We start from the raw sequence: 57671 nt of genomic DNA on the forward strand, positions 1-57671 counted from the left end.
GGTCCGACCCGGATACATCGGTAACACAAGTGACCGGATACATAGGTAACAGTTAACATATTCTCAGATGAACGCTTAGGAGTCTGAGATGCCTTGGAAAGAGACTGAACCTATGACAGAAAAGATTAAATTCATAGCCAATTATTTAGATGACAGCTTTGATTCATTTAATGAACTCTGCTTGTTTTATGGAATAAGTAGAAAGACTGGATACAAATACGTAGAGCAATACCAAAAAGAAGGCTTAGATGGCTTAAAAGAACGCTCTAGAGCACCCCATCATCATGGTCGAAAAACAGCTGACTGGAAAGAGTCGAGCATTTTAGATGTTCGTGATAAACACAAAACATGGGGTGGAAAAAAGATTTTGAATTGGCTTTCTCAAGAATATTCAAATGTTGATTGGCCGGCAAAAAGCACCATAGACGATATTCTCAAAAGAAACGGTCTTGTTAGAAAGCGTAGAAAGAGGAGTCATGTGGCGCCTTACAAAGAACCTTTCGCATTGTGTACGAACCCTAACGATGTATGGAGTATTGATTTCAAAGGACAGTTTTACCTGAGAAATAGACAAAGGTGTTACCCCTTAACTGTTACGGACAACTTTAGTCGTTATCTTTTAGAGGTTCGAGCATTCAAACGCATCTCAAGTCATGAGACACAAGAAGCACTCAAATTGATTTTTGAAGAGTATGGATTACCGAAAGCGATTAAAAGCGACAATGGAGTTCCTTTTGCGAGCACTGGAATTGCTGGTTTATCGAGACTTTCTATTTGGTTGATTAGGCTTGGAATAATCCCGGAGAGAATCAGAAAGGGGCACCCAGAAGAGAATGGTAGGCATGAGCGCATGCACCTTACCTTAAAAAATGAAACAACTCTTCCAGTAATGGATAATCAGCAAGCCCAACAGAAACGTTTCGATGAATTTAGATGGGAATATAACCAAGAAAGACCCCATGAAGGCATAGGCTTTCAAAGACCATCATGGCTATACAACCACTCTGAACGTTCATTTCCAACGCAACTGCCCCAAATTGAATATGATACTAGGCATGTAAAAACAAGAAAAGTCAGAACAAATGGCACAATCAAATGGTTGGGAAAAGAAATTTTTTTATCTGAGCTATTAGTGGGCGAGACAGTAGGACTTATCCCCAGAAGTGAAGAGGAGTGGAACATCCACTACTCTTTCATGCCCATTGCGATATTTAATGATAGGGAACAAAAAATGTATAAAATATGATACAGTTTTGTTACCGATGTATCCGGTCAAGTTTGTTACCTATGTACCGGTCACACCGGGGTAAAATCTTGCTCGCGGGAGAGGGTTGGGGCTAAGTAATCCACACAATTTTTGAACAAATAAATTCGGGATAATTTTGTGCATTAAATGAGCTAAAAAAGAGTTTGTGTTACATGATGACACATGATCAAATATGTTTTTCTGACGAACGTATAAGACAAGAGGCATCATGCAACACACAGAATTATTACATAATATTTTAGATAAATCAGGAGCAATTCAACATAAAGGAAGACTAAAGTCGGTAATGACGGCGGTATCAAGTGTTATGAGCGGTGCAAATCTGGATTTAACCTCTATGGGCAGATATATGAACAAAGAGATTAAACCCAAAAGCAAGATTAAAGAAATAGATTATTTGCTCAGTAACGGACATCTTCACAAAGAGCGCTTGTTTATATATAAGGCAATTAATGAGTGGGTCATCGGCCAGGAGAAGTTGTTATTTATAGCGATTGATTGGTCCAGCATGGTCGCACATCAACATCACCTGCTACGTGCAAGCATTATTCGGAAAGGTCGATGTATCACGGTTTATGAAGAAATTTATCCGGAAAGCGCATTGAGCACGGGAGACAGCCATCAAACTTTTTTAAGAAATTTAAAACGGGTTTTACCTGAAAATCGAGACATTTGTATTATTGTTGATGCAGGATTTAGAACGGATTTTTTTATACAAGTTGAAACAGAAAATTGGGACTATGTTGGACGTATTCTTTCAACCATGCACTATACACTCCGAGAAGAAGATGATTGGAAACCTTGCACCAGCCTTTATGAGCAAGCCACATCAGAGCCAGAAGCAATTGGTGGGGTTAAATTAGCTAAATCAAATAAACTGGATAGTCAGTTGTATCTTTATAAAAAATTTGAAGAGGCGGTAAAGAAGCAGCCTGTAAAAGTAAGAAAAATTAAGCATGGCAGGAAAGAAAAAGATTATCGTAATGCAGCAAAAAAGCCTTGGTTGATTGCATCATCACTTGAAATACCCGCAGGAAAAATAATGGCTATTTACAAAAGGCGTATGAAAATTGAACACGACTTCAGAGACTCTAAGGATCCGAAATGGGGCTTGGGAATAAGAGAAAGTAGAGCATTTGATCCAATGCGCTTGATACTGCAGTTGCTTATAGGATTTCTTGCTTCTGTAATATTATGGCTTATTGGATTATGTTTAGAGAAAAAAGGGCTACATTGTGATTTTCAAGCTAACTCAATTAAGCATAAGCGCGTACTATCACTGATATTTTTGGCACTTGAGGCAATTAGGAGCGGTTATATGAAATTTATTTCTGAGCTAGATTTCTGTGAGCTTAAACAAGGTGGTTTAGACGATGAAATATTATCTGTTCAATTTTTGTAGGGATCACTTAGGGGTTGGGGAGAGGGTAAAAGGCGATACTGTCAGTCAGAAAGAATATTCATAATAACTTCAAGGACAGATGCGGTTTCCTGTAAAATTTCATTGTTCCAAAAACGTAACACCTTGTATCCATGTGTATTTAGCCAAGCAGTACGCTCTATATCATATGCTTGGTTATCAAGATGTTGACCACCGTCTACCTCAATAATGACTCGCTTTTCAATACATATAAAATCAACGATATACCTGCCAATTGGAACTTGTCTTTTAAATTTAAAACCAAGTCGATTTGCTCGAAGATGATACCAAAGATGCCTTTCAGTATCAGTACTATTTTTCCGTAACCTTCTTGTTCCCTCTCCCCAACCCTCTCCCGCGAGGAACAACATAATATCACAATAAATCTTCTCGCGGGCGAGGGGGTTCTCTTTGGTTTTGCCAAATTTTCTTATTGAACAAAAATATATCAGGATTCCTCAGCGCTTCGCTAATCCTGGCTATGATTTCTGAGGAATCCTGACAATACCGCATTAAAACTAAGCGTCATTGACCAATGACGTCAATCATTTCATAATCAATATTGATGAACCAAGCACCCGGAGTGGAGATGGATTTCAATGCCATGCTAAATACCATAAATGCTTTCGTTTGGGGTCCTTATATGCTTGCCTTTTTGGTAGGAACAGGGGCTTATTTAACCCTGCGTTTGGGGTTTCTTCAGTTAATTAAATTACCGATGGCATTGGGATTATTATTTCAACGTTCGGATAAAACTGAATCAGGCGATATCCCCCCCATCCAAGCATTAACCACGGCCTTATCTGCCACAATCGGCACTGGCAATATTGCCGGTGTTGCCACGGCCATATTTCTGGGTGGGCCGGGTGCTATTTTCTGGATGTGGATTTGCGCATTTGTTGGCATGGCAACCAAATATGCCGAAGCAGTACTTGCAGTCGAATATCGACATTTATTACCCGATGGAACCATGCAAGGCGGCCCCATGCGTTATATCGCTGAAGGCCTCGGATTAAAATGGCTTGGGTGGCTATTTGCCTTAATGGGCTCCCTTGCCGCCTTTGGCATTGGCTCGATGGTACAATCCAACTCAGTGGCCTTGGTTTTAGAGTCCACCGCAGGTATCCCGCCTTATCTCTCAGGAATTATCTTAGCGGTGCTCACGGGGATTGTTATCATTGGTGGCATTAAACGAATCGGCAAAGTGACGGAAAAATTAGTACCGCTGATGGGGATTTTCTACGTCAGTGCCGAACTGATCATTTTAATATTGCATGCTGAACAAATCCCGTCTGCATTGGCGTTAGTATTTAATCATGCTTTTTCCCCCACTTCCGCTTTTGGCGGCTTTGCCGGTGCAACGGTTGCGGCTGCCATGCGCTTTGGTATTGCCCGAGGGGTCTTTTCTAACGAAGCGGGTCTCGGCAGCGCTCCGATTGCACATGCAGCGGCTAAAACGAATAGTCCTGTTCGCCAGGGATTAATTGCCATGACAGGTGTGTTCTTTGACACCCTGCTTATCTGCACCTTAACGGCACTTGTCATTCTCACAACAGGGGTGTGGACCAGTGGCGCAACATCGAGTAATCTTACCTCGCTTGCATTTGAAACAGGTTTGCCAGGATATGGCGCCTTGATTGTCACTATTGCTATCGCTATTTTTGCTTATTCAACCATGATCGGTTGGTCTTATTATGGGGAAGAATGCATTGAATATATATTTGGTTTAAAAGCGCGAGTCCCCTATCGCTTTATGTTCTGTTTTGCCATAGCTTTGGGTGCATTTTTGAAAGTTGACTTCGTGTGGAATTTTTCCGACACCATGAATGGTGCCATGGCTATCCCCAATCTTATTGGGTTACTGGGGCTATCCGGCGTTGTCGTCAAGTTAACCAAAGCACATTTTTACAAATTAGAAGGGATTGTCGATGAATCAACTTGAATCACTGTGGATGCCATTTACCGCAAATCGTTATTTTAAATCGCATCCGAAACTGCTAGTCAAAGCAGATGGCATGTATTACACCACCAATGATAACCGACTCATCTTAGATGGAACAGCGGGATTATGGTGTGTCAATGCAGGACATAATCAACCCAAAATCACGGAAGCGATTCAGCAACAAGCCGCCACTATGGACTACGCCCCTGGTTTTCAGATGGGGCACCCACAAGCCTTTGAGCTCGCCCAACAACTCGCACAAATTGCCCCTGAACCACTCAATCATGTCTTTTTCACCAATTCAGGGTCAGAGTCGGTGGACACCGCTTTAAAAATAGCCATGGCTTATCAACATGCTCGCGGCAAACCGGAACGTCAGCATTTCGTTGGTCGAGAACGTGGCTATCATGGTGTTGGCTTTGGCGGCATTTCCGTTGGCGGAATTGCAACTAACCAGAAAGGATTTCAGTTATTATCCAATGTCTCTCATTTGCCAAGCACCCACGATATAGCACATAACGCCTTTTCCAAAGGCCAGCCCACATGGGGAGCACATCTGGCAGATGCGCTATTAGATATCATTGCCAACACCCCCCATATTGCTGCTGTTATCGTTGAACCGGTTGCTGGTTCAACGGGATTATTAGTTCCTCCCCAAGGCTATTTGCAGCGATTACGAACGCTTTGCGATGAGCACGATATTTTATTAATTTTTGATGAGGTCATTACCGGATTTGGTCGAGTTGACGGCCCTTTTTCCGCACCTTTTTTTCATGTCATTCCTGACATTATTACCACGGCAAAAGGACTCACAAATGGTGCAGTGCCAATGGGCGCTGCCATCGTTCGCGATGATATTTATCATACGATTGTTGACTCAGCGCCGCAAAATGGCATTGAACTGTTTCATGGTTATACCTACTCAGGCCATCCACTTGCCTGTGCTGCCGCACTTGCAAGCCTGACCGTCTTTGAGGAACAAGGGTTATATCACCGCGCCCAGCAGCTATCGGAATTTTGGCAACACAGCGTTCATAGTTTACGCGGGCTTCCCCATATCGTTGATATACGCAATATTGGCTTAGCTGCAGCGATTGAGCTTGAGCCGATAGAAGGAGCGCCCGGTCAACGAGCCAGGGACGTGTTTAATTCTGCCTTTGATAAAGGTGCTTTAGTCCGTTACTCCGGTGAAACTATTGTCTTATCACCACCCTTGATTATTGAACAAGCGCAAATCACTCAACTGGTTTCAATTCTGGCAGACAGCTTGTCAAACAAGGATTAATCATGACGCTTCCCAGCCACTCTCTCATCACCGGCATGCGCATGATGGTGGCTGGTCTTATTTGCTTTTTAACCTACCAGTGGATGAATTGGCCCGAAGGTTATTGGTCAGTTGTCACCGTTTCAGCCATTACCCAGTCAATGTTATCGGACACCATGGTCAAGGCAGTGCTTCGCTTTTGGGGCACTTGCCTCGGTGCGTTAGTCGGTTTAATCTTTGCCTACTTAATACATGATAATCTCTTCTGGTTAAGTTCCATTTTTCTTATCTTTATCACTTTGACAACCTACGTCGGACTGCAAACGAAACCTTATCAATACGCTTCCGTGGTGGCTGGATTCACGGCGGTGGTTGTCATCGCCTCGAAAGCGATGGGCAACTTACAAGACATTGCTTTGTTTCGAACACTAGAGGTCATATTTGGTATCTTTGTCTATGCCGGCGTTAACCTCATTGTCTTAAGTTTACAAAAAGACTCCGATGCCTTTATAGCGCCTCGATTTAAAGAAAAAATTAGCCAAGTTTTCAAAAAAATACACTGGTCTTCCAAGTCGCTTATCGATACGCTCATCATCAGCATACCTACTACGCTCACATTCCTATCTTGGTTAATTTGGAAATACCCCTATGGCTTTTGGACAACGATTACGCTTTTAATCATCATGGAAGATAGTGCTACGGACACGGAAAAGAAAAGTTTCATGCGTCTCATCGGGCAAATACTTGCTGCCAGTTGCGGTTTATTAGTGGCCTATTACGCTGGGGGTGATTTGCTCATAACCGGAATCGCCTTAGCCATCGGCTTTTTCATCAGTGGGTGCATCATCGGCTCTGGCTCACCGATTGCAGGTGTTGGCAACCATGCGGGTTCAGCAATTGCCATCATGCTATTAGTTGGCTTAAAGGAGGGAACCACAGACGTTGTGTTGGGACGTTTTTTCAACGTCCTCGCGGGTATCTTAATAGCAAACCTTGTCATGTGGCTCAAAACCAAAATATACCCAGCGACAGCCCTACAATAAATAACTGCCCAAAACATGTGACTGCATTTTGTTTGAAATGATATTTGATATACATAGTGATCATTAATTGCTATAATGAATGTTTTTTATAAATTTGATGCATCATGAAAACAAAAATTGCCTATAGTCCGGATTATTCAACCACTACCTATTTTGTATCAAATCCTAATAGTTTTTCTATTGTGAAAGTTATCAAGGCGACCGATAGCCAAGCGTTACAAGTTAAAAGAGAAATTGATTGCTTACAAGACCATGGATTACTCATTCAAACCCACGAAGAGCCCACATCCGGATACCGCGGATCAGCATTTAGCAAAAAGCCGTTAACCAAACAATTTACCATTGAAATCCAGTACATTGATGGGGTTAATCTGGATCAATTTGTTCAAGACAATCCAAATCTTTCGCCCGAACAATGGGCCTGTCTTATCTACCACATGCTAGTTGCCATAGATAATTTCCATCAACATGGATGGGCTCACCGTGATGTGAAACCGGATAATTTTCTATTAACCAAGCAAGGGATAGTTGTCATTGATTTCGGGCATGCAGTGAAACAGTTAGATGCCAAGGACTGTTATGGGATCGGTAATCTATCGTTTGCCGCACCAGAAGCGCTATCAGAAGAGAATGCGGTCAATGATCAACAGTCAGATTTTCACGCATTGGGTAAAAGTATTCTCATGATGCTAGGCTGTTTCGCTCCTTCTCCGTATCAATCCCCACCATTAGATTTCATGCATGACATACCTGAAAAGTTGGCTAAATTGCCATTTGATACGAAACAACAAGCGTTAATTTTGCATTTGCTGGAAGGTTTATGTCTTCCTAAACATGGTGAACGAATCACGCCCAAAGATGCCAGTGAACAATTAAAAGTCCATTCTACAACAATTGAAGACTTGAGTTGGCTTGACCAAAAAACGATTCAATTTAATCCACTTCATCGAAAGTATGCGAGTCAATCCGCCAGCACAATGGGTGAGGAAAATTGCGTGTCGCCTTTTAGTCTATTTGAGCCATCTAGAAATAAAGGTAATGCAGAAAAGCCATTTTCTAATGGATCAGTAGAAAAAAAATCATTTTCTTTAACGGGAATTTAGTCAATCGAATACCGTTGCATGATATAACCAAAGCAATCCTGGCGGATGATTGTCTCGCTCGTACAAAACATCGCCGGAACTATCGGACGTTTCACCCGAATTTCGCCATTGTCATAATGGAACATGTCGTCACTCACATCCTCACCCTGTTCATTGATAACCTGCAACTTCAAGTCGACCTGATGACGCCAACCAATGCATGTATTTTCTGACAATTCAAGAAAATTCATGCTCTCGATGTTTTCGATAAACGTGAATCCATAACTGGATTGAGGTAATTTATCGAATGTGATGGTAGCTTCGTTAGGCACATAGATTCGTGCAATACTATGAAACATGGCCACATCATTATTGGTTAATCGACTTGTTTCCAACTGGGGAAGATTTAAAACCTCTTCGACAAACTGATACACACGCTCAATGCCAGCCTCTTTGCCAGAACGACCACTTTCTATGGTGATAGCTGTTGTAAACTGGTTCAGTGCTACCGATAACGTTTGATGGGGTCTGGTAAAATATACCACGAGGTTACTAAATAATTTTGCTAAATGAAGCGAATCAAACCCTAAGGTATTCACACAACTGTAAAACGGATTGCTGCCGGTATTATTATGAATATCAATGCCCGCAAACGGTTTTCGAGCGCGTAGATAATTGAGCACTTGATTGGCTATGAGATGTTCAGGCCGCGAGCCGCCAGCCCAAATACGATTATAATCCACCTGGCCCACGAGCCGTCTTTGGAATAATTTAGCCGCATACACATTGCCAACCAAAATAATCAAGTCCCGAGGCAAGGTCTTATCACCCGATAAATAATCGCTTAACAAGTGCTGTAATGCATAAAACCCCGTTGTTTCATTGCCATGCAATAGGATTGAGACAAATAAAGGTGGCTTATCATGGGTGCTTTTCAAATCGATTATCGTGGGGTTAGGCATTAATGTCATGAGATCGCGCGGATCAATGGTTAAAAATCCATCGGGTAATGTATGAATAATCGTAAGCTTGGGGTCTAAATGTTCCATTGGTATACAGGTATTTCTTGGGTTTGATTATCGAGGTAAAAATATACCATATTGTTAAAGTCACGGCCATATTTTGCGATGAATTTTCGTTGCCATTGCGAGCCCGTCAATCGACGCTTCACGCGTTCTTCGATAATCGTTAAGTAATAGTCAATGAGTTCTTGGTCGAAATCGAGCGTTTTTAACCCTATTTTTGCATTGGGAATTAGCTCTTCCAGCAACAATGTGGTGATATCTATCTGCTTTTGGTTTAACCACATTAAATCACAATCAAGGCCATCTTTCGCCGCACGATAAAAGTTACTGGCTGTTGTTTCAAATGTTATCTCGGTTTCAGGCGGTACTTCTTTTCTTGCATAGTAATTTAATAACCCTAGAAACAAGGCGACGTTGGCAATACTGTCTATCATGCTGGGCCCTGCTGGATTGACTCGATGTTCAATTCTTAAATTGGGTTTAGCTGGATTATCCATCCCCACCAAAGGGCGATTCCAACGCCAAATGGTGCCATTTTGTAGCCTTAAATGGTGCAACTGCTCTTCTGGTTCATTGGACAATTCCGGTAACAAAATCAAATTATCATGGAGGTTTTCGGAAAATAATTCCATTAACGATGACGCCACAAATTGTTGCCCAAATGTCGCGCGCTTATAAGTTGCCTGGCTACCATTCTTAGAATGGGGAATGGCGGTTGACTGTTCAAATATAGGGATCCTTGTTTCGCACCATAAGTTGTTGCCGAATAAATAAGGGGAATTGGCCGACACGGCAACCATCGGCGCAGCAATGATTTGCGAGGCATTATACATCCTAACCGAATCAGCGAGACAAATTTGCACATGGATTTGCAAAGAAGTGTTAACCGATTCCAAGAGTAATCCATAAAAGGATGTCTGGAAATGATCAATGCCTTGAATTTCAGCCATAACTGGCTGTCCTTTTCGGTAAAAATTAATTTCCTCTTCTAGTGCATAATACCGTTGGCAAGGATACATGTTTTCTGCCACAAGCATGCTTTGTTGGACGGTTGGCAAAATCCCAATCGCTATCGCCGACACATCGAGTTGATTGGCCTCGTTACAGCAACGCTGCCAAACTTGTTTTAAATCTTGGTACAGTTCATCTAAGCAAAAGTGCCCCAAGGAGATCGCTTTTGTATTGATTTCAAAATTATATTTTGCCAGTTCTGGCACAACGTTTTTGTCATTGACAGCCGCAATCATGGGCTCGCTCTTGCTAGCAGGAAAACCGTGTTTATCGATTAACCATCCCTCCAGCTCCACACCAATTTGCAGTGGGTTGCAATCAAACACATCTTCCGCAAACCAGTTGCTTAAAATGTCCGTTTCGCGCTTTAATCGCTGTTCAAACTGCTCAAAGTCACTGCGGCAAAATGTTGAAGAGGAAATTTCCTGTCCCATAATCTCTCGCCTTCCTTCTAGCCTATCCGTTGTCCATAACGTGAGGGACATTCCCTTATATACCCATGATCATTCAAAATGCAAGTTTCCTGATATTACAGCATCCAGCCAATGATGACAGCGTAACTGGTTATTACCATTGCATGAATTGATAAAAATGTCTAGTAAGCACATCGAGCCATGGTGTAAAAACGTTTCCGAATGGTGTCAAAAATGATACAATGGAAATCCATTTCTTCCTTGTTCGATAATCATGGTACAACCTTATCCCCGGTTACTTTTTGTCATTTTGTTTCTTACGACGGTGGAACAGTTTGCGGTGGATTTGTATTTGCCATCTTTACCCGCCATGACCAACTATTTTGGCGCCCCGGCAAGTTATCTGCAGCAAACACTGACGCTTTATTTATTCGGTTTTGGACTATCCCCACTTTTATTTGGCCCCTTATCCGATCGCTATGGCAGGCGCCCAATTGTGTTATTCAATTTAGGGCTTTATCTAGCAGCCAGTTTGTTATGTGCGCTGGCTACCGAGATTCATTGGCTACTCGCTGGACGCTTAGTCAACGGCATCGCCAGTGGGGGGATCGTCGTGGCGACGTCAGCCATGTCGCGAGATAGCTATCGTGGAAAAGCCCTGATTGCTGTATCCGCTTATATGTCCATGGTTTGGTCGCTAGTGCCCATAATTGCCCCAACCATTGGTGGCTATATCCAACATTATTTAGGCTGGCGAGCTAACTTTTATCTCATATTTCTCTATCCCCTGCCTATGATCCTGTATTTATTTGCCACGTTGCCAGAAACAAATCCAAATCCCACTACCCGCTTAGCGGTTTCTCGGGTGATTTCCCGCTATATGCATTTCTTGAATGATCGCTTTTTTATAATACATGTGTTGGCAACCGCTGTGACGTTTGCAGCGACCATCGCCTTCAACACTGCCGCTCCCTTCTTATTCCAAGACACGCTACACCTGAACGCTGTTCAGTTTGGTTGGCTCTCGTTTGCTGTGGCATTGAGTTATTTGATAGGCACAATAGCCAATAGTTACCTCCTTCGTTATTTTTCGATTGCAACTCTCCTTAAGATTGGACAAACCATCATGGTGAGTGCCTCATTGGTGATGTTGATCATTGGTTTTTTGGGCACAATGACTGTTGCCACACTGGGCATTCCCGCAAGTCTAATCATTCTGGGGGAAGGGTTCATTTATCCCAATTCAGCAGCGCTTGCCTTTAATAATGTCAAAAAACATTTGGGCATTGCGACCGCGTTATATGGCAGTATTCAGTTAATTACTTGTTCGGTAGCCAGCGCGCTTGTCGCCATCTTTCCAGAGTCAAACCAAATTCCGCTCGCCCTCTTCTTGCTCGGATTATCATTGGTTCTGGTGTTGAGCTTTAGAACGTTGGATGATCCGAGTGGAAACGTTGATCGCGTTTTTGTTGAGTCGGCGTCTAAATATTGGAGAGTTGAATAATGTTTTCCCCGCATTTTGCTTCGCTTCATGCGGGCTACGATTGGTACAATTCGATTAGCGGAACATTTTAATCACACATTCCCCTTGCCACCGTGCGAAGCATAAAGGAGTGACGTGAACACGGTATTTGATTTCCAATAAGCGCCGATATTTCCAAATTAAAGAATTTTCAAGGATTATTCAAGCGGTTTTAAATGAGAGGCAGTCTGCTCGCTTTCAGGCATGATGTGACCTTCGATGAATGCACACCAATAGCTCAGTCAATCATTTTTTCATCCTTAATGATCAGTTAATCTATACTAAAGTATAATACGCATAATTGCGCATATCGAGGGCATCATGGCGATTGAAATTACCGAATCATTATTTGGCCATATTTATAATGACCCCTTTCTAACAGGCACTTTCCGGTTAGAAGGGCAAAACTTTCGTAATACCGTTGGCTTACTCAACCAATTCATTGAAGATGAAAAAAGTAGCTCGCTAAAATTGCCAGCCGAAGTTCAAGGATTGCTGGAGGCAACCACCACCCTGCTTGACCAGGAAAATGAAATTGCAAAACTAGCCGCCTCCAAACACGACGAAAAGGCAACGCAAGCGTTAGCTAAACAATGGTTTCAATTGATTCAACAAACCTCTGCCGAAAAAAAAGATTACCTACTCCTCCCAGGTGGGTGGAAAGCCAAACCAAGCGGGCATGGGATCATTTATCAATTTCATCGCGAAGACAATGGCGATATTATTTTTACTATCAATAACTCAGGCGCCGGCATTGAATACCATGCTAAACGCTCCGAAGCCGATAAAGAACTTTATAGCGCAACGTTAAAATATCGCATTCCCAAAGAAAATGCTGCCAATGAAAAGGACTTTATACCTATCCTGCAAGAGTTGATTGAAGCAAATAGTATTGTTCATGAAAAAAATACCATTGATGCCAGTTTTTTATATGAGCGCGTGTTTGGAAAGCTAGATTTCTTGGATGCTACCATCCTTGAACCAACTCCGGAAGAGTTTAAATTCTATACCGGTGGTCAATTATCAGGAACCTGTGCTCAACGCTCCATTCACCAGATGCTAAAAGCCCGATTTAGCTCCGTTGACGATTATCGACAATTCATATTTCGCTTCAAAGCCTATGCGTTAGAACAATACATGGAAAACATGGCGAAAGAGGGTCGTTTAGGTGAGACTAAATATCACCCGCAAATACAAAAAGCCATTCGCCATCTGCTTCGTTTGCTCAATGTGACACGTACCGACTCTGAAGAGCCCTTGTTTTCGGATAATTTTCGAGAAGAAAAGCGCTTATTGTTTGTCAAATACTTATCAAGTCTACGCTCACATACTAAAAAAGAGGAAACGCCCAGCGCACAAGCCCCAAATAAGCCCACTGAAACCTTTGATGTCGATTTTTCGACAGGATTCATTCCCAATCATGCCAACGCTACCTCACTGCCATCCCCTGTTCTGTCTGATCCCTTACCAAAGCCTTTGCATGCACCCAATTTATTGAAAACCATGCGGGATTTAAAAACAGAGGGTGAAAGGATGCAAAAGCAAGACCCGGCGTTTGTCTTTGAAATGCTCGAAACCTTTTTCTTGCAGCTCCCACTACCGGATGAAAAGGATGACTCCCTACTCGCCTTTTACAAAGATGCGGGCGTGTTAAACGACCCCCATGCTTTTTTTTCCCTGATGGCAGATTTGCAAAAACTCTATTTTGATACCGCTAAAAACTCCCTGGGTCCATCGGTCATATTACCAAGCATGCAAACCATCAAAGCTTCCAATTTTGCGGTGTGTGCTCATGTATGTAAGCATTCGAAGTATCTTTTAGGGGAAAATTTTGCCAATCTCGTTCGCTGGTTACCCTCTTCATTGCAACTTCAAAATGGGCGTGTTGCTCAACTGTCAAATCACCATCCAGCCCTTGACCAACGCCTCCAGCAAATTCGTCAATTACACTCTGGCGACAAGTATGATTCTGGAAAAGCATTCCCGGAACATTATCAAAACGCCATGATCAGGCATTATAATCAATTACTGGATGAACATAGCGAACTGAAAGCTGAACTCGAAGAAAAATTTAACCTAAAACATAAAAATGATTACTCTAATTTTATCCAAAAAATCCGTAGTAGCGATTCGGAAGCACTCTATTATTTTTCAACCTATCACACTAGCGATCCCGACCTGAAAACCAATGGCCGTTTCCACAAAATACATGATTTATGGCGCAAACAAGCAACGCTTGAGCAAGCTTTCTCGTATGGTTTGCCCACCTTATTTGGCAATTATGAATATAGCCGCGAACTGAGCCTATCCTATGATGAAATGAAAAATCAACTAAAATTAGTTTCTGATATACAAAACGGTTCCAACCATTTCTTTATTTCATCCAATTTAAAAAAATCCATTTATCCTTTACCAGATGGTGCCGTCAAATCATGTTTTGACTACTACATCAACCAAAACACCTCCTTAACAAAAGTAGGCATTGGCTTACCAAAATCCGCGGAGGTACAATTAAAACGACTACCCACCCAAACATCGACAGCCAGCACGATTCGTCCGGAAGATTTTGAGGAACGCGAGCTCTTCCATTTACGCCAAGATTCGGAAAGCCAAATCTTACTCACGTTAGAATACTTCCTCAAGCATCCCAATAAATTAAGCCGCAGCGAAATGCAGGTCTACTGTGAAGCGAATATTTTTGAAAGTGGCTTATTGTTACAATTATTAAAAAGCCCTGAGGCGGCAAATTTTTGGCCATTGCTGGATAAGTGGGTTGAGCAAGGCATCGAACAATCACAAAAACAAGGGCAATTTACTCCCCAATCCTTATTTTATGTTCGCTTATACCAAGCCATTCAAGTGTATGCGTTTGAGTCAAATCCTATCGCTTATAAAGATTCAATGGACAAGCTTGTTAAAAAATTAAATTTTTGGATAAACCAACCTCAACATCCGCAACAATTGGCTGAGCTTCATTTTAGTCGCTTTCTCAGCTTAAACGCCCTTTATAAACACCAGCAAACCTTGATGAAGGAAGACTTGCATAACCTGCTAGAATCTTACTTCATCTTGCAAACCCATCCGTTACCCCAAGCATGCCATGAAGCCGATGCAACCTATCGACTCAATCGTGATTTAAGAGCATTGATGTACCAACTACGCGCAGAACCCCCTATGTTCGATGGGGAAGAATTTTTGAGCATACTCGGTGCTCACCATCTTTTGCCCAAACCAATCAAATGGTCCAGCAAACCAATCATAGGCTTTCCAAACATTCATTTAACTGACAGAGAAGGGCATGTTTATCAAATAAATGTACAACAAGGCATTATCCTACGAGATTATATGGCGCTTGTTTCCACACCTCAGGCAATCGTTAACCATCCAATTATTCGACATTTACACATGCAAGATATTCGGCAATGCTATCAAACAGCCGATAAAAGCCAATTTATGCTTGAAAAAGATAACGTCAAATTACGGTTTACCCTAAAAAGTGGGGTTTATTGCGTTGAGCAACAGTTTACCTCGCCCGAAGGCAAAAACACTTGGTATGAGCTTCTAGCAGTCAATAAAGCGCAGCGCGCTTATTTAAACCTACCCCCTGATAAATGCTTAACAAGCAATTTACCCAAAGCACTAAAGCAACGAGAAACCTTTGTTTGGAAAAATGCGGAGGATGCCAACCAACTCATCATCACGGGCGAGAACAACCAACGTCAATATTATTTAAATAAGCCCGTTGATTCAGGCAAATGGGTAATAAAACGAGCTGATAACCAGGCCATTTTATGGCAAAAAAACAAACCGGTTGAAACCTTGTTTAGTGCTATCGAAGCACCCAATTTTATGATAATCAGTCATGACAAAGGGAATGTTGATTGTGAATTACCACGGTTGAATCTACGCTTTCACAAAAATGCCGATTCCGAACAGTTTGTCTGGCATTGGGATGGGAAAGACCAATATTTAGATGAGAAGCAGAATTTAGCGCAACGTGGATTACCCGGTTTAACATTTTCTGACCAAAATTTCTGTGTTCTGCCCGTTACCCGATTTTTATCAACTGGCACCCGGGAAAAGGAAGGCGAGTACTATCAATTCCAACCTGATTTAAACAATAGAATTGCTAAGGATGTGGTTGAACGAGAACCGGAAAAAGATCAACCAAGTTTCATACAACCCAAGATTTGGCAACACCAGAAAAGTGTCCAGACGATGGTCATTAAAATGAAAGAGGGTGAACCCTACCCCGAAAATCCCGTCCAAGCATTGTATTTATCTTACCTGTATTTAGGCAATCACCAAGAAGAAAAAGCACTGAAGATGCTTGAAGCGTGTGACAAACGACTGGGGGGGCTTGAAGGAAGTTATGAGGAGTTGCAGTTATTGCATTGGATCTGTGAGGCCTTGCCTTACAAACCCGAAGACGATGAAATGGCGAAAAAAGCGGAAATTTCCACACCGCCTGTGGTTGCCTGCCAATTAAAGGCATTACAGCTTTGGGCTAAATTGAGTGAAAACAAACGTAAAATCACGTTTCCCAAAATGGTCACCTCACCATCCACGCCAGATGAATATTACCATCAACAAACCGTTTTAACACTGCAGGCTTTCCATAATAGCGGTTTAAATACCAAACTATATGACCTGTATACCCGATACCAGCTGATGAGACGCGATATGAAGGTGAACTTTCTATTATCGGAAGCAGAATCTCGGTATTTATTGAACTTTTATCATGATCAAATTCCCGACTCACCCGACAAGGGTCCCAAAGCCATTGGGGCACTTGGCTATGATTGGCTCCGATTAAATATTGTCAATTTGAAGCGAGAGCTAGACCGCCTGGATCAAAAATCAAAGCAAGGTGAATTATCGCCCTTTGAAAAAAAACGACAAGTTGACATTCAGGCCTGGATAAAACACCATGAAGGTGCTTACCGGAACAGCTCGAAATTAAACAAAGCCTACATCGATCTTTCCATTAATGACCACAAAGGGTTATCAAGCTGCCCTACAGCATCAAGATCGTTTCTAAAGGTATTTCCTGCCAACCAGTCTTCGAGACAATTGGATAAATTGGAAAAAGAAATGGCTGAGGCCATGTCAGCGCTAAACCCCAAGATTGCAGCAAGCACATTTGAGAATAATTTTGGGTATTTTTTGGCAATCGCCCTCAAAAAAGATAAACAAACCGAGGAATTAAAGCGTTTTTGCATGTCTTATTTAAGGGCAAGTCGTCATAGCGCCATCGATAAACAACCCAATAATATCCCTTATCTATGCAATGTTTTGTACCGTGTCATTTGCGAAAAGGAAAGCGTATTTTGGTTTACTCAAGAGGATATCACAAGCCTCGACGAATTCAGCAATCAAGTCAAAAACTACCCTGCTTCTCCGATTCATGTTTACCAACTGGAAGACAAAACAGATGAGCTGCTCATCAGTGCTGAAGCTATCCAACATAGCATTCCCGAAAGCAAACCAGCCGATCCTCCCAGCGTTGAAGAAGATCAACAATTGACCATCAATCTCATTGAGCTATTTCCATCTCATGTCTGTACTAGCGTTATGTCTTCTGCCAAAGAATGGCAGAATCTGGAAAAAAAATTCTACCATATACAAAAGGAAGATTATTCGTCTGGCTCTGAATCGGATTCTGACAGTGAGTTGGAGCAAGAGCAGCAAGCGGGTGAACTTAAATATACGCTATTAACAAAATTACAAGCACATGCACGAAAGCTCTTTCCTAACCAAAAGGCCATAATCGAATTAAATAGCCAAGCAAAAATTCGCTTAAATTTTTTCCAAAAGGAGCAAAAAGAGCTTGAGGAAAGCCTATTGGAATTAGCAAATGCCGGACCTGCAGCCAAAACAGCAAAAGTCATGTGGGATATTGATGTGGATGCTCAAAAGAGAATTCCATTGACTATCAATCAATTGCTAAGCCTTTATTTTCAAGCAGATAAGGTGCTTTATCGCCAAGAAACAGGCCTATCCGATGATAAAATTAATCAGCTACATGGCAAAATAGCCGAATTTTTAAAACGTGGCCTGTTTATCCAGCAGCTTTTTCGCACCTCTGAAGTCGCTGATAAATTAGTAAACCAAGATTATAAAACCCTGTCGGATGCGCAACTCTTTAAGCTTGGCCAAGTTGTGTTTGCCACTAATTGGGGAGATGTGGTTAAAGAACCGGCTATATCTGTCTTTCAATATCATGAGAATATCTTACTTCGACCGCATCAAAATATTGGCATCGAAAAATTATTGAAACACGATAAACAGGGGCGTTTTAAAGAAATTATTGCCAAAGTGGTTATGGGTGGTGGTAAATCCACGGTTTTTTCGCCCGTGCTAGCTTATCTAAAAGCCAATGGAGAAAACCTTGTCCTCCTAGAAGTACCCAAAGCCTTGTTGCGCACCAATTACACGGACTTAAAAGCAACCTCTAACCGACTTTTTGGCCAAACGGCGGAATTATTTGAATTCTCCCGCGATAGCGATTGCTCACCGAAAGCCCTTGAAGCCATGTTCCGGCTCTTCTCCGATGTCATGGTCAACAAAAAGTACTTAGTGACAACTGGCGACAGTATCCAATCCCTTGAATTAAAATTTTTGGAAATTTTAGAGGCAAAACCTAAAACCACGGATTATAAAGCCTTCAATGAATGGGAAGAGCAAGCATTTTGGATGGAACAGTTGGTCCTGTTCTTAAGAAACCGAGGCGATGGCATCATTGATGAAGTGCATCAAGGACTCTTATTAAAAAATAGGCTGAACTATACTATCGGCGCATCCAAAGCGGTTCCAAAATTCGTGAGTCACGAAGTGGTAGCCCTTTATCAATTTTTCCCGCAGGTTAAATTAAAGGGGATTATGGGGATTGACGATCCTAATCTGACCATGGCGAGTTTACTGCTGCCCTTTAAACCGCTAAAAACAGAAGCACAGTATAAACAAGCATGCAGTCAATTAGTGGATGCATTGCTCAAACAGGAACAAAGTCCTTTATTAGCCGTGTTAAAACGCGGGGGAGGCACCCTTAACCCGATTGAGATTAAACAGCTCAAAGCGTATTTTAACGATGAGAGCGACGCTATCCCGCCCTTCTTGTTAAAATTACCAGAAGATCTGCAAGACATTGTGGTCCTTTATAAAGAAGAAGCTAATCATTTACTTCCCTTCACATTAAAGCGAAATACCAATGAACATTATGGCCCTTCCAAAAATCCTGAGAAATCCTCTGCTCAACAGGCCGTTGCCATTCCTTATCGTGCCAATAATGCCCCCAATGAGCATAGTAATTTTGGTAATGAAATAGAATCCATCAATTACACCATCCAATCGATGCTGATTAACGGTGTATCCGAAGCATTACTCAAGCAATATTTGCAGTTTTTACTTCACCAAGCAAAAGTCGATGCGGATGAACACAAGAAAGACTCAGTCGATGACACCGTATCAGGCTTCTTATTTAAATCCATGACAAAAGGTCAATTATTATCAAACCTTGATCTGGATAATGCGGAGCAGATAAGCCAGTTGTTTAAAACCATGGCAAAAAATGAATCGTTCATTTATGAAGTATTAAAAACTCAAGTTTTGCCAACAATACGCATGAATACCCGCATATTAAGCTCGAATGCTCTGAACCATGTTGATATTCTGCACTCCGTGCAAGGTTATTCTGGAACCCCCTATAATGCCAGCACGTATCACCACCGGTTAAAATATGAGCGATCGCTCGCTGTCGGAACGGACGGCTATATTATTGAATGCTTGAAGAAAAAGAAAACGCCTGTTAAAACCCTTGATTTTTCTATACCAGAAACGCTTGTTGACAATGTCTTAGGAAGATATTCTGCCGCGGATCAACTCAGAGCGGTTATCGATATCTCAGCAGCATTTAAGGGTATTGCCAATGAATCCGTGGCGAAACAACTTGCCCAGTATATTGAAGGTCAACCCGATAAATTCAATCAGCCGGATAAAATCAAATACGTGCTTTATTTTAATGAACACGATCAACTTTCAGCCATGACGGTTGATAATGAAGGTAAGCCGCCCAAAATCGTGATGTTAGGTTCAACTAACCCGAAAATCATCGCGGATAAATTAGGTTGCTCTCCCGATGCATGCTTTACCTATTATGATCAAGCCCATACATTAGGCACGGATATTCGCCAATCTGAAAAAGCAAAAGCTGCCGTGTTATGTGATCAAGACACCGGTATTTCTGCTTTCTTGCAAGGTGACTTAAGAATGCGTGACGTGCTGGATGGCCAACAAACGCTTGATATCTTTGTGCCCAATGAAATGGCTGAAATGAAAGATGACTTAGCCAAACTTTGCTTGCATATGCAAGAACAAGAGCAGGCCCAATTACGAAAAGATAATTACATCGCCGCCCAATATAAGATGGCTAATTTTATTCGCAACGACTTACTAATGCGCATCATTAGCCACCCTGGTTCACCTGAAGAAAAAGCTGACTTATTTCAGCAATTCCGTAAACAGTTTATTGATGAGCAAAAAGAACGGTTGTTTTATCGATTTGGCGGTGTCGCAAAAATGGACGATACACGAAAACTGTTAGAAACAGAAAAGAAAGTCCTGATGCATAACTGGGAAAAAATGCTGAAAAAAGCAAAACTAGAAGCCTCCAGTACTGAACAAGAAAAGATTAGCAAGAAAATGGACAAAGTGATTGAACAAACCTGCCAGCCCAATGTCTGTGATGAAAAACAATTAAGTCCGGATAAAGAAGAAGCCATGGAGGTTGAATTATTTACCCAAGTGGAAAAAGAAGATCAACGCTTAACCGAACAATTTGATCCCAGCCACGAGCCTAGTAAGTATGCTGGTTGGTATTCTCCATTAAGTGGCGGGCTAGAATATAAAAATTTAAACCAAATTGTTGCCAGTGCCTCACCCGCTTATGCGCCTAAATTCAGTTACAAAATCCTTGCCTCCAAAAACTTTTACCGCATTTATCAAGGACAAAGTAACTATCTCACCCAAACCATGTTTCCAGTTCATGGCATTTATTTCTATGAGAATAAAGGCAAACTGCATAGCATACTTTTATCACCAGAAGAGCTCACCGATGTTAAGCAGCATATTGCTAAAAACCCTTCAGAAAAGCATTGGGTATCAACAACCAGTGAAACCGTATTAGCCGGTACAATGCCAGAAGGGATAAAAAAGAATGCCAAGTATCAATCCATGCTTGAGCAAATTCGCTTTTTTGCCGGCGATTTTGACGAATTGGTGAGTCGTAAATCGCCTATTTTATGGCTCAGTGAAGACACCGGTAAAAAGCTCGACTTTTTTGATACCTACCTTGCCCCAGCACGAGAATCGAATCCCACGCATACCCAGCAGCTACGTTTAGGGATGATGACACTCGGCAAGATGATGAAGTATGTCGCCGAAAACCCGACCCGCAACTATACCGATTTTGATTGGAAAAGCCACTTCCCCACTGCCGAAGATTCTGAGGTTGAGGATATGAAGCAAGTAGTGAAAGCGTTCTATGACCTAGCCGGTTCCTGGTGGAATAATCAGTTAACCGCTGAAGAATTAGTGAAAAAATATAATTTATCCCCGATGGCACTCGGTTATTTAAGTCAGTATCAAAATAGCCTGAAAGACGATCACTTTATCTTCAATTTAAAAGCACTCATTGCTACCTTGACTTATCGCTCTGCGATTTCCGATTTTAAAGGGGCAGATAACAAGTTGCTCCATTCCATTATCGACATGGCATTTACCGAATCAGAACCGAATGCCAAAATATTTATCGAGGAACTCCAGGGCGAATTATTGCCAGCCTCGGAGATGGGCAATCTAGCTAGCTTACTTGGCTTAAAGCCAGATGCTTGGATCTCACCGAACCCACTTGAAATCCTTCCCCTGGTGCTGGCTAGTTGCCAATTTCTCGATGATTCACACTTTCAAAAATTAATCACACACATCCCCTCTCATCCTAAGGTCAGCTATAGACTTTTAAGTCAGTATAGGAATCTTAAGAACGTCGATAACCTATTAAGCTTAATCAAGGCCATTGCTAAATTGCCGCCAACAGAGATAAATGAAATTTTTGATCCAAAAGACAAGCATCGAAGTTTACCAGAAGTGTTAGATTCCATTTTCCTTCGTGAGTTATTACCTGATAAAATTGATTTGGTTGTAAAAACAATTAGCGATCATTTTGATATAAACTATCAACGCCGTTTATTTAATTATCTATTATTGACTCCTGCCATTTCAATTGCAGGAAAAATTTTCAAGCATAGCAACGATAATGACATTCTGTTTGAAGCGACTAAATCTAAAATGTTCGCTTATGTCGATTATAACGATATTCGCACAAAGATACTGGATGAAAAAACGGACCCTCGCCTTATCGAACAAATTTCTTTATTCGATTTTTCTAAATCCGATAAACGCTTTGTCGAGGATATGTTGAATTATCCTCATATAACACAATCTATCTATCAGAATATTATGAAACATGGTAGCGACAAGGATCAACTGTTATACGGATTACAGGATGCATTTGTCAAGTGGATGAGTGCTCAGAGCATCAATGAAATGTTGAAAGAAAATTCGGCAACAACTCACCCTGATGTGCAATCTCGTATTGTCACCTTGGCAAAAGAACACCTAAATCTTCGCGCTGTAATTACCACATTAGTGGCATCTGCTCCGAGTGATATTTTAAAACAACTCTATGGCAATGAAGAATTCATCCCTTTAACCGAAGAGCATGCGTTATCCAATCGTTTACCTGCCACATTTGACAGCGAAGCAATCGCCTTGCTGCTTTCAAAAACGCAGAATCTAACGCTCGTCACCACGCTCATTCAAAGTCCTGATTTCGTAAAAATTGATAAAGTTAACTTGATGCTTGCGTGTGCAATACCTAAGTTAGGAAATGATGAAATTCTTATGATCGTACAACATCCTCATTTCGATGAGGATGTGTTATTGACACTCTGCAATCACCATTCACTTACCGAGGGCAGCTTGCAATATTTAGGAGAACAGGAATCTGTTTTGTCAAAACTAAGCAAAGAAAGTACTTTTCATGCGCTGATTAAACAAAATAACCTTCTTTCAAATACGGCGACTGAACTATTTAAACACATGCATCATCGCTTTGATAAGGCGACGATGGATTTTATTGAACGATTCCAATCAGACACACCTATATTACTAAGTTGCTTAGCCTTGGATGGAGTGGATCTGACCTTAAAGCGTTTATTGAATAACCCAGAAAATCGCACTTCCATTATGGTTGCGCTTAAAAATCTATTGACTTCCAGTCATAACCTATCGTCTGATTTAATCGACAAACTAGCAGAATTACCCTATCTAACCAATCCATGTCGCGATGCCATTTTAAAACATCAAAATACGTCTGAAATGGCAATCGACCGTCTAATCAATCCTATCAACGATACCGAAGAACTAGGCAAGATTGTAACAAATCTTGCCTATTACGGAAATCATGATAACCTGATTAACGCCTTGCTCAAAAATACCGCTTTAAGTTCAGACCAGATTTACCAGATTATGAAATTAGTCGCACTAACGGGCTCTCAAATAATCACCATTGCCGGCTCAAAACATTGTGATGAATCCATGCTGCTCAACTTGGCCAACCATGCCAACACACCCGAATCATGTGCCACAATTTGCAAACATCCACATTTTAATGAGACAGTTTTACTCGCTCTTCTGAAAAAGCAGGCATTCGATTCTTCCAAGCTGCATGCAATCATTGCAACAGAGGGGATTGATGATCATTTGCGTCACTTAGCAAGCAATGAGGAATACCGTGACACCATTTTTAAAGCATTGGCGACATTGCTTTCCGACCCAAAATTAGAAGCCAAGTATATTCATCAAATAGCGCGATTCCCAAATCTTGATCAATCCTGCAAACAAATCATCGTATGGCACCCAAACACCACCGACGAAAGCTTATCATTGCTATGCAAGCAAGAAACCGATGCGCAAGAACTGTATGGCATGGTCACTATCATAGGATTTGCAAGAGATAAGAAAAAAGTCACCGATTTGCTGCTTGATAATGATCATTTGAATAGCAAGATGCTAGTCGAGCTAATCAAGACTACCAGACTTGATGCATCCCAACGGGCAAAAATATGCTCCCTGCCAATATGTAATACAGATGCATTACCATTCTTAATTGAGCAAGCAGAATCGGCCGAGGAGTTAATTCAATTCGTTGAAAACGACGCGTTTGATGATAGCTTATTAATACCGATTCTTAATAAAGCAAAAGACATTGATGCGATTAAACCTGTCATTGCTCATCTAAAAAAACACAACCAAGTTAATGCATCAAAGTTAATCCAAGCTTTCCAGTCAAAGCCACATAATAAAAATGACTTTTCACTATTAACAAGTTTCGGACTTGACACGATAAGTAACGACGAGTATCAATACCTTATGCAGTATACGCCTGCTGAATTTTATACGGATTTGGTATTAATACCGCATTTTAAAAATTATTATGGAGAAAATACAGCGCGGGCAGATGCTATTCTTCAACACTTGATAAAAAATGCACCTTCTGTATCCACGCTAGAATCCATCTTAACGATTACTGCCGATATCACGTTAACCAGTGAAACCTATCAGTCAATCGTTCTGCATCCCTTTACCAACCAGAGCGTATTAAATCGGTTAGAGAAAAAGGACCCCAAACCACCCAAAGAAATCTCCACACATCTTGCTTGCTATCATCAGTATGAACTCCTAGTCAAAGAACTGAAGGCACTTCACGAGATTGCAGAGGAGGAAGCGAACTCTGAAGAAATATCCGCTGAAGCAAAAAAAGCAGCTCTAGATTTGTATCAAGAAATAAATCAAGCAGCCACCGATCTGGTTGATAAAAATAAGGGCTTAATCGATCAACAAAAGATCAAGATATTTAAAGACAGTTGTGAAAATGCCCTTGGCAATAAAACCCGAATCAATCATTTGAAAGAGCACCCTCAGTTTTGGTACCGAATATCCCCAATCATTCGCAATATTTTGGGTGTTATTGCCGCCATATTGATCATTCCAGGTTTATTAGTCCAAGCAACCTCAAAACAAGGTTATCGCCATGTCTTCTTCTCCACCCCTGAAACCAAAGGGGGAGAAAAACTTAAAGCCATACAAGACAACATTAGTGAAATAACTAAGCCAAGTGCTTAGATGGGAATATGGGGATAGAAACTTGCAAAGAAATTGTAAAACTAAATACCAATTTCATTACAACTTTGCCCTGAGTAATACTGATATTCTTTTGATCAAGAAACAGAAATTTAAATGCGGGAGTTTAGACATACTAACTGTCCGAATCAAAATTTTCTTTTAACGAAGAGATTAGGTTTTTGCATAGGTTCTCTAAAATTATCAACCCTAGTACTTAATAAACCACTTATCCATGATTTCCCGGCTAGACCCATGTAACGAACACCATCTCTCAATGATTCCCTCGTCCACCACATTAGGCGGTGCATGGACACCGGGTGAAAGTGATTTTTGCATTAATTGTAAGGCGACCACATTATGAATATAAAACTCGGGGTCAATATAAGGCATAGGCGTTGGATCAGCTAAGACGAAATTGATGGGTAGTTTGTTATTTAATACATCGGAAGCGGCAAATAACGGTCCATACTCATCGTAAACGCCAACATTTGCCAAGATTTTATCCTTAAACCACGTTCTGGGGTATTGGAGCAAGGCATGCTTTACACCCGTTGCAGTAATTACGATATCGCTCACAGCACTCAAGCGAGCCAGCTGATTTAAGTCGTTTGCATCGATAGCTGATAATCCAAGCATTTCTGCTTGTAAGCATTGATTAGGATCTCGATCCACCACGGTGATAGGTATCTGGTTAGAATCGCATAAATAGGAAATCCCCCGACCCATTTTGCCAAAGCCAAAAACCATCCAACTTTTGCGCGCATAATCGTGAATTCCTAATTTTGTCATCGCTAAGCCAACCCCTTTGGCACAACCAAACACGGTCTCTAATTGTTTGGTTAACGTTCTATCGATGCTAATGACTGCAATAGGCAATGATGACAAACTGCGATAGTATTCATCCCCTGATCCAGTTAATTCGATCACACCCATTTTGGGTGCCCCTAAGGCTTGATACAGTTGACCACCGCAATCAAAGAAAATATCAAATGGTTCGTTTTTTAGTGTGGTTAGATCCGTCACATAACGTATCCCCGCCTGATTGAGTGCGTCCACCGCTTCGGCTTGCGCTAGTACAAAAGAATCCGGGTTGGTAACCGTGACATCGGCGCCTGCTGCATGCAAACAGGCAATTTTTAATAGCGTATTCGTCACAACCGGCACATGGTGCAACACTTTTAGTCCCTCAAGGGGCCGAGTGCGTGACCAATCTTGAAGCATGGCATGCATGAAGGGTGCCTCGGTAATTGGATAACGCTGAAAGAAAGTCAAAAGAGAAGGATGCATTTGAATTCCAATTTGAAAAAGAGGAAATATACCAAAGTTATTTCAAAAAGCTATTTTTTAGTGTCATCAATAATTTTAATTTTAAATCGCTGGATAGCAGTCTTTTGCGAAGAATGATGGCGCGTGTCAATCAGCGCAATTTCAGAGTGGGACGGATAAGAAGGATTGCTATTTAACTTAAAATAAAAGGTTTTGACATGGCGTGGATTGGACAGCCTTGAACGAGGCTGCCCGAACGGTTTATCCATCTTTTTAAATAAGCTAGCATCCATTTTTTTGATTACCCACGACGATGATTTGCTCCCATTCATTGTCACAGGTATGGAAAAATAAGGATGGCTAGTATACACGGTTATGACATTTTCTGATGCTATCTGAGCGTTGCTTACAAGTGGGGCCAACAATAATAGGTATCTAATTATTCTCATAATTTAACTCAAAAATAACAACCAAGCCCCACTTTAGAGTATTACTCAGTACTCAAATCAATGCTATAAACAAAGCTTGATTTTGGTTGGCGTAACCATCGTTCAGCAATCGTTTTCATCAATGCCTCTCTGTCCCCGCCTTGATCGACATATTCTTGTTTTAATATAGTCGCTCGCTGCTTGTCACCACGCGCTTTGATGCCAGCGACTTCTTTGATAAGACTATGAATCGCTTTGGGTAATTTTTCTTGGTCGAAGGTAAAACAACCCACATCCTTGCCATTAGCGGCGAGCACATTTTTATGCCAACTGATGGCTTGTCTGTCCATGAGAAACCCAAGTTGAACAGCCGACAATTGGCTATAGGCCTTGGATTCACCGTGGCTGCCATACATCCCCTGCGCGATATGGCCAAATGACCATAAAAGATCCGCATTATGTGCCTTTTTCGCATAATCTCTATCAATGACCCCTTTTTCAACCAACCAATCGGTAAAATATAGGGCAGCGCTTTGCGCTTTCAATTCTTCAAGCATGCTCGCCATGGGACCGCCAAATATTTCGCTGGCTGTTTTGCCATCCACTTGGTATTCATGGGCAGGACCGAGATTATGTGCCGCTTCATGCAACACCACGCTCATCGTCTTAGGGCCACTATCGTCGGTATAATCAACCATGCTGATTGGACAAAGCAACGATTGGGATTGGGTTAAATGATTGTGCATGCTATCGGGATCAGTGTATAAATTTGTCATGGCAATGGTTCGGCCCCGACCCTCATTGGCAACTGGCCCCCAGTTAGGAAGACTTTGACCAATGGTAGCACCATGGGCTGAGCGTGAATTCCCTGCATTTAAAACAATATCGACAAAATCAGGCAAATGAAATGACACCGGCCTCGCTTGATAAGGCGCACCAGCCAGTTCAGCTAGGGTATTTTCCATATCAGTCTTAAGCGGTTCTAACTTTTCTTGCCAAATTTTGGAGTCTTCGTTGATGGTGGCAAAGCTCACATGAAACCCTGCTTTACGACTGCAAGGATCGTAATACACTTCATCGGGGCCAATGCGTAAATACCATTTGGAATTTGTGGCATTCATCTTCGACCATGCTTCATCCGCTGGCAACCAATTATTATCCAAAAAGGATTGTGCTGCAGCATTTAGATAGTTCTTTAAAGCGGCTTCGTTGTCATCGGATATTGCCGCTGCTGCCTGGGCAAGTTCTTGGCTAATTTGGCTCATCTCTTGTTGATAAACAAGGTGGTAAGGGACAGCAGCTAACTGACCATTTTGCTCAACCACCGCCGTGAACGGGTCTAAGAGTTCGCTGCCATTATTTTTTTGCGCGAGTTTATCACAAAAATCAGCATCGGCTTGAATCGACAAGGGATATAATCCGGAAGTTTTGACAGGACTATCTGAGAACGCATTACACAAGGGATCCTCACTCACACCTGGGGCTTCACACCAAGGACCTTGATTGCGATAAAAGAGCATTTTGCTAGAAGCATCTTGGTGGGTGATTGAGTCGAGAAATGAAGAAGACCCATTTTGTTTGGCATAAATCGATTCAATAAGATTGGCAGCGGCAATAATATGAGCCACCATCGCTTGTTCGCTTGGATTAAGTGTCGAAAAATTACTGTACACCAAGGTCTGTAATCCCATTGCCAATTCTTTTCTTACGATTGCTCGACGATGCTTTTCTTGGTTGTCTGCCTCATCATCGGCATGGCCATGTTGATAGACTGAAACAATTTGATCATAGGCCTGATAAAACTTTTCCGTAAAAGCACCCTTGTCAATCCATTGAGAGGCCTTATCATGGCTAACTCCCCAGAGAAAATGGACATTGTCAGGTGTTAATTCTTCCTGCCCCTCTTTTGACAGTTGCCAAAAAATGGGTAAATCTAACTCGGCAGCAATTCGATTAAACGAAAGGTGATCAATCGCTTGATTTGCTGCAAGTGACGTACTTTGTTGCAATGGGTTTGCTAAATGGGCAGTTGGGCTGACAACATTTGAATAAAGCCCTTGCGATAAAATAACGCATAGACTAAGGGTTGAGATTTTGGGAAAAAAATCAGACATTATTACTCCTTGAGAACAATTCTATCAAATCAATTAGATATGCTATAGCCATCCTAATACAATCCACTGATGCTGTAAATGTTCATAATCATTCTAGTCCAAAGGGTTGCATTTCTTTTTAAATCGATTAAATTGAACATCCAACAGTTAAGATGCGGATTTACGAAATAAGAAGAACATAATGACAACAGCAGACGCCGCCGAAATTAAACTAGAGAGCAGTTGGAAGCAACAATTAGGGGATGAATTTAGCAAACCCTATATGCAATCCTTAAAACAATTTTTGCTGCAAGAAAAGCAAGCAAAGAAAATTATCTACCCGAAAGGTAATGAAATTTTTAATGCGTTTGAGTTGACACCGTTTGATGAGGTTAAAGTGGTCATACTTGGTCAAGACCCTTATCATGGCCCAAATCAGGCGCACGGGTTGTGTTTTTCTGTTAAACCAGGCGTGGCTATCCCACCGTCTTTATTGAATATTTATAAAGAACTAAACCAAGATTTAGGGGTAAAACCCGTCAAACACGGATATTTAGCGTCTTGGGCAAGCCAAGGGGTATTGTTACTTAATAGCGTCTTAACCGTTGAAAATGGTCAAGCGGCGTCGCATCAAGGCAAAGGATGGGAGCAGTTTACCGATCAAGTCATTGCGAAATTAAATGACCGAGAAAAACCGGTGATTTTTGTACTCTGGGGAAGCTATGCCCAACGCAAAGGTCAGATTATTAATCAAACGCGGCATGTCGTCTTGCAATCCCCCCATCCTTCCCCACTCTCAGCCTCTCGCGGATTTTTTGGCAATAAACATTTTTCCACCATCAACAAACTACTTGTTTCACAAGGGTCTGAGCCGATTCAATGGCAATTACCAGAAACAGTTGATTGCTAGAAAAGAGCGCTCATTAAGCCGAAATACTATTTGCCCTTGTGCGTGGATTTTGGCGATTTCTCATCTTGATTGCGATGGTCCTCGACGCTTGGTTTAACATCCACCGTTGGCTGAAATAGGCTTTGATGGGATGATTTAAGCCCACTTGACGATTGCTTCTGCAAAGTCGAAGAAACTGCTTGCTCTTCATTTGGTGAGTTGAATATACTTCGTTGGGAACTTCTAACAATATAGAGTTCCTCAAGATCCGATAAAATCAATTGATGGTCAGGATGTGGGTACTCATCATCTAGATTGTCATCTAGCGCCATTATATCAGGAAAAGGATTATAATCTGCCGGAGACAATGGTCCAATATTTTCTGACTTGGACTTGGCTGGGATTGACTTTTCCGAGGTATTGTGCTGAGCAAGTATAGTAGGAATTTCATTGGATTGACTGGTTAAAAATTCCGAGGAGTTTGATAAGCGTTCCTCCGATTTTCCAGTTGGCTTATGAGAAGAAGGGGCTATCTGATGCGATTTCTCTTGCTTTTCAAGTAGGATTTTCGACTGCATAATGCTCGCAGCATTTTCCATATCTATTTTTTGTTGTCGAAGCACTTGGTTGAAAAGATCCTCAAAATTTCTGGATTTAAATTTTGCTAATTCTAAGCGCTCCATCAGTCCTTGCCATTTTAACAATAATTCACTTTCCTTTTCTGACAACTTGGCTTTGCGTTTTGGGTCATTCGTTGATTTCTCGACCGATCTATTTGACGTATCTAATTTATATTGGGAAAGCCCCAACGTAAAACTAAGACTCTTAAGCTCTGTTTCTAATTCTTTTTCTTCCTTTTTAGATTGAGCATGCGATTCTTTTAGATGTTGCAGCGTTTTGCCAACATATCCGATGTCATGCGAAACCGTCTTAAATGCATCATTCCTTGCCTTGATTAAATGAGTCATTAATTTGGGGTCAAGTTGATAAATATAGTCATTAAACGATAGCGAAGAGGCATACGTTTTTGAGGCAATCACTTTGATAGCCAATGTATTAAACAACTCCATCAGTTCAAAATCTGATTTATTCTGATTGAGCATTGTAGCAAGGAGTATGCCTAAATTATAAGGCGTCATTCTTGTTTCGCCCTCAAATTGCAAAGACGCGGTAGCCAGCTGGAAATAGTCGTAGAGTATTTCAGCATAGTAAATATTATCGAGATTTTCAGACTGGATAAGCACTATAAAAAAATCATCCAACGAGGCCGTGTCGTGATTCAGGTCAATTTGGTTCTTGGCTATCTTTTTTAATTCTTCATATAGTTCAGGATCCGGTTCAATATCACGCATCACCTGTTTCACTGCACCGATGTATTCATGAATGGAAAAGTCCTTTCTTTGTGAAAGCCTCTCCAGCTTGGAGCTAAAGGCCGTTGGTTCAAGAATTTCTTTAATCAGTTCAATAATTTTAGTGCCGCTGCCCGATATCCTAAAGACCCCTTCTTCGTTTAATATCTTAGGATTTTTTTGCACCATTTGGCTCAAAATCCGAATGACTAAGAGTGCATCGCGTACGGTATAAGCCATGATAACCTCATAATACAATTAGTTGACTAATTATAGCACAAGTAGAGTGCGTTTTTAGATGTGTATGTTGAGTATACCAAGAACAATTTCGACTGCAATTAAAACGATAATAATGATTTCAAGACTATGGGAGTGTTTATTTTCAAGATAGCCGCTAAACATATCAAAGATTTCATTGAGCGTATCTAACCGATGGTTAATAGCGTGGATGCGCCTGGCAATATCCAAATAACCTTCAAGCATGGTGAAATAAAGCTCAAGGCTTGGGTGCTGCCAAAAATATTTGGGGTGGTACATGAAATTGGAGATTAAATTCATTTCACTTTTCGTCGCTAAAATTTCACCGATAATCTTACGCGTTTGCTTACGGGATATGTGCATTTTTCCTGTGTTACTGAGAACGCCTATCATCGGGGTATATTTATCAATTAGCCCTTCTAGGCGTGATTCAAAGTATTGCAGTTTAACCGATTGGGAAAACCCATACGACAAGGATAATTTGATATCTTCATTATCCTCTTCGAGGGTTAAACAATCCACATCGAAATATTCATGAGGTTTAATAGTCGTTTCGTCGCCTAAACGATAGGAAAATTCATCATGGGGATGGTATTTGATTGGATTTTGGCAATGACGCTTAATTTTACTGACTAGCCTTTTGGCTTCATAACGCTTATAACCCCAAGTCACCAGCGTGCCATTTTTAAATAAAAATCCCATGATTGACGGGTTATCCGTGCGATGGAATTTAATTAATTGCCTTAATTTCAGGCAGTGCAAGGTCCTGTCTTTGATTAACCAGGGCTCCATTTGATTGAGATCAATGGATTGGGCAAGGCAAAAACTCAAACATTCCATCGGATTATTTTCATCAGAATTGGGTAACGGATGTCAATAATGTAACACATATTACCAGATGCCGCCTATGGCTCTTGATAAATATTCCGGTACAAACATATTTTTCTCCATACTGGAACTAATACGTGCCTGGGCACGGGCCTGAATTATCTTTAGTTTTCTAAAGCAAGAAAAAGTTGCCGCCCCTTAAAATAATCGGGCACGGGCACGCGCTCGGGCACATATTAAAGAATATTTTTATCGCATAACAACCCATTAATGCTTAGAATGGTGATTTTAAGTGAATCAACTGGGATGTTGTTATGAAAGAAAGACATCAACTTAAAATCCTCCTCTTGCAAATTCGCGAAGACGAAGAAACCATGCTCGAAGAATTTTATGAATTTGTTCAATATAGCCATCTTCATGAAGATCAATTTACTAAGCTAAATACCTTTAAAACAAAACACTTTCTACCGTCCGTGATGGATGACTACGATGCGTTATTTGTTGGTGGCTCCAGCGATGCCAGTGTGCTAAAAGAAGAAGACTATCGATTTGTTCCCGATTGTAAAAAGCTTATTCGTCATTGTTATAAAAACAATATCCCTGTTTTAGCCTCTTGCTTTGGCTTTCAAATAGCGGTCGAAGAACTAGGAGGCAAAGTTATCTTGGATAAGGAAAACATGGAAATGGGTATTTACCCAATCAATATGCACCCCGAGGCAAAATCTGATCCGCTGCTTCATGATTATCCCGAGTGTTTCTTAGCCGTTTCCGGTCATAAAGAGCGTGCCCATCGAATTCCTTCCGATTGTATTCACCTTGCGTCATCGGCATTATGCCCCTACCACATCATTAAGTTCATCAACAAACCATTCTATTGTTTTCAATTTCACCCGGAAGTCGATAGGAAAGATTTAATCACACGTATCACACGTTATCAAAGACACTATTTATCGGATGACTCTGAACTACAACGCATCATTAATCAATCTGTGGATGACACCCCTTTTGCTAACAAAATCATCAAAGACTTTGTCGATAGAATTGTCTTAAGGAAGGAGGTTAGTTAGAAGCATTTCAAGCACAATGTGGTACCTATCAAAATAATAACTTCGATTCAACAACCCCTCATCCGCCCGTTGGGCACCTTCTTCCCATGTCTTGGGAGAAGCGAACATGAAGCAAGTTATTCAGAAGATGCGAAGGTCAAAAAGCGCATTACTAGCCACCCACAACTTGGTTTTTTGTCGTTGAAAGAAATACCAATTTTTCAAAATCTTCGGCGGATAAAGGCTGGCTTAAATAAAACCCTTGACCATGTGAGCAATCCTTCCCGACTAAGTAATCCAATTGTATTTGATTTTCAATCCCTTCGGCGATGATTTCCATATCCAATTGTTTGGCTAATTCGATAATAACATCCACGAGTGTCGTTTTTTCTTCGGCTGTGGTGATATCGGAAATGAAATCGCGATCAATTTTAAGGGTTGAAATCGGCATTTTTCGAAGCCGATTAAGTGATGAGTAGCCTTTACCAAAATCATCCAGCGAGATAATAACACCCAATTCATTAATGGTTGATAGAATTTTATGATCCCCCAAATTGTTTTCCATTAATAAATTTTCAGTGATTTCAAGATCGAGCAGATAAGGCGGATAGTTGTATTTTTTTAACAGGCTTTGGAGTTTCCTAGTAAAATTTCGATTCGTTAATTGTACCGGCGATAAGTTAACAGCGATAATCAAATCCTTATTGTATTGATGATACCATTTGGACGCTTGTTTACAGGCTTGATTAAGTACCCAATCGCCAATATTGATAATCAGCCCCGTTTTTTCCGCCACATCGATAAAGTCATCCGGACTGACTCGGCCAAGATTGGGGTTGTCCCAACGGAGCAACACTTCAGCCCCTTCGATTTCTTGCGTTTTCAAATTATAAATGGGTTGGTAGAAGATTGATAATTCATCACTGGCTAAAACATCGCGTAAATGGGCTTCGATTTTCGATTCTTGATGATGAAAAATATTTAATGAATCTTCATAGAATTCATAAGTATTGCGACCTGTTCTTTTCGCCTGACACAAGGCTAAATCCGCGTTGCGTAATAGCATATGCGCTTGATCCGCATCATCGGGGTAAATGGCAATGCCGATACTGGCTGTTGTAGCAAAGCGGTGTTCGTCTATTTCATAGGGCCTGGAAAAGCTTTTTAACAAGCGGTCTGCTAAACTTCGAACGCCTGATGTGTTGGTGATAGTCGGTGTGATCAAGGCAAACTCATCACCGCCGAGCCTTGCAATGGTGTCACCCATCCGCGAACTTTTTAAAATGCGCTTGGAAAACGCCTGGATAAGCGTATCCCCTCGCCCATGTCCAAGGGTATCGTTAATTCGTTTTAAATTGTCTAAGTCAATCACCATTAAGGCAAATTTATGACTGTAACGTTTTGCATTTTCGATGGTTTCATCGAGACGCTCTTCAAATGCTCGACGATTGAGAATATTGGTTAATAAGTCATGCGATGCAATGTATTGCAAATCCTTCTTTTGTTGAACGAGTAAATCTTTTGAATGCAATACTTGCCTAAAATAGGTCGAATAATTAAGCATCAAGCACGTGAAAGGAATAAAATAAAACAAAATCTTTAAAAAATAAGCAATATTGAAGGCGCTATCGTAGGAGGAATACGAAAGTAACATCAAATACATGGCAATCACACACTGGGTGATACTCATCAAAAAGATGCAGTTGGTCATGATACTGCTTTGCCGACTATAGAGCTTGGGGTAAAAGTACACGGCAATACTAAGATACAGCAAAAGGGGGATTAATTCATACGGCCTGCTCAAGATACTCTGACTATGCCACATCTTGGGTACAATAATATGGTTGGCTGCGACATAAATGGCTGAAAAAGCACATACCATTAACAAAAAGGTGAACAAGAAAATTGATGTAATATGCGATGGTTTATGCTGCTTTGCTTTGAGAAGATATAGCATGCCTAATATTAGCATGACACCACTCACCGAATTAGAAAGCGTCCATATCAACGCATCTAATTTCTTTTTATACACTAAATTTTCCGAAAACCCATCGACTAAGAGGATGTGTGCTGCATCGATAGAACCAGAAAAAATAATGGCTAAAGCGATAATCAACGAAACATCGTCATGTAAATGTCGATATTCGGTTAAAATTAAAATGGTTGTTATCGCGGCTAATGAAAATGCAGACCATTGGAAGAGGGTTTGGGTGAAGTAACCTCGTAATTGTAATTCGATATTTTCCTTCTGCAACAACGAATAATAGTCCACGGTGCTCGTTAGGAAATCAAAGTCCATGCCCCAAATGATACCAATGGCTGGTAATCCCAATAACAAGATGACGATGAACGTCATCGCATGAGGCACCTTTTTTAACGACTGCTCAGCCAAATCTGACTGTTTTTCGTTTGCCATATTATTAATGTTTCATTCCAAGTTAACATTTAATCGACAGATAGACAGATTTCTTTAACAGGACTTGCAATTGGTTATCTATCATAAAGAACTCCTATTAAATTAATAGACCATTATTTAAACATTTTCAATATTCACAGCACTATTGTGATTTCATTATTTCTTCGATAAGATAAACGAGTAACGACAAGGATGCAGGACGGTTATGAATCGAAATCAGGATGACACCCTGGCCAAGCCTAGTAAAACCCATTTTCGCTGGTTTATTATCTCGCTTCTTTTTATTATCACGGGTGTAAACTACCTGGATCGATCCTCCATCGCCTATGCGATTGATGAGATAGCTGCTGAATTCCATTTCACCAATGATCAGATTGGTTTTATCTTAGGTGCATTTGGCGTTGGCTATGTTGTGACAACGTTTTTAGGGGGCATCGCGGTTGATAAAATTGGCGCTAAACGGGTTTTAACCCTATCTATGCTATTATGGGGTGTTACCTCACTGATAACCAGTTTAGCCAATGGTTTTTTCCTCGTGTTTATTGCCAGAGTTTTGCTCGGTTTTGCTGAAGGGCCTGGGTTTCCTGTCTTATCACGCGCCATCAGCGATTGGTTACCAGAAACCGAGCGAAACCGGGCATTAGCGTATGCATTGATCGCAGTTCCCCTATCGTTAGCGATTGGTGGGCCCATCTCATCTTTCATGGTAACCAATTTAACCTGGCGTGGTACCTATGTTGCCTTGGCTATCCTAGCGGTTATTTGGATTCCGCTATGGTTACGCTGGTTTCAAGATAGCCCCGCCCATTCACCATTCGTTAATGAACCAGAACTCGCCTATATTGAAAGAAACCCCCTTATCGCCTCAAAAATCACCCCGACTGAGAACCCCTGGCGGGTTATTATTCTCAACCGCACCCTCTTAATCAATAACTGGGCTTTTTTTGTGTTCGGGTATTATTTATTTTTCTTTATGACTTGGTTACCCACTTATCTAAGTAACGTTTATAAGCTTGATCTAACACAAATTGGGCTTTATTCAGTCGCTCCTTGGCTAGCGGGTGCAATCCTGATGTGGGGTATGGGATACTTGTCTGACGCATTATTCAAGCGCTATCACAGTTTGCGCTTGTCTCGCTCCCTGCCAATCAGTATTACCCAATTGTTATCAGCAAGCTGTATCATTCCCATTATTCTGGTTCATAATATCGACATGGCCATGATTTTTATCACACTTGCGGTAGGCTTAATTTTGAGTGCCAATGCCTCCTATTTTGCCGTGGTCATTGACCTCGCCAAAGAGCGCACAGGAACGGCCATCGGTATCATGGACGCTATTTTTGCTATCTCAGGTATTGCTGCTCCAACATTAACAGGGGTTTTCTTAACCCTCACAGGGCGCTATGAAGCCGGTTTTATATTATTAGCGTTTCTAGGCTTATCATCGTCATTGCTTGTGTTTTTCTTTCATAATCGAGAAACGTGATCGCCCCGTCAAACACGGATATTGAATTTGTTTCAGTTAAAGCGTATAAGGCGTTTTTCCTCCAATTTTCGATTCCCCAAACAGTGCAATTTCTTTTTGTCTAATGATTTCCAATAATTTTCGTATTTGCTTTTCGGAGTGGGTTTTTTCAAGTACTATTTCAATATTTTTCGCAGCAGCTACCCACTCCGACCTAACATCGCCATCAGCCCATTGATTGGCTATTTTATTTTTTAATACCCACAACTCTTGAACCAGCTGATTATGAAGCGCCATGAAAACACGCGCTTTTTCCTTTAGACTTTCCAGCGGAGCATGGCCTGTTATTTTGGCGCTTGATAACCCTTTTAATAGTTTAAATTTATTTTGGCTCATCGGGGCACTCCAAAGGTAGGCTTAAAGTCGTTGTTACTTCTTTCCTCTCGTTCAACGTTTGTTTCAGTATTCTTAGAACTGGTTGGATTAGTGATTGAATTGACTATTTCTGACTGCCTACTAAACTCAGTAACCAGCTGATCATCCACTAGGTGAATTGACGCTGATACTGTCTTATCTTTATTTTTTGTTGATATGACAGGCGTTGAGCTTTGCCGGTTGCTTACCAATTCACTAAGGAAACTCGTTAATAGGCCAGCAGCAATGCTGGCCATAGCAACCATAGCAATACTGGCAGTGATCGTTAATGGCAGACTAAGTCCCAAGGTAGTCAGATCAATGATGCGTAATGCCATCAACAACAGCATGACAGCGCTACTAACAAGTAGTCCCGCTACAAAACTAACCCATTGAAGGCGATTAACAGTTTGTATGGATTTTAGTGCTTCTTTCTTTTCTTGCGGAGGGCTTATGGTTTCAGACCTTAATATCAGATCCTCTTTCGCTTCAGACGACGTCTCGTCTGTGGCTCCAAATGAAGTCTCCTCTTTGGTCAGTTCTAGTTCTCTTGAGGCGAGTAATTGCTGTTGTCTTGCAGAAAAATCCTTTTCAATTGTTTGAAATTCCGCTTCAGATATCACAGTGTGCGACCCATTGGCCGTAAATGCTTTCATATGAGCTAAGTGCTTAACCGCCTCTTCAGCTGCCTCGCCACTGGCTATATAATTGACAAACGATTCGTTTTGTAAGGCGGCTATTTGTAATTCACTGCGCCTATTTATGAGAAAATTAATAAACCGATCGGCATTGGAACCTACAGGGATATACGCATCAACAAATTTTTTGATATAACTATCCGGCAGCAATAGAATGCGTAACATTGCTTGGTTTATCTCACCTCGAAAAATGGGACTATAGGAAAGCGAGTGATTCACAAAATTGCTGCTTGCTTGGCTGACCCCCTCCTCTTTGATATCTAACCAATTAAACGCGTAAAAATCAGGGATGTAAGGCAAGTTTTTTATCAAGTTCTCACTGATTTTACTTTGTTCAAGGGAGCACTTTTTAGGGTCTCTAATGCTGACAAAACACCAGTCCCCGTCAATTTTAATCACCTCATTTTGAAAATTAAGACCAATATTCCCGTTTTTCAAATCGATTTCATGGACAAAGACACAAACCATCATAATCCGTCCAAGACCTTTGTATGGCCCCCTTGAGAACATCGTTTGTTTGTATTTTGGTAAATTTTTGAATCCCGGAACTTCTGCCGATAAGATATAGTAGGTATTCAAGGCTTCATTTCGAGCAATACGTGTTTCGGGCTGCCCTGGAATTATCAGTCGGAAAAACTCTTGTGCTAATACTTCCAAATACGCCGTTTGAGGATTTTCCATTTCTTTGCTAAACCATATCTGTGACGATTCAGGTAAGTTGCCTTTGGTGACTTTGTGCTTAAATTCACCTTTCCCTATTCCTGATATGTTCGCTAGCGTGCTGATGTTGATAACTGGAGCGGTCATTCATTGCGACTGTTGGACATAGTGTACATATTCTATCGCATTTTCCCTTTCATTGAAACCGGATAAGGGATTATCTTTATAATCGTAGATGCTGTTCGGTCTGAAGATAATGGGGAGAAGGTCCTAATCTACGATACAGGCTTTATGCCTTGCCCGGATACAAGATCTCTTCTCCCATCCCAAGTGCCCTCGAGATTAAGCTAAATCGCCTACCTTTTAAAGATACCAGCCCGCATGCAGCAAAGCGCTGAGGAATCCTGATATATTTTTGTTCAATAAGAAAAAATTGGCAAAACCAAAGAGAACCCCCTCGCCCGCGCTAGAATTTTGACCAGGGGTAAAATCTTGCTCGCGGGAGAGGGTTGGGGAGAGGGTAAAAGGTGATACTGTCAGTCAGAAAGAATATTCATAATAACTTCAAGGACAGATGCGGTTTCCTGTAAAATTTCATTGTTCCAAAAACGTAACACCTTGTATCCATGTGTATTTAGCCAAGCAGTACGCTCTATATCATATGCTTGGTTATCAAGATGTTGACCACCGTCTACCTCAATAATGACTCGCTTTTCAATACATATAAAATCAACGATATACCTGCCAATTGGAACTTGTCTTTTAAATTTAAAACCAAGTCGATTTGCTCGAAGATGATACCAAAGATGCCTTTCAGTATCAGTACTATTTTTCCGTAACCTTCTTGTTCCCTCTCCCCAACCCTCTCCCGCGAGGAACAACATAATATCACAATAAATCTTCTCGCGGGCGAGGGGGTTCTCTTTGGTTTTGACAATTTTTCTTATTGAACAAAAATATATCAGGATTCCTCAGAGCGAAGCAGAATGCGGGAAATAACCCTCGTCGCAGGTTGAGTTCCTGTATTACGGCTATGCTTCCATACGGGTTACGATTCAAAAGGGCTATTATTTTCGCTTGATAACGCGAGCGCATTATCGTCCTCTTCAACATCCATCTTATCAGACGTATCCACTGCAAACAGGCTATAAGTTTGCAATTGTTTGGCTTGAATATCCACATCGACTATCAAGGGCTCTGTGGAATTTTCATCAAATGGCGCTTGGATACCATAGTCTTGAAACAGGTTTTCTAAATCGGTGAACGTGATGGGTCCGATAGAACAATGATCTTGTAAAAAGGTCTGCAACCCGCTCATTAATTTGCGAAAACTGGTATCATCACACTCGCGACCGGCACCGGAAAAGGCATAAATCTTACCCAGTCCTGCGTCTTTTTTGATGTTGATGCTATCGATGAAATCATTGTCACCTTCTTCAAGGGCATCCAATGCTTTCAAACTGTTGCGATAGCTTTTGATGCTGATAGTGCAATTGATAAACCGTTGCGAACTGCCCAAAGGAATTTCAATGGTTATTTTTTCAATATTTAATGTGGGATAGACTTTGATATCGTTGGGTTCAAGTTCAATGCGGAGCTTACCATAATGAACGCTTGCTTTACTCTTAAGATAATAGGGAACAATTGGCATGGCTGAACACTCCTTTGAAAATCACCAAATTTAACTCTATAACAGTTCATAACCGCTATCAAGTCATTCGGTAACGCATACGGTAACGCAAACGTTCACGTATCAATTATTACATTTTTATGAGTAGGCCCTACTTTTTTACCAATACTCGAATATACTAATGAAACAAAAATTGATATTCGAAATAAACGGGATCTTTTTTGAAAATCATCTTACTCGGACTCCTTTTACTAACCAACGCTACTCTTGCCTTTACAAATACGCTTCACTTCAACAACGTATGGATGATTCAAACCGCCTTTGGTCATTTTCCCCATCAAAAAGACTGGTTTTATCAATTGGATATTCATGTGCGCTTAAATACATTCGATCCCATATTCCGACAAAATTTGAATACCCTTCGCATTGGCAGGCATTTGAGTGACACGATCGATTATTCGGCCGCATTTGCCTATGCCCCCACCCAACTTCAAGCCCGATTTATTAACGAGCAACGTTTATGGGAGCAAATCGATTATCGCTATCAACTATCCGAAACCCTCTCCGCCCAATTTTATAATCGCCTTGAAATTCGATGGGTACATGAAGCACCCGGCATATCGATGCGTGATCGTTTCAAAATCGTTGTAAGAGCTTGCTCTCCTCAAGCCATTGTGTGTCCCTACCTGGCTAGTGAAACCTTTATCAATATGAATCGCACCGCATGGGATCTTGGCAAGACGTTAGCCCAACAACGCTCCGGGATTGGGCTTGAAAATAAATTGTCAAAAGCGGTCACCTTACGCTTTGGTTACCTCAATCAAACCCTATGGTTTCGTGTGAACAACAATCTGTCGTATGACATTATTGATTTACAAGCCACTTTCAATTTTGACTAATTAATACCCCAATCAAACTTTATGATCTTAATTTATATCTATTGACCTATATATATACATTTGATCGTCGCTATGATATCATTCAGGTCACTTTGATAATCTCAAGAGCACATGAACTTCTCGAACCTTGTTAACGACATTTGCGACTCCTTGCTTCATTCAGCAATGTCCGATTTTAGAATACAATGGCTAAGCTCCAAGTCCTTTGACATGGAAAGCGAAGCTCAGGTAATTATTAACCGAAGGGAAAAGGAATTAAATGAACACAATAATTGGTGGAATCAGACGCTGTCTTGGAATGAAAAAGAAACTATCCGCAGTCGTATCCGTCTTGAATATTCCTCTCGCTTTGACAACTCGGTAAAACCCGAATTAGAAAATCAATGGAAAAAGAAAGTCAAAGATGCCAATTTTGTGGGTGAGCTCGAACGCTTCTACCAAAGGCATCCCTGGCTTTCCAGTTTAGCCAATCAAACGCATCAACAGTCTCTGTCTTATAAGTATATTAAATCGATCATTCAGAACACGCTAAAACATAAAAGTGATTATTATGACAATCATTGGCGTTTGGACAATTTAGATGGAATCCCATCCATTCGTTGGCCTAGGTTTGATCACAATAAATTTCAAAAACGGCTGCATGACTACCCTTTAAAAAAGCTGATAAAAAACAAATTTGATTTATTCTCATCACTTCCCTCGTTAAACAAAGCCTGGCCAACATTGCAGGATCCAACAGCCTATCGTTTTTCTCGCCTTGATATATATCGACTTCTTTTTCAACACTTTAATATCCAACGTGGGGGCTATGTTTCCCCACAGGCAACCTATCCCACTGTCGAAGGACAAAAGGTCGCATGTGTCATGCCGGTCGAATTGAATGAATTAGACCAATTAGATGAAATCAGCAAAAGCCATTGCCACAGCTGGCTGATTAACATCGGTGACACGAATAAACCTTTTTGGATTTTCTTGGATAAACACCAGAACACCAACACGCTCTACGTGCCAAGCAACCTCACAACGGATCCAACGTTTATAACCAAGCTGAATACTATTAGAGAAGTGTTTCCAGTCAATGCGGTTGTTGAGATTGAAAATGACTGTGGGACAAGTTACGCACATCTGCCAAAAGACCAGATTTGGCAGTATCAGCTGTTCGCCCGTGTGTTGCCTTATTGTATTAAGAGTAATCGCACAGAACATTTAGACACGTATCGAAATAACATTTCTCTCAATCATTTAATCGCCTATGTTTGGGAATCCTTGCTTCCCATTTCAGGCACGACGTTATCTAAAACAAAGCTTACTGCAAAACGATTTCAATATGCCGAGCCATTCAGTGAAACCCCTTGGCATCAACTGATTACTCAAGGCGAATTCTATGATGATGGCCAACTTAAAGCGTTAAAAATTTTAGAGGCTAGCAGCCTCTTAGATTCAGTCGATCGAAAATCGATTCGCCTGCTACCCAATCAGTCTCCCGACAAAGATTTTACCTTAGCAACGGTGATTGAGAGAGAAAACTTTGTTCAAGCTTGCTTCATGGCCTGCTTCCAACCCGTCTCGCAGATGGCGTTAACCCTAACGCCCGCCTCAAAAAACGATATGCCCGATGTGCCCATGTACATTTTTGACAAAGTCATCGAGCGTTTAAATTATGTGAGCTTTGACATCCAAAGCGACCATGAGGCTATCAACCCCGGTCATTTTCCCCCGATTGTGCGGTTAAGCAATGCAGCCGCCTGTAATCGCTTATTACACACAGCCTATAAAATCCCATTAGCAGAGTTGCCATTCGATGATCGTTGGCTTGAAGCAGGCAAACTGACTTTACAACTATTTAAACAACATAGTGACAAGTTTGATTCCCAAGCCATCCAACGCTATCTGCAGCTTGAAAAAGGCTGGCGAAAAGAGTGGTTTAATCCTAACAAGGCCCCCAAATCCGATGCGTTTGAATGGCAGCTCGCCCAATTTGCACAAATGGGTCGTTTAGGATTAGACGCATTTTTTGATCACCTACGCGATAGCTATTTAAAACACTGGCATAGCATCCATGAAACGCCACAGCTAAATATCCCTGTGTTATTTGATTTAAATGGGGATCGTCTGATTAGTTCAGCGCAATATATTGAGCATTTAAACGAGCAGTTAACCAATTTTATCAACGATGAGCGCTGTATTCCTAAATTCAGCAAAATCCACTTGATATTACCCCATCCCTCAACCAGAGCCACTTACGAAGAAACGTCGAAACTACTCCGTACAATCAGTGATTGCAAATATCAATTTGATGCCGAAGCAGACACGATTAATTTGTATGAATTTAAAATCCTTTCTGAGCAGGAACAAGATGCCTGGCTTTTGGCATTTGAAAATCTAGCGACACTCCCCGCAAAACCATTAATTGCCTTAATCCGTATTCCCGAGCTAGATGAGCAAATCAGCCAAGATGTCAAAGCAAATCAGCTTAAAACCCGCTATCGCGCCCTACAAAATAAAATCCTGGATAATCAGCGTTTGCACCATCAAAAGCAGTTAGCTGAAAACACCGCTATTTTTTACCAAGGTGCCAACGGAACGCTTGACCCCATGGTGGATATTCGCAATCGAAAGCACCGTGTTATTCAACCCTTTCATGGCCAAGAAGAAACCTTTTTATTGGCAGCCAACACGCCGGGTATTCAACAAGAGTTGCAGCAAAATGTCGAAGCGCGTCATGAAATTGTGCAGCAAGTTGAAAATAAACGGGTGGTTTATGAAGAAAAAGCGCCCGAAATCAAACGATATCCACTCGATCTGAGCCGCTTGGTGACTCGCACCACGGTCCAAGACTATTTTAAATTCAGCGAAGCGAGTGTTAACTGGCGCAAAGAATTTAGTCAATGGGTGGGAAGTGACATTGATATCGCCAATACCATTCAATATATCGAACCCGAAGCACTTGAAAAAATAAGACAACATCGCGCTAATTTCCAAATGGGTATTGTCTTAGACCATTTACCGTTTGGATTTTATCTGGCTTATCATCCCAAGGCTAACAATGCGTATATCCTTTGCTATGATGAAAAGCGATACAAACAAGAACGCTATGAATGGGAAGGCAAAAGCAAAGAGTTAAGAAACCCGTTTACTCCCCATTTAGATAGCAAAGAAAAGGCTGTTAATTTTGCCGGAGACTTTCGTCAATTTCATTTATTAGGCGATAAAGAAGACAGTCAAGTTTCCTTTTGGCACCATCTTGCCAGCCACTCAATCGCCTCTGAATTTAAACAAAAACAAACCGAGTGCCTGAGAAATATCTATAAGACACACATCAATAACGAGTGGCCGGATATTTCCCTCCTAATGATGCGCCATGAAGTGGCAGGGAACATCAAGCGACCCGTTCCTATCAATAGCATTAAAGAATATATTGGTGGATGGGCCCAAGGGGTATTGGGCTATGACAAAGCAACGGAATTTATTAAGGTATTTACAGACTCCCTGGATGCAAGCCAACTCAAGTCCTTTGGACAATTATGTTATTACTTTGACACACAAAAAGAAGGGCTTGGCAGTCAGCATTTTCTCCGCATCGCTTACACGTTGTATAAAACATTTGGCCAACAACATTTTACCACTTGGCAAAAAGTGATCTTTGCCAACAGCGACAATGCCAGCGAATTGCTAACAAAGCCCATTCTCGATGCCATGGGGTTAAGTCTCATCACGCTGAAAGATAAATCACCTGCCTATATTAACATCTGGTTTCGCTTGCTAGAAACACAAGCAAAACAAACGGGATTCGTGCGCTATGATCGCTTATGGTATGCCTACCAAACCCTCATTTCCTATATTGATGCACGGCAATTGACTATTAATGAAGACGTCGTTGCCAGGCTTATCGACAGCAAGAACCCCTTTGAAGCGGTGGTATGGCTGGATCGCCTCTATCACTGTTTGAAAATGAGCGAAGGTCAATTGTATGAAACAACGGCTCAACAAGCTATTTTAGATAATATCGATAAAATCGATTGGTCCCACAATGGCCTATATTATGCCATGCGCCACAACCAAGCTCCCTATTGGACCAATGATTTGGCATTGACACAATTTCAGTATGGTGACACAGAAAAAGGGTATGAGCCTATCTGGGATGAGTTGATTCCCCAAAAAGGATTAGCGGTTCAATTCGGCCGGTATCTCTCGACCAAATTAAGAATTAACTATAAGCAATACCAACATTACGCAAAAGACATTCAACCACTCCTAGAAAACAAAAAAGTTACCTACCCGGTTGCCCGATTGTTATTGATCCACCTGACCCACGGCAATGAAAATATTGCCTATTGGGATAAGACAGTCTGCCAAGCGGTCGTAAAATCGTTATGCCATGAAAACATGAAAGATGTCGTTGACTGGCTAAACCGACAATTTAAACTAGACAATGCCAACCGTGAAAATCACTATCATGTTCACTATAACCATCTACCCCTCATTGTCGGCGTATTAAAGAAATATGGCTTAAGTAAATTAGATAAATATCCAGAAAATAAACGCATAGCGTCATTAAATGCACTTGGCAAAACTTGTCAATACCTTGAAAGTCAATCCCTTTTAGGCTTAACCAATATTACCCTTAAGCTTACGCATATGTTGGGCGTAGCAATCGATGATGAAAACTATTTAACCGCAATGCGCCAGACCCCTTGGTTATTAATGGCGGAAAATCAACCTTGGGAAAAATGGCCCTTCAGCAGCAACTTGGATGTGCAAGTCTGCCAAAAACGTTTATTAACACAATTAGAAAGTATCGCCTTTGGCCAGTCAACTTGGTTACCCGATCGCAAAGCGATTCTTAGCGCATTATCTCAGTTGGATGAAAAACCGCTGTCGTTACATGAGTTAGATACCCTAAGAAGACAAATCATTGCCCAATGGGTGAATCATGGTTGTGATATTCAAGAGCAAGATGCGGCATTTAGAGAACTAACCAATAAAGAGCAAGAACAGGTTCAATTACAACTCTCAGAACAACTGCTGCCCCAACATGCCAACGAAAATGCGACGTTAATTGCAAGGCTTGTCCCCCATTTAGCCATTGAAGCCAACTTAATTACTCCTGAACAAGCGTTCACCCAGTTAGTTGCTCAGTTTAAGCGCATTGATAATAAGCCGCACTTTAATGATTTAGCCATTGTCTTAGGGGGCTTACTCCAACACATTCAAAAGCAGGCACCTGCCAAAATGAGCTTACAACAGCTCACGGACATCTTGGAAAGCCTGATGCAGGCTAACCACGATGAGTTATCACACTTTCCTTCGGATATGCTGTCTCAAGTCGTAGCCCAAACCGGAAAACAACTAACTAATCAAAACTTAAATAGCCTATCAGCGAAATGTGAGCCAACCTTAAAAAATCTCGTTAAGACCATTGTCAATGCCCAGATAGCCAATCAAGTAAGACCAACCTTACTGAAAATGCAGGCAAAGGGTATGGATAAGGCCCAATTTGAATGGATAATTAGTCACTTCGTCATCTACCAGCTCGATGCCATTGACATCCATTATCAAACGGACATGGCCAACGCTTTGCTGAGCATTGCTTCACTCACACCTGAAGTGCGCAATCCCCTGATAGATCGTTTATTATATCTTCCCAACGACTTCGAGTCGCAGACAACCTGGTTGAAAAGTAGACATCAATTATTAATGAACCTGACTAAAACGGGTTCCATCGCTCCCTTACAAAGGCTAGCACCTTTCATGTTAGGTGGCACACAAACGTCCCCTGATATTGAAGTGATTGCTATCCACACCCTAAAATCCGATGCCACCCATGGACCTGAACTATTGCGTTTGTTGCAAAAACTCAGTCATACGGACTTAAAAAAGCTTGCTACGTATTGTGCCAACCCACCTAAACCCTCTGCGGACTATTTGATTAAGGAATTACCCCATCACTCCGTTGATGAGCTCATTCATCAATTTGAGACCATCGATCAAGCCAATGGGTTACGCCATTTCAGTGTCACTGAGCCCGAAAAGAACGAATTGAAACGCATTTTAGGCGGCATTAAAGAAAAGAATTCGGGTTATATTAGCGATGAAAAACAAAAGCAAATTATGGGGCTTTTGTATTATGTGAATGCGTATGCCCAAGAGCATGATATTGCCAATATCTCATCTGAAACGTTAAAGACATCCATTCGACAAACAGCCCAGTGGCTGCAAGCATCAACAGATGAGACAACGCAAATCACCTATCGATTACAATTATTATCCATGCTTCGTGAAGTGTTGTTACGACAAACAGGGAAATGGGCCAATCACACGCAAATGCTTGATTTGATTTATGCCGCATTGCATAACGATGAAAGCTTATTTCATCAAGTTAAAACCGGCCAAGGCAAAAGTATTATTACCATCTTGCGTGTTGCTTTCCATGCGCTTAACGGAAAAGTGGTGGATGTTTTTACCGCCAAAGAAAGTTTGTCCAGTCGTGACCATGAGGAATTTGGCTACATTTTAGACGCAATTGGCATTGAACATACCCATATTCTGCCAAATTCTGATGAAAATGACTACAAAGTGGGTGACGATGTCTTTGGGGCAATCAATTATATGACCCCAGGAAGCTTTAGCTTATATCAATCCGGGCATTGTTGGTCTGAAAATAGCAAGCGCTACATCAATTACCGCAGCAAAGAGCGCGTCGCCTTTTTTGATGAAGGCGATCATGTGTTGCTTGACGAACAAACGATGTTTAATTTTTCCTTTGGCGGGGATTCTGGGAAGTTATATAACTATGACGCCTGGGTGTATCAAGCAACCTGGCGCTATTTTCAAACGGTCAAAGAGACCTTACCCATCAATGAAAATGGCATCCCTTATATCTCGCGAACCAAGCACTTAAAAGAATTATGCGAGTTTCTCCAAAAACAAGCCGATTTTGCCCCGGTTCAGTCGACGTTTATTAAAAAATACCTAGCACCCGTTGTTGATAACGAGGTAACGGATAAAAAGGCCGCCATCCTTGAACGTGACAAAATCCTGGCTTCATTATTATCGGCTGCCTTTACTGCCAATAATCTTCAAGAAAACCGCGATTTTTGTATCCAAACCGATACCACCACCTTATCCGATGGCTTAACCCTTGAAGGCCGCATTGCCAAAGTAGTCATCAATAACCAAGTTCAAGGTGGCGCAACCTATAGTGAACGCGTCCATCAGTTTTTGCATGTTCGCTTAAACGAAGAAGCCATAGCCAACAATGAGCAACCCAACTTTTTCATTGCCCCGGATAGCGACATCGTCTTATCGCAAAACGTCCCTTCCTTGATTAAGCACTATTACGGTCAAATCGAAGGGTGCTCAGGCACGATGGGGGATGCCGGTGATTTGGCTGTGTATCAGGAAAGATACAATATCAACCACGTGGTGAAATTACCGACACATGAGCTATCACAAACAACCTATCTAGGCATGATCTTTTGTGAGGGGCAAGATAATTACGAACAAGCAATCGTCAATTGGTTAAAGCAATACCAGCAACAACCCACGCTCTTAGTCAGTGAAGACGATATTGCCGTCAAAGCCTTATCCTCTCGCCTTGCCCAATTACTGCCAAAAGAAATGGTCCAAAAACTCATTTGCGATACCAACGATAGTGGACAACTTGAAAGTGACATTCTTCCTTTAGCCGGTAAGGCCGGTGCCATTGTCAATAGCTCCCGTATGGCAAGAGGAACAGATATTAAACCCGAAACGGAAGCCGGTTTATTAGTGATTCGCGCCAATGCCAATATCCCGCGCTTTGCCAAACAAAGTGGCGGTCGTCAAGGACGAAATGGCGCCAAAGGGGTGCTGATTGATATCATTGATTTTGCCAAAATCAAACAGTCATTCCAACACTTTGAACAATCCAATGATTACGCTCTCAGACTCAAACAATTGATGGAAAGAGAAGCCCTTCATCTTAAGAAAAAAATTGAAAAGCACCAAAAGCGCGGTAGCCATAAATGGGATTGGCTCCTAAACAATGAAGAAAACCAAACCAAATACCTCAAGACACGCGTCGTTCACTATTTAAAACATGAAATCAAAATTGCGCGTGAGCAAAACATACGCAGCAAAGAAGCCATTGTTTCGGAATGCTCAAGTCATGTGATTGCCCAATTGATGCACCATATTGGTGAAGATCAGGTGATTATGAATGCGGTCCGTCAAGATTGGTTGCGCTGCCGAGCGTTGATGGAGTCTGCCTGGCAACAACGGATGAATGGTGCGGTCGCAGATAATGAAATTGTGCTCAATGCTTTTTATGAAAAAGCGACACTGGCGTGGCAATGGTTTGCTTGTAAATATCCCGATTACCTGGATGCAAGCTTATTAGATGATAAAGAAACCCTGCTGAAATCCGTGAAAAGCATGACGAAATTGGCTTGGAATAATGAAAATATCGAGACCAAAGTATCAACGCCTACTCAAAAAGACGATATGACGGAAGTCATTCATTTTTACCAAGATTGGTTAACCCGTGTTGGTCCGAAAGTGCTATCGGATTTTCCCAAGTCATTACAAAACCTCTTTTATGGCCCCTCCAAAAATGGGCTCAATGATTTAGATGTGTTTTACAAAACCCTCGTAAAGGCCAGTCAGCATAATGGGTTGTTAGACAGTAGCTTCAGCGTTAATGACAGCCAAGCGCTGTTTAAATTGTTATCGACCCTCCCTGTAACCACGCTCACCTATATCCCCTTAGCCTACATGAGCCAAGTGGTAGAGACATTTGATATCGCGCGCACATCGCCAGGCTTTGTCGACAAACTATCCTGTTTATCCCAGCTATTTGACCATCCCTGTGCACAATCGGTTGAAAACCCCGATGCCCATCATATGAGCACACTTGGTGAAACAAGCCTCTTTTTAATGCGCTTAGCGTGCCGAGGGTTTATCAACCACGATTCCGATGGTTTTAGGCGCTTTACCAGCCAGCAAAGTATCAGCCATATTGCCGATATCCTCTGGGAACGCGATTGGGAAACCTTAACACCAAACCAGTTTGCTTGTTTTGACAGGTTTATTAACCAAGATACCGATGTAGCTAAGCTGCTAACAACACGTCTTAGCAAACAACATTGGCAAACCTTGTTAGGCCAACTAGGTCGCTATGACATGAATAAACCTGAAGATAGGGACTATTTCGATACCGTTTTAAACTATTTCAAACAACACCATGTCTTACTTAATAATACCTACCCAGAAACGATTAACGCCTTATTAGACATCTTTTTCCATTACCCGCATCGACGTATCGATGCCAGCCAATTTCTTGCACCGGATTGCCTGAAAAATGCCACGGACGATGACAATATTCACTTCATTCATTTTATCGCGGAGCAATATATGCTAAATGCACAAGAAATCCTTCAATTAGAGACAATTATCGATGACGCATACGGCAAATCGACGATTAAAGCCGCTGAAATGAAAAAAGAATTGATGCCGCAAATCCGCTCATTACCCGCGAATATTCCTTTTTCACTCATTAGCAAACGGGTGACTAAGATTGCCGATGACCAAAATAGCCAAACCATTCCCCATGCCATGAAGGCGTTACGAGAACTTGGCGAAGCATTAAACCAGTTTACCATTCGAAAAGGGATCACCACCTCAGAAAATTCATTGCCAGAAGAAGGCCTTCCCGAAACCCTGCTAAAAAAAGCACAAGCGATCATATTAGACAAAGAGAGCAAGAATAAACTGGATGAAGCTACCATTATTTTCCGTCAATTAAGCCAACCACGCTATGATGAATTTGATGCCTATACTTGTTTATTGGCTTATGAACAACATGGCAGCCACTATGAAAGCGCATTGAGCTTATTACTAAGAGCCAAACACACCTTGACTTCGGATGCCTATGCGAATTTCTTTAGCGCAAGCTTCTCACCGGACGAAGAAAAGACATCCCTGGACGATTTATCGAGAATAATAACCCTATTTGAGCAACATAACGAACTGTTTGCAGCGGGTCTTCCCGAAAAAGCCAAACAACAAAATGCCATTTTAGCGCAATGTTTGCAGCGAAATGGCATCGAATCGGTGATGAATCAGTTCAATAGCCTTAAGCAGTCGCAACTCAGTCTTAATAACGCACACGTCTGGCACCAATGGCAAACGAGTATGACTAAAAAGCTAGCATTTGCAGAGCAAATCCAGTTAATTAAACAAGCAGGTAGCTTAGCACCATCACTGAAAGAAAGGGTGTGTACCTTATACGACGAAGGCTATGATCCTGCGCGATTAAGCGTCTTTATCAACTTAGTCAAACACGATAGCAAAACGATGGATAAGTTATCATTGGATCAATGGCATCACCTGTTAAGCCAATGGGAAGCACATCACATAAGCGATAATGTTCATTTAACAGCCGTCTATGAAGCACAGAAAATAGCCAACACGCTTGAGTCTGAAACACCTGAGAATGCCCCAACCAGACTAAAACAAAACATCCCGACTTACGAAAGTCTTTTTGGAACCTTAAATCAAGAAAACAATGGGACGAAACGAATGAGTTTAATGCACAGCATTACTCACTCCTTAATTTCGTTTTCCGCTAGCTTACAAGAAAAATGCTGGTCCTTTTATCAAACGTTAATTAGCAAAGTAGGCGACATCAAAAAACAAATGGATCAACTCCCTGAGAGCCAACGTGCTAGAGGGTTAAGCCACCTATTACGATCGATTAAAAGTCTAACCATGGAGTTAGCGTTTGTTGCCAAACCCGAGAGCCATCCAACGGAGTTGGGTGACAATGTCTTTTATTACGATCAGTTGGTTCACGCCTATGAACAGCAATACACAGGCAGCTGGCTCAACTATTTCACCATTAATCGAACGCGTTGGCAGCAAGCACAATCCCTGTTTAGCGAATTAAAATCGCTCACCCATAGCGACGAAGAAGCAATACAGCCAAAGCCTAAAGCCGCCTTTTATGAATCCATGTTGGTTGCCCTTAGTAAGACCCAGCAAGCCATCATCGATAATGATGGCAAAAATCGCATAGCCAATCAAAAAGGTTACAGCCGCTTGTTGGATATTACCCAACAACTCGGCCTGCAAGTGTGCAAAGATATCATCAATGATGCATCACTTAGCCACCAAACCAAACAAAAAGCCAAAGACTGGTTGACCACACAAGAAAAGCGCATCATCCATCAACTTTGGCAACGACTGGATTCAAGACACCCGCTCGTGGTTGAAATCCAGCCCTACGCACGCAATACCGATGCAGATGATCCCGCGGCGATCCATCGATGCAAACAAGCAATCTTGAAACTAAATGCCAGCGACTTACCCAACGAGTTGCGTTATTTATTGCCGATGTTGCAAGGGCATTTTGCTATCAGTGGTCCAGTGGAGCAACAGGCTAATTTTGAAATCCAAATGCGATAGAAAACGATGCGATACATTCGTGTTATAAGCAAAATTTGAGGAAAATATGAGTAATCCAACACCACTCAATCCTAAAACCCAGGTCGAACAATTGCTCGACAAAGTCAAGGTGACGCATCAAGCAGTAAAACGGCAAATGTCCCTGGCAACGTCCGACCTGGAGGTATTGTATCACCTGAGCAATCAACAACTACTCACCAAAATTAATGCTATCCTGACAGACGAGCACGGTGAAAAACAGCAACATGCGCTTAAACAATTATTGAGTGACCGCTGGCAAGACATCAAAGGAACCTCACAGGCTTACTGCGCACAACCGCGCGATCCGTTGAATCAATTGTGTTACGCCTTAGCCTTGCATTTATCGCCCTTACCGGAAGACTTATCCGAATGCGATGATTGGACTGTTGGCGATGGCCCTTATTTTATCCTCATGCCCGATTTAAAAGCCTGCGAGGATATCGCATTAGGCACCAACATCCACCAATACCGCTTGCATGAATTTATTTTATCCGAAGACAGTCAGCGCTTTATCCCCATTTGTTCCACCATTGATTATTATTTTAAAAGCGATAGCAAAAAACCCATCCATATGGTGTTTACCGAAGAACAAATGTATGACAATAACGTGGATAAAAAAAGTGATCCGCTGCTGGATTCTGAAATTCAACAGTTAACGAATCACTCGGGAATGACTGTCCGATTAATGCAAAATATAGCCATATTCAAAGATCCAAAAAGCAATTTTTTTAGCCGCCTGAGTCAGTTTGCGAAGGGTTTATTTGCAGGGAGTTCTCATGGAGGAAAAGGCGAAACCTACAATGCTGCGGCGGAAGCCAATGAGGCAATTGTTGAATTTTTTGATTACTGGGATAGCTTACCCGAAGAATTAAGGCAGATATACCTCAAAAAAGTCCCAAATCTAGGGCCAATTTTACAACGAATTAAAGATCCCGTCGAAATTTCCAAGCAAGGGACCGACTATTGTATGGGGGTAACAGCGGGAGACCTTACGCATGAAATCAGCATTCATCAACAACACCTACAAACAGATGATTTCAATAGCTTACAAAAAGCGATAGAAACATTAACCACCGAATTAGAACAAGCTATCCAAAAGCCTAATTACACCTTAAATCCCGTAAAAACCGATCATAAACCGCTGGCTCGCCAAGTCATGGACATCCCAGTATTAGAACAACAAGCCTTGATCAGAAACCATTTGCATTTAGACTATCCAAACTTTCTTCTCTATGCCTTTGATCAGCAACCCAGTCTCATAAACAGTTTTGTCGATGGTTTTAAGCGCTCCAAGTTTAAAGGGGAATTACTGCAACAACGGGCTAGCAATGGCATGAGTGTGCTAATGATTGCCGCGCAAAGTTATCCCGATCTATTAGACACTTTATTAGAAGGCAGCTCCGAGTTAACGACCAGCCAGCTTAAAAACGAATTAATGTCAAAAACCGCGTCAGGCGATTCTCTGCCTTTGATCATCCTTCAAAGACGCCCTCAAGCCTTGCCAGCCTTATTTAAAGCCATCGAAAAACTGGATGAAGAAAGCCAATTAGAATTTATTAATCAATTGGATAAGAACCAATCGAGTTTGTTGATGATGGCGATGGAAAGCAATGCGGAAGCGTTTGCGCAATTATGTGGTTTAATTGGCAAATTCCCATCGCAATTAATTGCCGGTCTATTAGGACAAACCAATAGTGAAGGCGATACGTTGCTGATGATGGCGATGAGTCATTATCCCCAAGCAGTTACCCCATTAATGGTGTTATTCGGCAAGTGCACCCCAAATGCTCAAAAAAAATTAGTTGCCCCGATTAACAAACATGGCCTCAATTTGCCCTTTTTAGCGCTTGATTCCGAGCCAGGTGTCTTGAATACCATCCTACAGGTCGCTTATAGTTTACCCGCTTCTGAGTTTAAGTCCCTATTCACAACCTTAAGCCCATCCGGTGAATCATTTTTCTTAAAAGCCTGCCGCAGTCAACCAGCAAACTTTGATAAGGTGTTAACCTTACTTGATAACTTTCCTGATGAAGAAAAAAGTAGCCAATTTCTGCAGGTGGATAGTCAAGGAAATCATGCGCTTTTAGTTGCGATGTTACATCAATCAAAGCCCTCCTTAACCCTCGTTAATGCATTGAAAAAATTACCAACGCCCACGCTGAATCGTTTGTTAACAACGACCAATCGGGATGGCTTTTCACCATTAACATTAGCGTTGACCCAAAGGCCCGACTATTATGAATCCATCGTTTCTCTGATAAACGACCTATCAACGGATGAGCAAGCCGTCATCTGGCAACAAAAAAGTCCCAACAATTGGCATTTGCCCTTCTTGTCATCCATATATTCGCCAGAATATTTAACGTCCGTGATGAGTCATGTCAAAGCAAGCAGTCATTTCGAATCGCTTAATCAAACCGATGCAAGTGGCAATGGGATGCTAGCCTTTACCGCCAGCTTTCATCCAGAGCAATTACCGGAATTGTTAACGACTGTCAAAGGCATGTCGGTTGAAAAGCGCTATCAATTAGTTAGCAACACCAATGCGAATGGCGATAATTTAATTACTTGGGTTTTGCAACAAGATGCCAGTCGCCTGGATGAAATCATGCCATTAATGGCAGGTTTTAGCGTCGATCAGCAAGTGAAACTGCTTTGCCAGCGTAACCGTCAACAACAACATGCTTTAGGGATTGCTTATCAACAAGATGCGAAGCTATTGGATCAGTTACTAAAATCGCTCGATGGTCTAAATAGTGGGAAGCTAGACGACATCCTCGCGAAATTGCCAACGGCTATCTGGTTCGATTTTTTGAGTCTTGCCTGTGTCAATCAAACCACGTTTCTTGGCTTGTATAATAAATACAAGTTGCTACATCAAAGTAATCAAAATGCACTGGAAAGTAATCAAAATGCACTGGGCGAACTGTTAGCTTACAAAGATGCGAGTCATTCTAATTTATTCATGCTCATTCTTGAAAATAATCCTTCCTTGGTCAATCACATGATTTGCGAGGTCAAATCGATCCCAGACGAAAAAGTACAACGACAAATCATGTTGCAGAAAAATACGAGTGGCTTATCCGTGTTAGCGCTAGCGGAAAAATTCACACCAGACGATATCATCACCAAACTACAAATCTATCTAAAAAGTTTGGATAAAAAAAGCTCCAATCAGATGATATTACAAACATCAATGAAGATGCAATCTGCCGACGTGCTCATATCGTATGAGCTGTTGGAAAGTGCTAACGCACAGACCTTATTTAATAAATTAGGTGAACGGGATGGTTTGGGGAATAACCTACTTGGCCAAATCATTTTGCGAATGCCGCATCGTTTGCCAAGCATTATTAAAAAAATGAACCATCTGTTATCAACTGAACAGATTAGGCAGCTCTTAGCCCATCAAAATAACCAAGAGCTTAATTTATATTGGTTGGCGTTGGGGCAACCGCAATCGGCTTATTTATGCCAACAACTGCAAGAAGTCATCACACCCTATGACACCGAAAATCGAATGACCATGCTAGCACCACCTGCTGAACAATCCATGATCGAACGTGCTTTAAGCCATGGTAAAACGCCGTTTATCACCACGATGCGCTGGATAGAAACATTTTCACAAGAACAACGAAAAAGCATCATTGAAGACTTTTGGCAACACCCGTCCGAACAATTGAGACAGGCCATCGCTAATCGGGATTTCAATGTTTGCCAGCGCCTAATCAGTACGACGTTGACCATGCCGGTTAATGAGGTTGCAGCCCTAATGAGCCGCAATCGTCAAGCGATGATCGATGGGTTGACAAGTCAAGATAAACCGATACAAAGCCTATTTTCTCATTGGCTAAATAGGTTACCAGCCGATAGCCGTTTTGATGTGTTATCCCATTTATCCGCCGAGGTTATCCTATCCCTCTTAAATGACGAGCAAATGAGCTTGATTGATACCCTACCCTTGGAAAATCAAGCATCACTCTTTTGTCTTCAAGATTCAGTTGGGCAGAATGTTTTGGTGAAAGCGATTTCTGACAATAAGCCTTGCCAACAAAAACTCATCAATCGCCTAATCCAATTGACGCCTAATCAACAAGGAACCATTTTTCAAGCCAATAACGCTTCGACACCCCTATTAAATACCCTAGCTAAGCACAATATCCCGTTATTGGTGACCTGTCTTGCCCAGTTAGGTCAATTGCCAAGCCAAACACAATTAGCAATCCTTAGTCAAAAAGATAGCGAGCAAAAAACGCTGCTGGATTGTTTAGAAAGCTCGCCCGATCTATATGAATCCCTCTTATCCTTTTATGATAATTTGTGCTTGTCCGATCAAATTCACCTATTTGCCCAAAAAGCAGGACCCAATGATAATGGTCTATTGTCGAGAGTTCCTCAAGCTTATCGAAAACGCTTATTTGAGCGGTTTAAATCCTTCCCCCAAAGCGCACAAATTGAAATTTTATTGACTATTAACGATAACAACCGATTGGGTTTGAAATCGTTTATGCAACAATCGCCTTCACTGCAGTTTGAATTGCTCGCTATCATCGAATCCTTTCCAAAACATATTCAAGGGGGGCTTTGTGTGGGTGAAGAGGAAACGAGTGATAGCTTGATTCACTGGATGTTACA

Annotated in this window: 27 protein-coding genes (1 of these 27 running past the window's edge); 14 read left to right on the forward strand and 13 right to left on the reverse strand. The window is 41.5% G+C overall.

The features are described from left to right. Positions 1-88 precede the first annotated feature (88 nt). Complete coding sequence (locus tag AB3348_RS14045; protein ID WP_367608242.1) at positions 89-1246, forward strand: DDE-type integrase/transposase/recombinase; 1158 nt, start codon at positions 89-91, stop codon at positions 1244-1246. Between the two features lie 229 nt (positions 1247-1475). Continuing rightward, positions 1476-2669: an IS4 family transposase gene (locus AB3348_RS14050; RefSeq protein ID WP_367608243.1), complete on the forward strand. Its 1194-nt coding sequence runs from the start codon at positions 1476-1478 to the stop codon at positions 2667-2669. A gap of 41 nt (positions 2670-2710) precedes the next feature. Here AB3348_RS14050 and AB3348_RS14055 read toward each other — a convergent pair whose 3' ends face one another. Continuing rightward, the gene (locus AB3348_RS14055) at positions 2711-3058 is read right to left on the reverse strand and encodes an endonuclease domain-containing protein (protein WP_367608244.1); all 348 of its coding nucleotides are present in this window, start codon (positions 3056-3058) and stop codon (positions 2711-2713) included. A 194-nt stretch (positions 3059-3252) separates the two neighbouring features. On the opposite strand from AB3348_RS14055, the gene AB3348_RS14060 reads away from it, so the two are divergent. The 4 genes from AB3348_RS14060 to AB3348_RS14075 all read left to right on the forward strand — a co-directional run bounded on the left by AB3348_RS14060 (position 3253) and on the right by AB3348_RS14075 (position 8039). Beyond that, entirely contained in the window at positions 3253-4629 is a 1377-nt protein-coding gene (locus AB3348_RS14060) for an alanine/glycine:cation symporter family protein (protein WP_367608245.1), read from the forward strand. Next, a complete protein-coding gene (locus tag AB3348_RS14065; protein ID WP_367608246.1) occupies positions 4616-5914 on the forward strand; it encodes an aspartate aminotransferase family protein in 1299 nt (432 codons plus the stop codon). The genes AB3348_RS14060 and AB3348_RS14065 overlap by 14 nt, the downstream gene beginning before the upstream one ends. Before the next feature lie 2 nt (positions 5915-5916). After that, positions 5917-6936, forward strand: a complete 1020-nt coding sequence (locus tag AB3348_RS14070; RefSeq protein ID WP_367608247.1) for an FUSC family protein — start codon at positions 5917-5919, stop codon at positions 6934-6936. 104 nt (positions 6937-7040) lie between these two features. Beyond that, positions 7041-8039, forward strand: coding sequence for a protein kinase (locus AB3348_RS14075; RefSeq protein ID WP_367608248.1), 999 nt, complete (start codon positions 7041-7043; stop codon positions 8037-8039). On the opposite strand, the gene AB3348_RS14080 is transcribed toward AB3348_RS14075, so the two are convergent. Continuing rightward, entirely contained in the window at positions 8036-9067 is a 1032-nt protein-coding gene (locus AB3348_RS14080) for a M14 family metallopeptidase (protein WP_367608249.1), read from the reverse strand. The genes AB3348_RS14075 and AB3348_RS14080 overlap by 4 nt on opposite strands. Beyond that, complete coding sequence (locus AB3348_RS14085; protein ID WP_367608250.1) at positions 9055-10488, reverse strand: glutamate-cysteine ligase family protein; 1434 nt, start codon at positions 10486-10488, stop codon at positions 9055-9057. The genes AB3348_RS14080 and AB3348_RS14085 overlap by 13 nt, the downstream gene beginning before the upstream one ends. A gap of 253 nt (positions 10489-10741) precedes the next feature. Between AB3348_RS14085 and AB3348_RS14090 the strand changes: the two genes are divergently transcribed. Both AB3348_RS14090 and AB3348_RS14095 read left to right on the forward strand, forming a co-directional pair. After that, positions 10742-11971 carry a multidrug effflux MFS transporter gene (locus AB3348_RS14090; RefSeq protein ID WP_367608251.1) on the forward strand — a complete coding sequence of 410 codons (1230 nt, stop codon included), beginning with the start codon at positions 10742-10744 and terminating at the stop codon, positions 11969-11971. 339 nt (positions 11972-12310) lie between these two features. Beyond that, the gene (locus AB3348_RS14095; protein ID WP_367608252.1) at positions 12311-25231 is read left to right on the forward strand and encodes a DUF3638 domain-containing protein; all 12921 of its coding nucleotides are present in this window, start codon (positions 12311-12313) and stop codon (positions 25229-25231) included. A 207-nt stretch (positions 25232-25438) separates the two neighbouring features. Here the strand turns inward: AB3348_RS14095 and AB3348_RS14100 are convergent, their stop codons facing one another. From AB3348_RS14100 to AB3348_RS14110, 3 genes are read right to left on the reverse strand one after another with little or no spacing between them, the layout of a single operon-like run. Beyond that, positions 25439-26518 carry an adenosylhomocysteinase gene (locus AB3348_RS14100; RefSeq protein ID WP_367608253.1) on the reverse strand — a complete coding sequence of 360 codons (1080 nt, stop codon included), beginning with the start codon at positions 26516-26518 and terminating at the stop codon, positions 25439-25441. Positions 26519-26568: 50 nt separating this feature from the next. Continuing rightward, positions 26569-26946 (reverse strand): hypothetical protein, encoded by a 378-nt coding sequence (locus AB3348_RS14105; RefSeq protein ID WP_367608254.1) that lies wholly within the window; start codon positions 26944-26946, stop codon positions 26569-26571. 41 nt (positions 26947-26987) lie between these two features. Then, positions 26988-29039 carry a hypothetical protein gene (locus AB3348_RS14110; protein ID WP_367608255.1) on the reverse strand — a complete coding sequence of 684 codons (2052 nt, stop codon included), beginning with the start codon at positions 29037-29039 and terminating at the stop codon, positions 26988-26990. Positions 29040-29220: 181 nt separating this feature from the next. Between AB3348_RS14110 and ung the strand changes: the two genes are divergently transcribed. Next, a complete protein-coding gene (ung, locus tag AB3348_RS14115) occupies positions 29221-29928 on the forward strand; it encodes a uracil-DNA glycosylase (RefSeq protein ID WP_367608256.1) in 708 nt (235 codons plus the stop codon). A 26-nt stretch (positions 29929-29954) separates the two neighbouring features. Here ung and AB3348_RS14120 read toward each other — a convergent pair whose 3' ends face one another. Then, positions 29955-31496: a RhoGAP domain-containing protein gene (locus AB3348_RS14120; RefSeq protein WP_367608257.1), complete on the reverse strand. Its 1542-nt coding sequence runs from the start codon at positions 31494-31496 to the stop codon at positions 29955-29957. Positions 31497-31550: 54 nt separating this feature from the next. Beyond that, on the reverse strand, positions 31551-32354 hold the full coding sequence (locus tag AB3348_RS14125) for an RMD1 family protein (protein WP_367608258.1): 804 nt from the start codon (positions 32352-32354) through the stop codon (positions 31551-31553). A 302-nt stretch (positions 32355-32656) separates the two neighbouring features. Between AB3348_RS14125 and AB3348_RS14130 the strand changes: the two genes are divergently transcribed. Next, positions 32657-33409 (forward strand): type 1 glutamine amidotransferase, encoded by a 753-nt coding sequence (locus AB3348_RS14130; protein ID WP_367608259.1) that lies wholly within the window; start codon positions 32657-32659, stop codon positions 33407-33409. 151 nt (positions 33410-33560) lie between these two features. On the opposite strand, the gene AB3348_RS14135 is transcribed toward AB3348_RS14130, so the two are convergent. Next, positions 33561-35804 carry an EAL domain-containing protein gene (locus AB3348_RS14135; protein WP_367608260.1) on the reverse strand — a complete coding sequence of 748 codons (2244 nt, stop codon included), beginning with the start codon at positions 35802-35804 and terminating at the stop codon, positions 33561-33563. Between the two features lie 205 nt (positions 35805-36009). On the opposite strand from AB3348_RS14135, the gene AB3348_RS14140 reads away from it, so the two are divergent. Beyond that, on the forward strand, positions 36010-37290 hold the full coding sequence (locus tag AB3348_RS14140) for an MFS transporter (RefSeq protein ID WP_367608261.1): 1281 nt from the start codon (positions 36010-36012) through the stop codon (positions 37288-37290). 36 nt (positions 37291-37326) lie between these two features. On the opposite strand, the gene AB3348_RS14145 is transcribed toward AB3348_RS14140, so the two are convergent. From AB3348_RS14145 to AB3348_RS14160, 4 genes are all read right to left on the reverse strand, one after another. Further along, on the reverse strand, positions 37327-37665 hold the full coding sequence (locus AB3348_RS14145) for a hypothetical protein (RefSeq protein ID WP_367608262.1): 339 nt from the start codon (positions 37663-37665) through the stop codon (positions 37327-37329). Continuing rightward, complete coding sequence (locus AB3348_RS14150; protein WP_367608263.1) at positions 37662-39188, reverse strand: hypothetical protein; 1527 nt, start codon at positions 39186-39188, stop codon at positions 37662-37664. The genes AB3348_RS14145 and AB3348_RS14150 overlap by 4 nt, the downstream gene beginning before the upstream one ends. 389 nt (positions 39189-39577) lie before the next feature. After that, on the reverse strand, positions 39578-39925 hold the full coding sequence (locus AB3348_RS14155; RefSeq protein ID WP_367608244.1) for an endonuclease domain-containing protein: 348 nt from the start codon (positions 39923-39925) through the stop codon (positions 39578-39580). A 164-nt stretch (positions 39926-40089) separates the two neighbouring features. After that, positions 40090-40692: a hypothetical protein gene (locus AB3348_RS14160; protein ID WP_367608264.1), complete on the reverse strand. Its 603-nt coding sequence runs from the start codon at positions 40690-40692 to the stop codon at positions 40090-40092. Positions 40693-40892: 200 nt separating this feature from the next. Here AB3348_RS14160 and AB3348_RS14165 point away from each other — a divergent pair, with 200 nt between their 5' ends. The 3 genes from AB3348_RS14165 to AB3348_RS14175 form a co-directional block, all read left to right on the forward strand. Further along, a complete protein-coding gene (locus tag AB3348_RS14165; protein ID WP_367608265.1) occupies positions 40893-41570 on the forward strand; it encodes a DUF2490 domain-containing protein in 678 nt (225 codons plus the stop codon). A gap of 210 nt (positions 41571-41780) precedes the next feature. Further along, positions 41781-53015 (forward strand): hypothetical protein, encoded by an 11235-nt coding sequence (locus AB3348_RS14170; RefSeq protein WP_367608266.1) that lies wholly within the window; start codon positions 41781-41783, stop codon positions 53013-53015. Between the two features lie 46 nt (positions 53016-53061). Beyond that, on the forward strand, positions 53062-57671 hold the 5' portion of the coding sequence (locus AB3348_RS14175; RefSeq protein ID WP_367608267.1) for a hypothetical protein. Its footprint extends 1009 nt past the window's final position; 4610 of the gene's 5619 nt are visible here — the first part of the coding sequence; it begins with the start codon at positions 53062-53064; its stop codon lies off the right edge, out of view.

It is taken from the genome of Legionella sp. W05-934-2, from assembly GCF_964199965.1.
Lineage (GTDB): Bacteria > Pseudomonadota > Gammaproteobacteria > Legionellales > Legionellaceae > JAFIFT01.

Excerpts from the sequence above, each read along its gene's own strand:
- AB3348_RS14045 (WP_367608242.1), top strand. The coding sequence starts at position 89 with ATGCCTTGGAAAGAGACTGAACCTATGACAGAAAAGATTAAATTCATA.
- AB3348_RS14050 (WP_367608243.1), top strand. The coding sequence starts at position 1,476 with ATGCAACACACAGAATTATTACATAATATTTTAGATAAATCAGGAGCA.
- AB3348_RS14055 (WP_367608244.1), bottom strand. The coding sequence starts at position 3,058 with ATGTTGTTCCTCGCGGGAGAGGGTTGGGGAGAGGGAACAAGAAGGTTA.
- AB3348_RS14060 (WP_367608245.1), top strand. The coding sequence starts at position 3,253 with ATGAACCAAGCACCCGGAGTGGAGATGGATTTCAATGCCATGCTAAAT.
- AB3348_RS14065 (WP_367608246.1), top strand. The coding sequence starts at position 4,616 with ATGAATCAACTTGAATCACTGTGGATGCCATTTACCGCAAATCGTTAT.
- AB3348_RS14070 (WP_367608247.1), top strand. The coding sequence starts at position 5,917 with ATGACGCTTCCCAGCCACTCTCTCATCACCGGCATGCGCATGATGGTG.
- AB3348_RS14075 (WP_367608248.1), top strand. The coding sequence starts at position 7,041 with ATGAAAACAAAAATTGCCTATAGTCCGGATTATTCAACCACTACCTAT.
- AB3348_RS14080 (WP_367608249.1), bottom strand. The coding sequence starts at position 9,067 with ATGGAACATTTAGACCCCAAGCTTACGATTATTCATACATTACCCGAT.
- AB3348_RS14085 (WP_367608250.1), bottom strand. The coding sequence starts at position 10,488 with ATGGGACAGGAAATTTCCTCTTCAACATTTTGCCGCAGTGACTTTGAG.
- AB3348_RS14090 (WP_367608251.1), top strand. The coding sequence starts at position 10,742 with ATGGTACAACCTTATCCCCGGTTACTTTTTGTCATTTTGTTTCTTACG.
- AB3348_RS14095 (WP_367608252.1), top strand. The coding sequence starts at position 12,311 with ATGGCGATTGAAATTACCGAATCATTATTTGGCCATATTTATAATGAC.
- AB3348_RS14100 (WP_367608253.1), bottom strand. The coding sequence starts at position 26,518 with ATGCATCCTTCTCTTTTGACTTTCTTTCAGCGTTATCCAATTACCGAG.
- AB3348_RS14105 (WP_367608254.1), bottom strand. The coding sequence starts at position 26,946 with ATGAGAATAATTAGATACCTATTATTGTTGGCCCCACTTGTAAGCAAC.
- AB3348_RS14110 (WP_367608255.1), bottom strand. The coding sequence starts at position 29,039 with ATGTCTGATTTTTTTCCCAAAATCTCAACCCTTAGTCTATGCGTTATT.
- ung (WP_367608256.1), top strand. The coding sequence starts at position 29,221 with ATGACAACAGCAGACGCCGCCGAAATTAAACTAGAGAGCAGTTGGAAG.
- AB3348_RS14120 (WP_367608257.1), bottom strand. The coding sequence starts at position 31,496 with ATGGCTTATACCGTACGCGATGCACTCTTAGTCATTCGGATTTTGAGC.
- AB3348_RS14125 (WP_367608258.1), bottom strand. The coding sequence starts at position 32,354 with ATGGAATGTTTGAGTTTTTGCCTTGCCCAATCCATTGATCTCAATCAA.
- AB3348_RS14130 (WP_367608259.1), top strand. The coding sequence starts at position 32,657 with ATGAAAGAAAGACATCAACTTAAAATCCTCCTCTTGCAAATTCGCGAA.
- AB3348_RS14135 (WP_367608260.1), bottom strand. The coding sequence starts at position 35,804 with ATGGCAAACGAAAAACAGTCAGATTTGGCTGAGCAGTCGTTAAAAAAG.
- AB3348_RS14140 (WP_367608261.1), top strand. The coding sequence starts at position 36,010 with ATGAATCGAAATCAGGATGACACCCTGGCCAAGCCTAGTAAAACCCAT.
- AB3348_RS14145 (WP_367608262.1), bottom strand. The coding sequence starts at position 37,665 with ATGAGCCAAAATAAATTTAAACTATTAAAAGGGTTATCAAGCGCCAAA.
- AB3348_RS14150 (WP_367608263.1), bottom strand. The coding sequence starts at position 39,188 with ATGACCGCTCCAGTTATCAACATCAGCACGCTAGCGAACATATCAGGA.
- AB3348_RS14155 (WP_367608244.1), bottom strand. The coding sequence starts at position 39,925 with ATGTTGTTCCTCGCGGGAGAGGGTTGGGGAGAGGGAACAAGAAGGTTA.
- AB3348_RS14160 (WP_367608264.1), bottom strand. The coding sequence starts at position 40,692 with ATGCCAATTGTTCCCTATTATCTTAAGAGTAAAGCAAGCGTTCATTAT.
- AB3348_RS14170 (WP_367608266.1), top strand. The coding sequence starts at position 41,781 with ATGGAAAGCGAAGCTCAGGTAATTATTAACCGAAGGGAAAAGGAATTA.